Source organism: Ralstonia sp. 110700041-2 (genome assembly GCF_056280165.1).
In genome coordinates this window covers 455703-506141 of the sequence record NZ_JBSFAI010000002.1, presented here as the reverse complement: position 1 = coordinate 506141, position 50439 = coordinate 455703, and the positions used below count along the sequence as shown (strand labels likewise).

The following is a 50439-nucleotide window of genomic DNA, read 5'->3' as shown; positions in this document are numbered from 1 at the left end:
ACGGCCTCATCTGGCCTTGAAATACAAAACGCCCGATGCGGTGCATCGGGCGCTCGGAGACTGAGCACAGTGTCAACCTATGGCAGGACTTGACAGCGGATGCCGTTACTGCATGCTGCCCGTGGCGTCGGAGCGGCGTTCGCGGCAGACGCGCTGGGCTTCACCCGCCAGCGAATCGCACTGGTTGGCGCGGCGCGACCAGAAGGCGCGGTCCGACGACGATTCCGCCGTCGCCATGCCCCTGCCATGGCGGTGCGTGACGTGCTTGTCGACCCACTTGTCGGTCTTCACATGCGCACGATGGACTTTCTGCTTGAGCGTGCCGGGCGTCGCTTTCGGTTGCGCACCAGTGGCCTTGTTGTGATAGCCGGGGTTGGCGGCAGCATCGGCGTTGCGCTGAACCTGGGTGCGCGGGCCCTCCATTGGGCTATCGACGCCCGTCACTGCGCTGTGGTCCTTCTGCTGGGCCTGCGCGGGCGCCGCGCCGATCCACGCACAGGCGGCCACGGCGATCGCGGCGGCCAGACTCGACATCTTGCGTGCTTGCATGCTCGTTCTCCTTGTTGCGAAACGGGGGGCGGCTTCATGGCACGCATGCCGCGTGCCACGACGTGCATCCCTAACGTCACAATAGGAAAGCGGCCACCCGGCAGACAGTCGGCGTTGACTGAACCGCCTGTCGGACAAACGCTGTCAAGACAACGCGGGATGCAGCGTTCAAGCGCGCATGAACAGCCAGACCGTCAGGATGATCCCGACGATGACGACGAAGCCGCGCAGCACCTTTTCCGGCAGCCGATGCAGCAGCCAGGCCCCAGCAAACCCGCCCGCGATGCCGCCGATGCCTAGCGCCACCACGGCCGCCCAGTTCACCTGCGGCGAGAACGCAAACACCGCCACGGCGGATGCATTCATCGTCATGGCGAGCACGTTCTTGGTCGCACCCGCCATGCGCACCTGCTGGCCGGCCACGGTGAGCGCCGCCAGCATCAGGAAGCCGATCCCACCGCCGAAGTAGCCGCCGTAAATGGCAATTGCAAACTGCGCGGTCGCCAGCGCGGTGGTCGACATGCCCGATGCTGCGTGCAGCGGTTTACGCCGGAAGCTGCCCCACGCAAACACGCTCGTTGCAAACAGCACGAGATATGGCACCAGCTTGGTGAAGAACGAAGGCGGTGTCGCCAGCAGCAACAGCGCGCCTAGCACGCCGCCCACCAGACTGATGACAATGAGCTGCTTGAGCGAGAGGTGATGCTCGCCGGCATCGACGCCGCCGGCCAGTTTGCGTCCGGCGATCGACGAGGTGATCTGGCTCGGGAATAGCGCGATCGTCGACGTCATGTTGGCGCCCAGCGGGTTGAGCCCCGCCAGCAGCAACGCCGGAAACGTGATGAACGACCCGCCGCCCGCGAGGGCATTTTGGGCGCCGGCATAGACGCCGGCTGCGGCGACGAGCAGGGCGGTGGAAAACGAAAGCGTGGTCATAAGCGGGGCGTGCTGGGCGGCTGGAATGACCGCGATGGTAATGGAACGCCCGCGCGCGTGCTCGTTAGCGCGGTGGGGTGCTGCCGCTGCGCCGGCGCAGCCGCCATTCGGCCAGCTCGAACGCGGCCTGCACGAGCAGCGCCAGCACTGCTGCGGGGATGGCGCCTGCGAGCAGCGTTGCGCTGTCGTTCAGCGCGAGCCCGGTCGCGATGCGCTCGCCATAGCCGCCGGCGCCGATGAACGCAGCGATGGTCGCCGTGCCCACACTGATGACCGCGGCGGTTTTGACGCCGGCGAGGATGACCGGCAGCGCCAGCGGCAGATCCACCACGCGGGTGCGTTGCGACGGCGTAAGTCCCAGCGCCAATGCCGCATCGCGCAGGCCGTCGGGTACCTGTTCCAGCCCAACGATGGTGTTGCGCACGATGGGCAACAGCGCATAGACCGCCAGCGCAATCAGGGCCGGTACGACGCCAATCGACCCGACGACGGGGATGAGCATCGCCAGCAGTGCCAGCGACGGAATTGTCTGCAGCACGCCCACGATCGCAAGGATCGGCTGCTTGATCGGGCGACGCGCGGCCACGAGGCCCAGCGGCACGCCCAGCAGCACGGCAACGCCGGTGGAAATGCCCACCAGCACGAGATGCCGTTGCGTGAGCCGCCCCAGGCCGTCCGTCAGCCGGGCGAAGAACGCGCGGGTCGGTGTGGCAGCCGGCGCGTTGCCATGCCCAGCGAGAAACCGCCGCGCCGCTTGCGAGAACGACTGGCCCTCGAGTTCGACCGCTGCATTCATTGCCACCATGTCGTCGCGCTGGATGTGCCCCGCGAGTGTGTTGATCGCCTGCCATTGCGCCGGATGCCGCTGCGCAACGTCGGCGCGGTAAAGCAACACGGCGTCATAGCGCGGGAAGACGTGCGCCGGGTCGTCGAGCACACGCAGATGTTCGCGGCGGATCTTGGCGTCAGTGGAGTAGATGTCGATCACGTCGACTTGGCTGGCGCGCAGCGCGTCGTAGGCAACGCCGTGGTCGAGGCCTGTCGGGGGCTGCGGCAGTTTGTAGCGCTGCACAATCGCCGGCCAGCCATCGGCGCGGCCGAGAAATTCGTGCGAGAGGCCAAGCCGCAGCGTCGGATGCGTGGCGAGGTCGGCCAGCGTGCGGATGTGTTCGCGCTCGGCATCGGCTTCGCGCATGGCCAGCGCGTAGGCGTCTTCAAAGCCGAGCGGCACGCCGGCCGCCAGGCCCATCGGCGCAAGGCCGCGGTTGACGTCGGCCAGCAGCGCGGCTTGATCGGGATTGGCTGCCTGGTCGGCGGGCAAGTGGAGGATTTCAGCGGCGATAGTGCCGAGGTAATCCGGATAGACGTCGATGCTGCCGTTCCTGAGCGCGGCAAAGACGATGGCGGTGTTGCCCAGGCCCGGTACGTGTTCGGCGGGGCCGCGCGGGTTTGCGGTCTGCGTGAGGATTTCGCCTAGCACGTAAGACTCGGTGAAGCGTTTTGAGCCGATCCGCAGTGGTTGTTCTGCGAAGGCCGATGCGCTGCTCGCCAGCCAGCCCAGCGCAAGCCATGCCAGCAAGCGCCACAGAAAGGGGCTACGGATCAGTCGCCGTGTATCCAAAGTTCGTTGAGGTCGGTCAGGCCCCAGTCGCGGGGTTCTTCTCGCGAGGCGATCTGGTCGCCGGTCTGCGCCAGGTCGATGAGTTCGGGGGCAATCCGCGTGCCCGACGATATCGAGAAGAATACCTTGACCGTGGGCGTGAGCAACGCGCCCGGCGCATGCTGCATGACCACAGCCAGCCGGCCCGAACGCAACCGGACCAGCGAGCCCACCGGATAGATGCCCACGCTTTTGACAAAGGCGTTGAACACCATCGGGTCGAAATGATTGCCGCGCCATTCGACCATGCGCTGCACGGCGTAGGCGGCTTCCCACGCCTTCTTGTACGGGCGGTCGGACGTCACCGCGTCGTACACATCGCAGATGGCGCCCATGCGTGCAAACAGCGAGATGCCTTCGCCGGCCAGCTTGTGCGGATAGCCGGTGCCGTCCATGCGCTCGTGGTGGTGCAGGCAGACGTCGAGTGCGATGTCGCGCATGCTGCTGTCGCCGGCCAGGATGTCGTGCCCGGCCTGCGGGTGGACGATCACGTGGCGGAATTCAGCGTCGGTCAGGGCGCCGGGCTTGTTCAACACCTCGGGCGGGATTGCGATCTTGCCGATGTCGTGCAGCAGCCCGGCCAGGCCGGCGTCGCGCACTTCGTCGTCTGACAGCCCCAGCTGACGGCCTAGCGACACCATGAGCGCGCACACAGCCACTGAATGCAAGAACGTGTAGCGGTCTTTCGCTTTCAGCCGCACGAGGCTGGTCAGCGCGCTGGGGTGTCGGTCGACCGAGCCGGAAATGGCTTCCACCAACGGCAGTGCGTCGCGCGCTTCGATCGTGCGGCCCATGCGTGCATCGGCAAACATGGCCTGCACGGCCACCTCGGCCTTGCTGATGAGCCGGGCGGCGCGGCGCATTTCTTCCGCATACGTGACGGGGCGCAGGGCGATGCCGGCGTCGGCGGCGCAGGCGGGCGGCGCCGGCACCTCGGGGGGGGCCGGAGGTGCTGCATTGGCGGCGGCCACGTCGGTGCCGCGCATGATGTCGATCCACACCTCACGCACTCCGCTGGTACGCAGGCGTTGCAATTGGGCAGCATCTTCCACGCGAAAACGGGCCCGCCAGAACGGGTGTTCCAGCCAGGAACCGACGAATTCGTCGAGGTACATGCCCACCCGCAGGTGTTCGATAGCGATGCGCTTGCGCATGTTGATGTTCAGAGATCGGCCGTGGCGGGGCACGTGATGGCGCAACGGGTCCAGGGGAAGGCTACCCGCCAACGAATGGATTCTCTTCTATCGGACGTGCGGCCGCGGCCTTGAGGGGGAAAAGTCCGGGCTCGCCATGTGAAGTCTGCGGGTGTAGGCGAAAAAAAGCGGCCAAAAGGCCGCCTAGGTAAGCCGGTGCCGGTGCCAACTGGGGCCCCCGGCGTCGGGGAGGGAGAGTGATACGGGTGATGCGGACAGCAGATCGACGACTTATTGGCCGTCGCTGAACGGGTCAGCCTTGCCGACCAGCGCGCCGTCGGTGTACGGATCCGCCTTGCGCAGGGCGCCATCGGTGTACGGGTCGGCCTTGCGCACGGCGCCGTCGGTGTAGACGTCGGCCTTGCGGGCGCCATCGGTGTAGGGGTCAGCCTTGGTCACGGCCTGGCCGTTGGTGTACGGGTCTTTGTTTTGCACGCCGGCAGCGAAGGCAGGAACAGCGGCAACAGCGATCAGCGAGGCGAGAATCAGGTTCTTGGTCTTCATGATGGACTCCACAACAGGGGGGTGAGCATTGCCGCAGGGCAGTTTCGCTGCAGCGCGGTAACGCGATGGCATAAGCTTAGTCGTTGCCCAGAGGGTAAAAAAGTAGTTCTATTAAACTCTTTGTTCAAAAAAGAAGAACAATTTTGGCCCTTCAAGCGCGGCAACCTGCACATAAGTCATTGAAGTGAAATGAAAATGTGAGATGCGGGATAACCCTTAATGCGAAGGTCTGACGACTGGCGCGGCAAAAAATTCCTGTCTTGAGGCTCCCGATTGTTGCGTTGCATTACAGACAGCGGGATTCCCCTTCCCACAGCCCCCCATGTGGCGGCTAAACATTCGGCGTGGATGGTCGTTGATGCAGGTACGGGCGGCGTTTTCCGCCCCTTGTGCAGGAAGGTCATCATGTCCATCACCACCGCGTCCATCGCCCGTTTCGAGATTGACGGCGTCGCTTACCAGGCGAGGCTGTTTGCCATGCCGTTCCACGTGCCGGAAAACGGCCGCGTGCGCGCACATGCGATCGGGCGTCCGGACATGCCGTTCAGCGGTGTGCACGTGCTGGCCGGGTGGCTGAAAGAGCGCGTGTTGCCCGAAGGCGTGTGCCTGGTGATGGCCGATCGCCTGTTCTCGCACGGCGCGGTGGAGCAGTGGTCGGGCGCCGACGGCGCGCGTGCGGCCAAGGTGCTGTCGCAGGTCGCACTTGGCAGCAAGAGCAGCCATCGCCTGTGGCGCAACACCGTGGCGGGTGGTTTCCGCGACGAGACCGCGTTCTTCCTGGGCGCCGCCTTTGTGCAGACCGATGCCCCCGTCGACGACATCCGCCTGCTGGGTGACCTGATTCCGGCGGCTGAATGGTCCAGCGTGGCCGATGCCGCCTCGACCATGATGGGCCTGCACCTGTATCGCCCGGACGAGCCCGAAACGCTGGTCAGTTGCGCGCTGCTGGCACCGTCCTGGACGGAGGCCGCCGTGGAGCGCGCCGACGGCTACCGTGCACTCACGCTGCTGCATTCCTTTACCGAAGACGACGAGGTCATCCACGTCGACATCGAACTGCTGCCGCCGGGCCAGGTGGTGCTGCAGGTGGAGTCGTGCTCGACGCGCTTTTCTGCGCGCTTTGACCCGGCGCTCCTGGGCCGCGACATGACCGACGCATTGCTGCGCGACGCACTGGCCCTGCAACACGGCGATCCGGCCAGCCTCCACTAAGCTTGCAGGCGGCTCTCGCGTCAGGTGGGCGAGCATGGGCAGGGCGAATTGCAGGGCGCGCTGGCGAGCCTCGCCAGCGTGGCCGCCATGATTGGGCCGCCGGTGGCCACAGCCTTTTATGCGCTAACGGCGCCAGTGTGGTCCGGCGCGGTCTGGTTGATGGGCGCGCTGCTTAACGGCGTGCGCCTCGTGTTGCTGGTGGGCGACGCAGCCAAGCGCGCCGCACGGGCGTAGCACCGCTCACTTGACCGGCGCATTCCACGGATACGCCAGCCACGCATCAAAGCGCTTGGCGAACTCACCGCTCTCGGCGGTCTGCCGCAGCCACTGGTCGACAAAGTTCTTGAACACGACGTCGCGCGGGAGCAGGTAGGCCTTCTCGGAGAAATCGAACGGCGCTTCCGGATGCACGGCGCACAGTTCGGGGTGCAGCTTCTGCTGCAGCTTGGTTTCCACCGCGTCAGTCATCATCAGGTCTGCGCGGCCGGCGACGATCTCGTTGAAGATCGTCACGTTGTCCGGATACACGCGAATCTGCGCTTGCTTCAGATGCTCGCGCGCAAATTTTTCGTTGGTGCCGCCTGGGTTGACCACGGCCCGCACGTTCGGCTGGTCGATCTGCGCCAGCGTCTGATATTTCGACTGGTTCTCGCAACGCGTGATCGGCGTCTTGCCGTCGCGTTGATACGGAATCGAATAGAACGCCTTCTTCTGCCGCTCCAGCGTGACCGACACCCCGCTCATGGCGATGTCGTAGCGGTCAGCCGCAAAGTCCTGCATCAGCGTCGACCACGTGGTCGGCACGATTTCCAGCTTTACGCCGAGGGCTTTGGCCAGACGTTCGCCCATCTCGACGTCCAGGCCGATGAAGCGGCCATCGGCGGGGTTCTTGTAGGTAAAGGGCTTGTAGTCGCCAGTGGTGCCGACGCGCAGCGTGCCGCGCGCGATGATTTCGTCGAGTCGGTTGGTGGCTTGCGTGGTTTGCGCCAGGGCGGGTGCCGCGGCGCAGGCGCACAGCAGCAGGGCGCTCGTGCGGATGAAACGGTTGAACATGGAATGCCCTCCTGAGAAATCAAAAGGCGCGGCCGTCCGGTACCGGGGCCGACCGCGCCCACATCGACGCCGGCTTACTGGCCCGACGCCTTGCTCCATTGCAGCGCGTTCAGCACCGCCAGCGACATCGCCGTCACACCCGTCTTGATGGACGGTTCCGGCACGGGCGCGAACAGCGGCGAATGATTGGTCGGCAGCGGCTTGGCGCCCGGCTTGAGCGAGGCAAGGAACGTCTGCGGGTCGTTCACACCGATGAAGAAGAACATTGAGGGGATGCCCGCGTCAACAAACGCCGAGAAATCTTCGCTGGCCGTGATGGGCGGCACGCGCAGTACGCGCTCGTTGCCGAAGGCGGTCTTGAACATCGCCTCGGTGCGCGCGACCACGGTCGGGTCGTTGTTGACTGCCTTGCCGCCCTCGGTGATCTTGATATCGGCGTCCGGCGCGCCCGACATCTCGGTGACGGCCTTGGCCGTGCGGCGGATACCGTCAAGCATCTTCTGGCGCACCGCTGGCTTGTACGAGCGGATCGTGCCGCGCAGCAGCACGCTGTCCGGGATGATGTTCTCAGCACTGCCGCCCTGGATGGCCCCGATGCTCACCACGCCAAATTCCTGCGGATCCTTCTCGCGGCTGATCACGCTTTGCAGGTCGACCACGAAGCGCGCCGCCATCATCACGGGGTCGATGGTCTTGTCAGGCGCGGAGCCATGGCCGCCGCGGCCCTTGAACGTAATTTCCAGCCCGTCGGAGTTGGACGTGATCGGCCCGCTGTTGAAGACGATCGAACCGTACGGCCCCGGGCCCGTGTGCAGCGCAAACGCATAGTCGGGCTTGGGGAAGCGCTTGAAGAAGCCGTCGTCGATCATGCTCTGCGCGCCCGACACGGTTTCTTCGGCAGGCTGTGCGACGAACACCAGCGTCCCGTGCCAGCGGTCCTTGAGCGACACCAGCGTCTTCGCCGTGCCCACCCACGACGCCATGTGCAGGTCGTGCCCGCAGCTATGCGCCACGCCTACGTCTTCGCCGCGCCATTTGGTGTGGACGTTGCTCGCGTAGGGCAGGCCGGTTTTCTCCTCCATCGGCAGCGCGTCGAGTTCGGTGCGCACCAGGATCGTCGGGCCGGCCCCGTTGCGATAGACCGCCACCACGCCGGTCTTGCCGACGTGCTCTGTTACATCAAAGCCGATCTTGCGCATCTGCTCGGCCAACGTGGCCGCGGTGCGCGTTTCCTGGAACGCCAGCTCCGGATGCGCATGGATGTCTTTGTAGAGCAGATCGAGCTGACCGTATTCCGCATTGACCGCTGCATCCACCGCCGGTTTGATCTGCGCCACGTCGATCCCGCCGGCCGTGGCCGCCGCAGCCTGTGCGGGCGCGGCCGACGCGCCACCGGGGCTGAACGGAATCTGTGCGAATGCCGGCAAGGCTGCACCGGCCAGCAGCCAGGCGAGCGCAGTACGTTTCAACCGGATGGGTGGCGTGATCATGATGTCTCCTGTCGTTGTGGTGGCGCCAACAAAGTCGTTGCTTGGTCAATCGATTCGATTATGCAACGTGATTCAGAGCATGTGCACCCGGGGGCATCCCCAAGTCGGTCCTTGCGGGTCAGACGGCAAACGGAAACGCGCGCTCAGGGATGAGCGTCACGCTTGGCACTCGATAGGCGCTTTCCTAGACTGGGTCAGGTGTGCTGTTTCAGTGAATCGAACATCGAAACGCGGATGAATCCGACGACGTCCTGTCTACAGCTAGCGTTTCGCGATGCCCCGCCCGGGGAGACGGCGATTCGTGCGGCGCTGGAAGCCGCGCAGCGGGTGCTTGAACGCAGTGGTGTGTCGCCGCGCGAAGCGTTCGCGGCCTACCAAGCCTTCGCCAGCGGGGCGGGGAGCCCCGACACGCTCGCGCTGACGTTCGCCCGAGCGGAAGCCGAGGCCATGGATACATTGGCCGCGCACGGCTACACCCGCTACGGTTCGGTCAGCCTGGCTGCGCTCTAAGCGCCTGCGGTGGCCGCGCGTTTGCGTTTCAGACTTCTGCTGTCTTTCCGCCCAGCCGCCGTGCCGTCTCGGACACATGGCGATGGATGCGCGCGAGGAAATCGATCTCGGCAGCGCGCGTCGGCGAATGTCCCAGCGCCTGCGAGAGATGCGTCGCCACGAACGACGACTGCGGCGCGAGCATGCTGATCAGCCGCAGCAACTCGCGGCGCGCCTGACTGGCGTCGTAGCCAAGGTGATCGGCAACGGCGAGCAGCGCGTCCTGATCGATGGCGTCATAGCGGGCTTGTGCGTCCGGCGACAGTTCATCGGCATTCCATTCGTTAGCGTAGACCGCTGCGCAGAACAGGTGATCGTGCGCCGCGAGGCGGATGCCATCCGCACCGATGTGGAAATGCAGTGTGCCGGCCGAGGCGTTGCGCCCGCCAATCAACAGGCAGAACACCATCCAGCGGAACAGCGCGGCCGTCGCGCAAGCCGGGTCCGCGCACAGGCTTGCACATTGCGCGACCTGCTCGACGGTGATCGGCAGGAAGCGGTGCTTGGGGGAGAGCCCCAGCAATTGCACCGCCGAGACGACATAGCGCGCCTGCACCAGCGCGGTGTCGTCGCTCTTGCAGCGCAGGGTGCGATCAAGGCGCTGCACCACGGCGGCGGTTTCCGGAAACTGCCGCAGGCCGATGAACGGTGTGTCCAGCCCGATACTGCGGCCCAACAGCGTGGCCCAGCAGTGGTTGATGGTGGCGTACGGAAGGTGCGCGCCTTCGCCCAGATCCAACCGGACGAAGTGGCTCGATTGCGCGGCATTGGCCGGCGCGGAAAACCGCCCTAGCCACATCGACACGGGCAGGCCATTCGAAGCCAGGAAGGGCAGGCTGATTTCTTCGGACGCGGTGGCTGCATCGGCGCCGTAGCGCGCGCGAGGTTCGGCCACGCGCAGCGGCGTGCTGCGGGGCGGGCGCCCGACGGTCTGCTGGAACTGCAGCACGAGATCGCGCTCGGACAGCCCGTCGGCGCGGCCGCTGCAGGGTTTGAGGCCGATGGGCACCAGCGCCAGCGGGCCATCCAGATGCGGCGCCGCTTGCGCGAAATGTTCCAGCGCGGCGGCGGCAGCCTTGGGCGTGTTGCGTGCCGGTTCGGGCAGCAGGTATTCAAAGAAGTTGCGTACCGGCTGGGCTTTTGCCGTGTCGGCGATATTGCCGGCGGTGCGCGGCAGGTGCGGACTCAGATCAAAGCCCTGCGACGAAGCCTGCCAGCGTGCATCGTATTCGAACGCCCAACCGCTGCGGCCGCACGATAGCTGACCGATCAGATGCTTGTTCAGGTAGACGTCCAGCATGCGCGTATCCAACATATTTGATGGAGCGTGCGTAGTCGGCTGTGCAGCGGAGAATCCGCCGGCAATTGGGAATTTTGGCTGCTTTGCAGCAAATATGCCATTCCCTCGCACGCCCCTCATCGACCGAGGGCGAGCATAACAAAGAAAATCTGCACAACGCGCGGAGATACCCGAATTTGATGATGCAATTTTCTCAAATCGGATTATCGGATCGTTAAGATCGAGTGCGCTTTGGTCGATGTTTCAGGTGTCTACTTCAGTTTTGCAGATTTTTTAAATCTAGCTGGAGAGTCAATGTTGGCGCCATTGAATAAATTTCAGGGGCGTCGCTACGATAGTGTATTCATTACAAATCGGCATTTTATCGCGGCGATGCCAACACTTTGTCGCGCTGCGCCAATCGGCGAAAAGTCCTTCGCTATGTCAGGGCAAAGATGGCATAACCGCATTGCGCATGGATTCAACTGCGGATTTTAAGCGCCGGCTTCAAGCGGTTTCTGATCGGTCAGGAGCGCGCCCCGGCCAACCGGGGCACGACGAACTGGGCCCATTCAGCGGCCGGAACGCAACAGCGGATCCTTCTCGTTTGCTGTGGTCGCTGCATTTGCAGGGGCCTTTTTTCCCGGAGCGAACACGCCGGTCGAGAGCGACGTGCCGAGCAGGATGACGGCGCAGCCGATCACCATGTTGAGCGTCAGTTGCTCGCCCAGGAACAGGATGCCCCACAGCACGCCAAACACCGGGATCAGGAAGGTGACCGATACCGCGCGCGTCGGCCCCACGTGCGCGACGAGTCGGAAGAAGAGGATGTAAGCCACGCCCGTGCATGCGATACCCAGTGCAATGACGTGCAGCCACACGCTGCCGGTGGGCGTTTGCGCGGGCCACAGCCAGTAGGCCAGCGGTGCGAGCACGATGGCGGCGCCCAATTGGCTGCCGGTTGCCACGGCCAGCGGCGGCACGCCGGTCAGGAAGCGCTTGGTGTAGCTGCTGGCCACGCCGTACAGCACGGTGGCGGACAGCGCCGCGGCCACCGCCACGCCGCCTTGTTTTGCGTCGATGACAGACGACCCGCCCACCAGCACGATGACGCCGATGAAGCCGATCGCCAATCCCAGCACGCGCAGCGACGACATCCGCTCACCGAGCCACGTGAACGCAACGATGGCCGCAAACAACGGGGCCGCCGCATTGAGCACCGAGGTGAAGCCCGCCGTGAGCGTGAGTTCGGCATAGGCGAACAGGCAGAACGGGATGGCCGAGTTCAGCACGCCCACGGCCAGCAGATGCGGCCAGTGCGTGCGCAGCGCGCCCATGCCGCCGCGCAAGGTGAGCATTGGGACGAGGAAGCACGAGGCAATCGCCACTCGCAGCGCGATGAGCGCAACGGGCCCAAAGGGCGGCGCTGCCACGCGCATGAACAGGAAGGAGCCGCCCCATAGGGCAGCCAGCGTGAGGAGTTCGAGCACATCGGAGCGGCGCATGAAGAGGTCTCGTTATCGTTGTGGGGTGGTGTGCGCGCATTGTCCGCGCGATTTGCGTTTTATGCAGGCAGCAGTGCCAGCGTGCTCTGGCGATCGTCGTCGGGCATGGGCAGGCGTTGTCCAACCTGCGCGGGATGTCCTTCGAGCCGGAGCAGCGCGGCCTTGCGCGGCAACCCGCCGGCATAGCCCGTGAGCGCACCGTCGGCGCCGACCACGCGGTGGCACGGGATGGCGATCGAGATCGGGTTGCGGCCCACGGCGGTGCCCACCGCGCGCGCATGTTCGCGTGTGAGCCCGAGGCGCGCCGTGATCTGGCCGTAGGTGGTGCGATTGCCGAACGCGATGTCGCACAGCAGGCGCCAGACGTCTTGCTGGAACGGTGTGCCGTCGGGCGCCATCGGCAGATCGAAGTCGTGCAGCTTGCCGGCAAAGTACGCGGTGAACTGCGCCTGCGCCTCGCGGATGACCGGGACGTCTGCGCCCGGCGACATGCGCGCGGTGTTCACGGGAATCGTCTTCTGGCCGGGAAAGAACGCGCCGGTCAGGTGGGTGTCGGTGGCGGTCAACAGCAGATCACCGAGGGGGCAGGCAAAGATGTGGCGGTACATGGCGGTCGATTCGTCAATGCGACGCAGGCTGGGTCAGCGCATCCTCGCGATGCCAGAGATGCATGGCGGCGTAAGCGCGCCACGGGGCCCACGGTTTGGCGCGCTCGACCATGGCACGGCGAGTAGGCAGCGCGCCGTCTCCGTCTGCAAGGCGTTTGCGCAGGACGTAATCGCCCAGCGGGAATGCGTTCGGCCAGCCCAGTGCGCGCATGGCGATGTATTGCGCTGTCCATTCGCCGACACCGGGCAGCGCTTGCAAGGCGGCCAGCGTGGGGGCGAGCGGCACCAGTGGTTCAAGCCGCAGGCTTCCGCCGTCGATGGCGCGGGCGAGTTCGATGACGGTAGCAGCGCGGCTGGCTTGCAGACCGGTTTGCGCGGACAGCGCCTGGGCATCGCTGTTCGCCAGTGCAGCCCCGCTCGGAAATGCTGTGGTCAGCCCTTCGCTCGGTTGCGGCAGCGGCACGCCGTACACGGCAGTCATGCGTCCGAGAATGCGCCGGGCCTGCGCCAGCGAAATGACCTGCCCGGCGATGGCGCGCACGGCAATCTCGAAGCCGTCCACGGCGCCCGGCACGCGCAGGCCGGGCGTCTCGGCAGCAAGCGTGCCGAGGTGCGCATCGACTAGGTCCGGGCGGCAATCGAGATCGAACAGCCGCCGCGTACGCGCCAGCACGGGCGGCATGGCGTGCAGCAGACTGGGCGACAGGGTCAGTGCCACCGCGTGGCGTTGCGGCACATTGCGCGCGTGCAGCCAGCCGATGTGCCGCACGCCGCCGTAGTCGACGGTGATCGTGCGGGCGTAGCTGTCGGCGGTGACCACCTCGACGCCGTCGACGGCACGGGCGCGCAGAAATTCGAGCAACGCCGGCCACGCAAACGGCGGACGGCAGCCGAGCATGAGCGTGGGGCCGTCTTCGGTGCGCGGTGCCGTCGTGCGCGAGCGCAGGCGCGTGGGTGTAAAGCCGTAGCGCTCGATAAAGCCGCTGTTCAGGCGCCGGACGCTTCCGAAGCCGGCGGCAAAGGCGACGTCGCCGACGGGCATGGCCGTATCGGTCAGCAGCTGTTTGGCGAGCAGCAGGCGCTGCGTTTGCGCGTACTCGATGGGCGAGACGTCGAACTCCGCGCGGAAGATGCGGCGCAAGTGGCGGTCGGTCACGCCCACGGCTGCAGCCAGCGCGGTCAGGTCGTGTTCTTGCAGAAAGCCTTCGTCGATCATGCGAGCGGCGGCGCGTGCAAGGTTGGACGACATCTCAGCCAGGCTGTGCCCCGGTGCCAGTTCTGGCCGGCAGCGCAGGCAGGGCCGAAAACCCGCGCGCTCGGCAGCGGCCGCCGTGGTGAAGAAGCGGCAGTTCTTCTCCAGCGGCGTGCGCACCGCGCAGACCGGGCGGCAATATACGCCGGTGGATGTCACACCGACGAAGAACCAGCCGTCAAAACGTCGGTCGCGCGATTGCACGGCGTGGTAGCAGGCGTTGTGGTCGAGATGCATGGTGGTGATCGGGGGACTCGCCAGCTAGTCTAGCCCTGTCGGCCCGAATGAATTCGCCGGATTCGGACACATCCCTCGATGTCAAAACTTCGGTATCTCGGCACAATTGCGAACACAACTACACATCAGGAGACCGGCATGTCCAAGACCATCGTCATTACCGGCGGGAGCCGGGGTATCGGTCGCGCCACGGCGGTGCTGTGCGCGCAACGCGGCTGGTCTGTCGCGCTGCAATACCGCGGCAACCGCCAGGCGGCGGAAGAGACGGTGGGGCTGATCGAACAGGCCGGCGGCCATGCGCTGGCGGTGCAGGGCGACGTGTCGAACGACGAAGACGTCATCGCGCTATTCGAGGCAGCGACGGGTCGCTTTGGTGCGCTGCATGGGGTGGTCAACAACGCCGGCATCGTGGCCGAGGCGCAGGACGTGGCCGATATGACCACGCACCGGCTGCGGACGATGTTCGAGACCAATGTGCTGGGCGCCTTTCTGGTCGCGCGCGAGGCGGCGCGGCGGTTGTCGACGTCGCGCGGTGGTGTGGGCGGTTCGGTGGTGAACGTGTCGTCGGCGGCGTCGCGCCTGGGGTCGCCGCACGAATATGTCGACTACGCCGCCTCAAAGGGTGCCGTCGACACCATGACGCTGGGCTTGGCGCGTGAACTCGGGCGCGATGGCGTACGTGTCAATGCCGTGCGCCCCGGTTTGATCGAGACCGATATTCACGCCTCTGGCGGCCAGCCCGACCGCGCTCAGCGCCTTGGCAGCGGCACGCCGATCGGCCGCCCCGGCACGCCGCAAGAAGTGGCCGAGACCATCGTCTGGCTGCTCTCCGATGCGGCGTCGTACGTGACTGGCGCGCTGCTGGATTGCGCGGGTGGGCGCTGACGGGTGATCAGGCGTCCGCCCCCGCGCGGAAGGTATCGCACTGGCGAAGGTCGCCGCCATCGAAGCCCTGACGGAACCAGTGCATGCGCTGCTCGGACGTGCCATGCGTGAAGGCATCGGGCGTGACGCTGCGGCCGGCGTTGCGCTGCAGGGTGTCGTCGCCGATGGCGTGTGCGGCGGTCAGAGCTTGCTCCAGGTCGCCGCGCTCAAGCAGACCGCGTTGCTGCGCAAAGTGGCCCCACACGCCAGCCAGGCAATCGGCCTGCAGCTCCAGCTTGACCGACAGCGCATTCGTCCCAGCCTGCGATTTGCCGGCCTGTGCGCGGCTGACCTTCTCCGACACGCCCAGCAGGTTCTGCACATGGTGGCCCACTTCGTGCGCGACGACGTACGCAGCGGCAAAGTCCCCTGGGGCGCCAAACTTGCGGCGCAGTTCATCGAAGAAACCGAGGTCCAGGTAGACCTTGGTGTCGGCCGGACAATAGAACGGGCCGACGGCCGAGGTGGCGTCGCCGCAACCTGAGCGGATGCCCTGGCGGAACAGCACGAGCTTGGGCGGCTGATACGCGCGGCCGGCTTGCTTGAACAGTTGGCTCCACGTGTCTTCGGTGTCGCCCAGCACGTGCGAGACCAATTGCTTGCTGCGGTCGTTGTCGGTCTCGCCGGTCGGCCTGGCCGGGCTGTGCGGCGCGGATTGCGTCGGCGCATTCTGCGACACCTGCATCACCATGCTGAGGATTTCCAGCGGGTTCTTGCCCATCAGCAAGCCCACCACGGCCACGATCGCGATGCCGCCGATGCCGAGCCGCATGCCGCCCCCGCCGAAGCCGCCGCCGCCCGAGGATGAGCGCTCATCCTCGACATTGTTGCTTTCGCGCATGTCATCCCAACGCACGGTGTTCTCCTTGAGGGGCCTGTGAGGCAATTAGGGCGGGGTAAGGCCGGGTGTCACACCCGGCAAACTTTGCAAAGTCTACCTGCTGTGCGTACGTACGGGCATGCCGCCGCGCTGCCGAATCGTCTGTACGGAGCGCCAGCGCGAGCATTGGCAAGGGTTCACGGCGATTTGCGGCGCCGCACAAAGCCCGGCAGGAAACTTGCTAGCCAAGGCTGCTCATCCTCCGTCCGGCTGTCACACAGGTGACATGCGGCGGTTCCCGAATAACGTTCGGCAGAAGATGACGCTGCCGATCCATGACCTCGAGTTCTCACCATGCGCTTGCCTGCTTCGATCACTGCTCAACCACCCGGCGCCACAGAGCCGTCGCATCTGGCTGCCACCCATGTCGATCCGACCGAGGTGTCGGACGTGGAGCAAGCCACAGCCGAGCGCAAGCCGTGGTGGGGACGCGTGTCGGATGCAGTCATGGGCGGCGCATTCAGCAGTGTGGCAGCCGCGTTGATTGCGGTGACGGGCGCGATTTACGTTGGGATGTACCACGCGCCATGGGTGAAGAGCCTCGCCGGCCACACGCCGTCGGCCGCACAGGCCGGCGATGCGATGAGCGTTGCCATGGCCGCCGGGCCTGCCAACGCCGCCGCGCCGGCGCTGACGGCTGCACCCGCGCCGGCGGAAGCTGCCACGCAACCCGCATCGCCCGACCGGGTTGCGGCCGCGCGTGACCGGATGGAGCAACGCGTCTACTCGCAGGTCCAGCCGCCGCGTGCCCGCACGGTGGCCGAACGCGAGACGATGGAAGACAACGACGCGCCGGCGCCGGCCAACGCGCGCCGTCATCATCGCGGTACGCGCTACATGCGCCACGGCGCGCCGTTCAACGCGGCGTGGTACAAGGGCGCCTGATCGGCCCTCTCTACATCGCGGCCAGCTGCGGCGGGCAATCCGCTTTGACGTTTTCCAACGCGTGCATCGCTGCCACCAGGCGGCGGTGCAGCGATTCGGATACCGGCAGAATCGGCGCGCGCGTGTCTGCGCCAATGCGGCCCTCCGCTGACAACACCGCCTTGACCGGCGCGGGGTTCGGCTCTGCAAACAGCAGCGCAGCCAGCGGCGCCAACGCGTCGGCCAGGCGGCGCGCCTCGTCGATGCGGCCCGCACGATGGTGCGCGACGAGCGCCACGAACAACTCCGGCCGCAGATGCGCGCCGGCCAGGATGCCTCCCGTGCCGCCATGTGCGAGGCAATCGAGCAGCGCGCTGTCATCGCCGCTCAGCACATCCAGCGGCCCATCCTGCAACGCGCCGAAATGCTCGGCCACACATTCCTTGATGGCGATGATGTTGGGCTGTTCAGCCAGCGCCAGCGCGGTATCGGGCGCGATCGAGACGCCTGTGCGCTTGGGCACGTTGTAGAGCACCACGGGGCGGGCCGTGCTGGCCGCCACGTGTGCGTAGTGCCAGTGCAATCCCGCTTGCGAAGGGCAGACGTAATACGGCGGGGGCACGAGGTAGCCGGCGCTGTTCCAACGCTCGTAGTGGCGGATCTGCGCGCACACGTCGCGTGTGTCCGTCGCGCCGACGCCGATCAGAAACGGCGTGCGCTCGCCGCAAGCGTCCGCGATGGCCTCCAAAACGGTGTAGCGCTCGATCTGAGAGAGCAGCGCGGCTTCACCGGTCGTGCCCAGCGCCACGAAGCCCGACACACCGGCGCCCTCGTAATGGCGTACCAGTTGCCGCAGTGCGGCGGTGTCGACCTGTCCATGGTGGAACGGCGTGACCAGCGGAATCCAGATTCCTGAGAACATGGCACGCCTCAATGCAGCACAGCATGCGCGCGCTTGTGCGACGTGCGCAGCGGCGTAATACGGCCCAGCGTGGCGCGCGGCAAGCCATGCAGCAGCGCGCCGATTACCGCATCCACATCTGCGTGAGCCAGTTCGAGATCAACGGTGACCGCTTTGCGGCGCGCGTCATGCCGCACGATGTACAGCCCGAGCGCGTCCCCAAGCAATGCATGCATCTGCCGCCGAACCGCATGCGGTGTGTCACCGGGCACGGTCACGCGCAGACGCACGTGCTGGCGTGCCGGCAGAGCCACTGCGCGAGGTACCGCCGCCGGAGAAGGCGGCAGCAATTGCGGAACCAGCGAAGATAGGAGCATCGATCGCGCCATGATGGAAGGTGGCGACGGCCCGCGTCGCCATGTCGTTGAACATGACGACACCGTATCGATTCGCTCGTAAAAAGCGTGAAAAAGGGGTGTGACGCTCCGTAAAGAAAGTGTAAATGCTCAGGCAGCGCCCACTGCCTTGCGACGACGCAGCGCGATGATCGTCAGCGAGATGCCGCTCACCGCAGCGGCCGTCAGCACGTAGTAGCTCGGTGCCAGCGTATCGCCCGTCGTATGGATCAGCCATGTGACGATGAACGGCGCGAACCCGCCAAACAGCGTCACGCCGAGGCTGTAGCCGAGCGACAGGCCGGTCGAGCGCACGCGCGTGGGGAAGATCTCCGACATCAACGCCGGCATCGGGCCTGAATACGCTGCCTTGAAGATGCCCGACACGGCTTGCAGCGCCAGCAGCGCACCGATGGTCGGGTACGCGCGCAACAGCGCAAACATGGGGTAGATCAGCAGGATCATCAGCGCCGATGTGGTGAGCATGATTCGGATGCGGCCGATGCGATCCGACAGCGCGCCCATCACCGGCGAGAGCAAGAACTGCAACCCGCCGTTGAGCACCACCACCGCGAACGACTGCGCCGCCGGCAGGTGCAGTTGCTTGACGGCGTACGTGGGCATGTAGAGCTGCAGCACATACACCGACACCGTCGACTGCGCCACCACGCCCACCGCCAGCAGCAGGTTGGTCCACTGCGCTTTGAACGACGCCTGCGGGTCGACCGTTGCTTTCTTCTGCTCGGCGACGAACTCCGGCGTCTCATCCAGATGACGGCGGATGTAGAACCCCACCGGCCCGACCAGCAGACCGAAGATGAACGGCAACCGCCAGCCCCAGCCTTCCAGATCCGCTTGCGTGAGCGATGCCGTGAGCAGCGCTCCCAGCCCGGCCGCCAGAATGGTGGCAATGCCCTGGCTGGCGAATTGCCAACTGGCGTAGTATCCGCGCCCGCGCGGGCTGTGCTCGACCATGAAGGCCGTCGCGCTGCCGAATTCACCACCCACCGCAAAGCCCTGCACCAGCCGTGCGAGCAGGATGGTGATGGGCGCGACGATACCGATTTGCTGGTAGCTCGGCATCACGGCAATCACCAGCGTGCCGATGATCATCAGCAGGATCGACAGTGTCAGTGCTGCCTTGCGCCCCTTCCTGTCGGCATACATGCCCAACACGATCGCGCCGACCGGCCGCGTGATGAACGACACGCCAAAGCTGCCCACCGCAAACAGCAGCGACACCCATTCGTCATCGGCCGGAAAGAACAGCTTGCCGATGACCGACGCGAAGAAGCCGTAGACAAGAAAGTCGTACCACTCCAGCGCATTGCCGATTGACGACGAAATGACGATGCGGCGTGCGTGCGCTGCACTCGTGGGCGCAGGACGAGCAGGTGCAGCAGTGCCTGCCGCAGAGGGGGCGGTCATGATGAGGGTTCCTTTGGTGCCGGCCGGGATCGTTTTTATGGGAACTGCAGCGCGTTGCCCGCCCGGTCCAACGGGTCAGCGCGCTGGTGCGGCGGGCCTCTTTAGAAGCCCACCGCGTGGCCGTCGCGGCGGCTGTCGCTGGCGGCCACGTAGCCGTGGTCGGCGTCGTCCGACAGGCGCCAGATGAACTGGCCGGAGCCGAAATCCATGTACGGATCGGCCACCGATTCAAGCTTGTGGCCTCGCGCTTCCAGTGCAGCGACGGTCTTGGCGTTCATCGTGCCTTCCACGTCGAGCGTGAAATCGCGGTTGACCTTCCAGCGCGGGGCATCGCACGCGGCCTGCGGCTGCTGCTTGTAATCGAGCATGCGCACGAGCGTCTGCAGGTGGCCTTGCGGCTGCATATCGCCGCCCATCACGCCAAAGCTCATCTGCGGCTGGCCGTCCTTGGTCAGGAACGCCGGGATGATCGTGTGGAATGGCCGCTTGCCGCCTTCCACCACGTTGGCCGAACGCGCGTCCATCGAAAAACCGAAGCCGCGGTTCTGCAGGCTGATGCCGGTGCCGGGCACCACCACGCCGGAGCCGAAGCCCATGTAGTTGGACTGGATGAACGAGACCATCATGCCGTTCTCGTCGGCGGCCGTCAGGTACACCGTGCCGCCGGCGCGTGGCATGCCGAAGGTCGGCATCTGCGCGCGGCCCATGTCGATCAGCTTGGCGCGCGCATCGAGGTACGCGTCGTCGAGCATCTGCTCGGGCGTGACGTCCATCGAGCGCGGGTCGGCCACGTATTGGTAGAGATCGGCAAACGCCAGCTTCATCGCCTCAATCTGCAGATGCTGCGAGTCTGCCGAGTCGACGGGCAGGGCGCCAAGATCGAAGCGATCCAGAATACCCAGCGCGATGAGCGCGGCGATGCCCTGGCCGTTCGGCGGGATTTCGTGCAGGTCGTAGCCGCGGTAGCGCTTGGTGATCGGCTTGACCCATTCGGGGCGATAGTCGCGCAGGTCTTGTGCGGTCATGCTGCCGCCGCATTCTCGTGAATAGGCGGCGATGCGCTCGGCGAGTTCGCCTTCGTAGAAATCGCGGCCGTTGGTCTGGCCGAGGCGGCGCAGCGTGGCGGCTGCGTCGGGCAGCTTGAACTTCTCGCCCACTTCCGGCGCGCGGCCGTGCGGCATGAAGGCCTGCGCGTAGCCGGGCTGGTTGTGCAGTTCGGGAATGGCCGCTGCCCATTTGTGCGCAACGATGGGCGCGATGGTGTGGCCGCGCTCGGCAATCTCGGCGGCGGGTTCCAGCACATCGGCAAACGGCAGCTTGCCGAAGCGTTCGTGCAATGCAGCCCACGCGGAGATGGCGCCGGGCACGGTCACCGCGTCCCAGCCGCGTGTGGGGCGCTTGGGGTTGCCGTTGGCGTCTTCGCCGTATTTCTTGCGGAAGTAGTCGAGGCTCCAAGCCTGCGGCGCCGTGCCGGAAGCGTTCAGCCCATGCAGTTCCTTGCCGTCCCACAGGATCGCGAATGCATCGCTGCCGAGTCCGCACGAGACGGGCTCGACCACGGTCAGCATGGCCGCCGCGGCGATGGCTGCATCCACGGCGCTGCCGCCCGCGAGCAGCATGCGCAGTCCAGCCTGTGCGGCCAGCGGGTGCGACGTGGAGACAACGTTGCGCGCAAACAGGGGAATGCGGACGGTGGGATAGGGGTTTTGCCAATCGAAGCGGTGGGACATGGGGCTCAAGCGGTGATAAGCGGGAATGTTTGACGAATGATTATTTGCGGTGCCCTGGATTTAATAAAGTTAAAATTCATTGGATCTTGCTTAAGAAAAACTTGATAGTCCGCCGCGCCTTGCCGTGAGTACCGTCCGCTTTCTCCGCACCTTTGTCGCCGTGGCGCGCCATGGCTCGTTTGCCGCAGCCGCCGAGCGCGTGGCACTCACGCAGGCCGCTGTGAGCCTGCAGATGCGCGCGCTCGAAGCCGAGCTGCGCCGCGACTTGTTCGACCGGTCGGGGCGGACTGTCACGCTGAATGCGCATGGTCGCGCGCTGCTGCCACAAGCCGAGCACCTGCTGGCGCTCTACGACGCCATGCGCGTCGGTGACGAACCGCAGACGGCGTTGTCCGGCGCGGTGGCGATTGGTGCGGTGGTGTCGGTGATGGGGTCGCTGGCACATGCGGTGGCGGGGCTCAAGCAGGCGCACAAGGGACTGGACGTGAAGCTCATTACCGGCAAATCGGGCGAGCTGGTGGAGCAGGTGGAAGCGGGCGAGCTGGATGGGGCACTGGTGGTCGAACACCTTGAGCGCCTGCCTGCCAACCTTGTGTGGCACCCGCTCTATACCGAGCCGCTGGTCGTTGTGGCGGGCCGCCACACACGCGGCCGCGCAGAGGAAGTCCTGCGCACTCACCCGTTCCTGCGCTTCGACCGCGCGGTACGCACCGGCGCCCTGATCGATCGCGCCCTGCGCAAGACGCACATGGCGGTCAACGAGTTCATCGAGGTCAATTCCATCGAGGCGATTGTCGAACTGGTGCGCCAGCAGGTAGGGGTGACACTGGTGCCGCGCCTGCGCCGCGCAAGCTGGGAGAGCGACCCGGCCCTGCGCGTGCTGCCCCTGCCGCCGCAGACGCCGGTGCGCACCGTCGGCATGATCGAGCGGAAAGAGCACGTGCGGCACGGTGTGATTCAGGCGGTACTCGATGCGCTCGAAACCACACTTGGTAAATCCAGCGCCTAGACTGCAATCACCAAAGCCCGCCCTGGAGGCCCAAAATGGACGCGTTCATCGAACGTTGGCGCAACGAACTAATGCTGCTCGCCCGCATCCTCATGATGGTGCTGTTCGTGATGTCCGGGTGGGGCAAGCTGACGGGCTTTCAGGGCACCGTCGGCTACATGGCCAGCACGGGCGCGCCCATGCCGATGGTGGCCGCAGCGGTTGCCGTCGTCATGGAGTTTGGCGTGGGTATCGCCTTGCTGATCGGTTTCTGGACGCGGCCGCTGGCGCTGCTGATGGCGTTGTTCGTGCTGGGCACTTCGTTCATCGCCCACAGCTACTGGAGTATGGAAGGCTCCATGGAGGCCGCCAACAAGATCCAGTTCTACAAGAACCTGAGCATCATGGGCGGGCTGTTCCTGCTGGCAGCGGTGGGGCCGGGCAAGTACGCGGTGCAGAAGTCGTAGTGCGCGCTCAGCGCAACGACCGCTGCACCAGCACCAGCACGGCAAACACGCCGCACGCCACGGCAAACCAGCTGAAGAGCTGCGTGCCGGCCAGCAGCGTTGCCTGCCGGTCGATCTCGGCCGACAGGCTGGCCAGGCGCTCCGGCGTGAGCGGGTTGGCAGCCTGCAGGTCTGCCGTGAAGCGCGTGACGTGCGCCACGATCAGCGAGCGCGATTCCGCCTGCTGCGTCTGCAGCGACACAGCCGCCAGCCCCGTGCCCACCGCGGTCGCAAACTGGCGCGCAATGTTCTTCATCTGGTAGCCGTGCGCGAAGTCTTCGCGGTCGAGATCGAGGTAGGTCATCATCGCGACCTGGATCATCACCGCGCCTGGCGTGATGCCTTCCAGAATCGACACGGGGAAGAACGCGTAGTCTGGCGCGCCCGGCATCAGGCTTGTTGCCAGCAGCAGCGCCGCTGCCGCATACACGGCAAAGCCGATGGCGATGAAGCGCCGCTTGCGGAAGAAGAACGGCAACCAGGCGGTCATGGCGACGGCTACCACGGTCGACACTGCCCCGCTGATCATCAGGAACAACGTGGTCGTGCGGAACGTAAAACCCAGGCCGCCTTGCGATACCGCCGGAAAGAGGTACGACCAGTACCCGCTCATCAAGTAATAGATGCCGTAGAAACCGATGCCCCACAGGTAGCGGCGGCCGTTCAGCCGCGAGAGATCGAGCCACGGGTCTGGGTGCGTGCGCAGGCGGTGGATGGCCAGCAGCAAAGAAGCCGTACCGCCCAGCAACAGCAGCGGAATCAAAGGCGAGGCCGTCAGCCGGTTGTAGCGCAGCTCCGACAGGCCCACCAGGAACGACAGCGCACCGATGGCCATGGCGCCCACGCCAACCCAATCCCACTGGCCGTCTTCAGGCGGCGCTTCATCGGGGCGCCGCGCGGCGCGTGTGCGCGGCTGATGATGCTCGGGCGGCAGGAAGAACACCGCCATCCATGCCACACCGGCCAGCGCCAGTTCGATCCAGAAAATCACGCGCCATTCGCTGTATTCCAGCACTTCGGCGCAGATCCACGGCGCAATGGTGGTCAGTCCGAACAGGCCGACGCTGAACATCAGCATCGGCGGAATGCGTTCGTCGGGCTCGGCTGCGAGTTGCACCAGGATGCGCGACGCCGAGAACAGGCCACCCGCGCCCAGGCCCTGGATGGCCCGTCCGATGATCAGTTCGCCGATGTTGTTGGACTCGGCGCACACCACGCAGCCGATGGCGAACAGCACGATGCCCACCAGCGAATACATGCGGTAGCCCACGTGCGCCGCAATGCGGCCGATGGCGAGGTTGGCGACGACGGCCGCCACGGCATACGCTGTGACAGCGTACAGATAGGCATCGGGGCTCGCATGCACACCGCCCTGGATGTGCTGGCCCGCCACGGCGAACATCTGCGACGAGACGAAATCGAGGCCCGTGGAGAGGCCCATCGCCAGCCCAAAAGCGTGGACGCGCGCCGAAGAAAAATGGGGAAACGCCCGCAGGGATGCGGGTTTGAGGATTTGCAGCGACATGTGCCCGAGCTTAAACTTGCCCGCCAGCCGGATAAACGGCCAACTCTAGGAACACTGTCCAGTCATGCGAACAATGGAGTGGAACGATTGGGAAACCTTCTGCCGCGTGGTGGAGGCCGGCAGCTTTACCGCCGCCGCCGAGGCGCTGGGCATCCCCAAATCGACCGCCAGCGCCGCCGTTTCACGGCTGGAAGCCGGGCTGGGCGTGCGGCTCATGACGCGCACCACGCGACAGTTGCGGCTGACCGAAGCGGGCTCGCACTTCTACGACGACATCGCGCCGCTGTTCGAGCGCCTGCGCGAAGTGCACGCCGACACCACCGCGGCCAGCGAAACCGTGGCCGGCACGCTGCGCATCGCTGCGCCGTACGAAGTCGGTGCGCAGCACCTGACCGAACCCGTGTGCCGCACGCTGGAGAAATACCCGCATCTGCAAATCCAGGTGCACATCTCATGGGAACAGCCAGACCTGCTAGCCAGCGGCTTCGACATCGTCTTCGTCATGGTTGACCAGGTGTTGCCGGATTCGTCGCTCGTGGCGCGCCGCGTGGTGCTCATCCCGCGCGGCTTGTATGCATCGCCGGCCTTGCTGGCGGAACGCCCGCCGCTCAAGACGCCCGCCGACCTGGCCGGCTGGCCCTGCCTCTCCGGGCCTGACGACGCGAGTTGGGCCTTCCGCCCCGTTGGCGAGCCCGCCGTCGAACCAATCGAAGTCCCCATCCAGCCACGCCTGCAGACGTTGAATGCCGAAATGCGCGCCCGCGCCGCCGTGCGGGGCCTGGGCGTGGCCCGCATGGCGCGCTCTGTGGGCGATACGGAAGTCGCGGCCGGCCGGCTTGTGCGCGTGCTGCCCGATTTCGAGTTGACCGCGCTGCGCGTCTACGCGTTGATGCCTGCCCGCAAGCTGGTGCCGCGCAAGGTCCGCGTGTTTCTGGATGCGCTGGAAGCGGAGGGCGCTTCCGCCACACCTGCACCCGCCTAGCCGAAGACCGGCGCCGGATGTCACAATCGGCGCTTCCCTATTCGGATTGTGAGGACCGGCGGCTATGCGTTTGCGCCAGATCGAAGTCTTCCGCGCCGTGATGCTGGTCGGGACCGTCAGCGAGGCGGCGCGCATGCTGAACGTGTCGCAACCCGTGGTGACGCGCGTGCTGCAGCACACCGAGCTGCAACTCGGTTTCCGCCTGTTCGACCGCACCAAGGGCCGCCTGCAGCCCACCGCCGAGGCGTTCGAACTGTTCAGCGAAGTCGAGCGGCTGTACCAGGAGGTCGAGCGCGTGCGGCGCGTGTCGGCCAACTTGCGCCACAAGGGGGCGGGGCGCTTGCGCGTGGCGGCTACGCCCAGCCTGGCGCCGAGCATTCTCGCGCCCGCCGTGCGGCGTTTCTCGCAGCGGCATCCCGATACGCTGGTGCGTGTGTTCACGCACCACACCGCCGAGATCGTGCAGGGCTTACTCTCGCAGGACATCGACGTCGGTTTCGCCTTTGCGCCGCCCGTGCATCCGGCCATCAGCACCAAGCCGGTGGCGCAGGGGCGCATCCTGCTGGCCGCGCCGCGCGCCTGGGTGAGCGGCAAGACCGATGGGCGCGCGCTGCACAAGCTCGTTGCCGAGAAGCCTTTCATCGGATTGGAAGACCAGATCTCGCTTGGCTCGCTGGTCGGGCAGACATTGGCGCGCGGCGGGCTGGCGCCGCAGTCGACGTTGGAAGTGCAGACATATTCGTTGGCGCGTTCGCTGGTAGAGGAGTCGCTCGGCGTGACGATGCTCGATCAGTTCACAGCCGCCACCGGCAGCATGGAGCGCATCGCGCTGTTCGCGCTGGAGCCGGCGCAGACGTTTGATGTGCGTGCCATGCGTGCCGAGCATCACGCGCCGTCATCGTTGGCCGATAGCCTGGTGCAGTGCTTTGCCGAGGCCGCGCGTGCGCTGTCCGATGAACTCCCGCAGCGCGTCGAGCCGACAGCATTCGTGCTCAAGCCCACCGAACCTGACAGCGACGCGGCGGACTAACCGACTTGCGCTGACCATTCTCAGGAGACGGATCCATGCGTCGTTTCGCAACTGCAGTGATGTTCGGGCTGGCGCTGGGCGCCGGCGTCTTCAGCGGCGTCGCCACCGCCCAGCAATCGCCGGTGCCCGGCATGTCGTCCGACGATCTGAATACCGCGCTCGACTTTGCCAAGGCGGGGCTCAACAAGGCGATCGATCAGGCGCGCGCCTATTCCGCGTTGCCGATCAAGGACCCGCACGACGTGCGCTACACGTGCGAAGGCGGCAAGACGCTGCTTGTGAAATACATGACCGTGGGGGATACGCCGCTGGCCGCCATGACCCTCAACGGCAAGACGCTCGTGTTTGCCAACGTGATGGCCGCGTCGGGTGCGCGCTATGCGTCGGGCCAGTATGTCTGGTGGACGAAGGGCCCCACCGGTTTCCTCGCCGACGAGACCCTGTCCGGCAGCCGCAACCAGCTTTACCGCGATTGCAGCGAAGCGAGCAGCGGCCGTCCTTAAATTTCCTGCAGATCGCGCCCGACGATGATCTCGCCCTTGAAGTGCGGGCGCACGGCATCCAGCCAGACTGAATCTTCCAGATACGGATAGCCGCCGGGCACGAAGTGCGACAGCACCAGTGTCTTCACCTTGGCCTCGGTGGCAATGCGGCCGACCTCTTCGGTGGAGGTGTGGCTCGCCAGCAGATGCTCGCGCAGCGTCTTGGCGTTGGGCTCGGTGGACAGCAGCTTGTCGAGCGACGGCAGGTGCATCACCTCGTGCACAAGCACATCGGCGCCGTATGCCAGGCGCACGAGGTTTTCGCTCGGCGCCGTATCGCCGGAGATGACGATGGAGCGGTCTGCCGAATCGAAGCGAAACGCGAATGCCGGCGAGACCGGTGGGTGCTTGACCAGCGCGCTCGTCACCTTCACGTTGGCATCCTGCATGACGAGGCCGCCCTCGGTCAGCTCGTGCGGATGAAGCATCGGCGCCAGCGGCGGGCGGCCTTCATCGGCAATGCGGGTGCGGATGTCGTAGTCGTACAGCTCAAGGAACTTGGTCGTCATTGCGGCCAGCGGGGGCGGGCCCCAGGCGTCGACGGGGCCGGTCAGGTCGGTGGCCCAGGCGAGCAGCATCAGCGTGCCGTAATCGGCGTTGTGATCGGAGTGCTGATGCGTGATGAAGACGTGGCGGATGTCCTTGAGCTTGAGGCCCGCCGTCACATACTGGCGTGCGACACCGTTGCCGCAATCGACCACGTACGACACGCCGTTGATGACGATCACCTGTGCCGGCGCCGAGCGATTCTTCTTCGGCGTCGGCCCGCCCGCCGTGCCCAGCAAGATCAACCGCGTGCCCTTCTTGGGTGCATCGGCGGCCAAGGCGCCAAGCGGCAGACCTGCCGACGCCGCGCCCGCACCCACGGCCAGCGCGCCGGCCTGCCGCATCCAGCGGCGACGGTTGTTGTCGAAACCGTGCATGCGGCGGTCTCCTCTCTGTTGTTGTATGTGCGTGGGCTTCAGCGCGGCAGCCCGCCCACCTTCATGCCGGGCTTGACGCCTTTGCGTGCAAACCAGCCCTTGTTCATTTCCAGCGCGTAGCTGCCAGCCCGGGTGGGGCAGTGATTGTCTTCGGTCTGCGGCTTCATCTCGGCAATGTCGGAGATGGTGCCGTCGTCGGTGATGAAGGCGATGGACAGCGGCAGGTCAGTGTTCTTCATCCAGAAGCAGTGGCCAGCGGATTCATCGAACACGAAGAGCATGCCTGCGGTATCGGGCATGGTCTTGCGGAACATCAGGCCGGTCTCGCGGGTTTGCGGGGTGGCCGCCACTTCGGCCTTGACCTTGTACATGCCGATGGTCAGGTCGACCACGGGCAGGCCGGTATTCGGGGCGGTGGGCGCGGCGGGTGTCTGGGCGAGGGCTCCGGTGGCGGCAACGGCCAGCGACAGAGCGGCAAAGAGGCGGGACAGGGTGGTCATGGCGCGAGCGGATCGGAAAAGAAACGCTCCATGATCGGCACTCGGCCCGCCGCCGTCAATGAAACGGCGGCGGGCTGTGCGACGAAGTTGTTACCGCGTGTTGGTGCCCGCGGGAGGCTGATGTTCGAGGGCGACCGTCTTCGCGGCCACCTTTGGCGCATGCACCGAGCGCGCCTTGTCGGCTGCCGGATCGGGCATCAGCGCCACATACCGCGCATCGGTTAGCGTGCGCAGGAATGCAACGATGTCGTCGATCTCGTCTTCCGTCAGCGCAGGCGTGGTGCCGGGGCGGCGGTTCATCGGCACGGCATTCACGTTGATATTGCCCTGGTACTTGGCCGGCACATCGTTGAAGCGCTTGCCGCCGGGGTACCACTGCGCGGGGTCGGTCGAGCGGGTGGCATAAAACGCCACCGTGTCGCGCAGCGTGCGGAACACGCCGTTGTGCATGAACGTCTGGCGCACCGCCACGTTGCGCAGGCCGGCCGTGCGGAAGTAGCCGCACCACTGGTTGGGCTCCGGCCATTTCAGCGTGCGGGCGGTCTGGCACAGGCCGACGTCGAAGTGGCGCGCGTCCTTGTTGGCGGGCAGCAGCGGGTTGCGCGGCACAGCGATGGCGTCGTAGCCGAAATCCGTGAACAGGGACCGCTCTGGACGCGACGACGATTCCACCATCAGGTGACACGACGCGCAGTTGCCTTTGTCCGGATTGCGGAACAGGGCGAGGCCGCGCATCTCGGCGGCGGAGAGCGGCGTGCGCTTGCGCAGGAAATCATCGAAGCGCGAGGTGAACGGCGCCAACTCATCGCTCTGGAAATAGGCCTCCAGCGCCTTGCCCAGCACGCTGACCAGGCGTTCGGGCTCATGCACCGCATTGGCGCCGAACTGCTTTGCAAGCGCCTCGCCAAGGTCGGTGCCGGCCACCTTGCGCTGCAGGTCGCGCGCTGAACGGTTGCCCATTTCGTCCGGGTTGAACAGCGGGCCGCGAATCTGTTCCGGGATGGAATCTGCTCGGCCATCGGCAAAGAAGCCACCGAACGGCGACGGGAAGCTCGCGTCGTCATCCTGGAAGAAATAGCGATGCGGGATGTAGCGCAGGTACAGCAGCGACGGCGCATTGCGTGCCGCAACATGCCCTGGGCGGCTGCCGGCCGGCACACCGATGCGCAGCGCCTCGCCCTTCAGCGTGGGCCCGAAGGCGCGGCCCGGATCATGGCACGCCGCGCATGCGGTGCCTTGCGGCTCCGACAGGCGCGGGTCGAAAAACACCCGCTTGCCGAGCGCGACGAGGTTCGGGTCCGGCTTGAACGCGGTCGACTCGGCGGGCGGCGGCACGGCGTCCAGCCTGGGCGTCATGCCGATCGATTCGGCCGCTGCCGCACCCGAGAAGAGTGCGGCGGCAACGAGCAGCGTGGTGCTCAGGCGCTTCAAGGTGCAACGAAGCCGGTCTTGTCGCACACCAGGCTCGTGCCGTTTTGCGTGCACGTCGTCAGCAGCTTGCCGGCCACGGTGTAGGCCTTGAACAGCCAGCCCTTGGCGGGCGCGGCCTGGCGGTCCATCACCATGAAGCCGAACGAGTTGTTGTGCGAGATGCTGCCAACGGTCACACCCGAAGCCGGGCTGATGGCCGGGAACGGATCGGGCAGGGCCACGTCGAGCGAATCGCCGGCGTTGCCGGCAACGATGGTCGCGGGGTGGTTGCTGGTGAAGTTGATGGCCTGGAAGTCATGCACATGGCCGTGCAGCGCGACCTGCACGCCCGGGGGGTAATACGCCGTGGCGTTCAGGCTGTTCATGACCGACAGCAGCGCGGCATTGCCGCCCAGTGGCGTGCTGCCCGCGATGGGCACGAAGCCCAGAATCGGGTGGTGATTGGTGAAGATCGACATCACGCCCGGCTTGGCGGCCAGCGTGCCCACCGCGCTGAACTGCTTCTGGTAGGTCTGGAACCACGGGTCGGTCGTCGCCAATGCCGTCGTGCCGGCCTTGGCTGAATCGAACACGATGACCTGCGTGTCGCTGCCGAGCGCCACGGCGTATGGGTCCGACGCATTGGCTGCCGTGTCGTTGGCCGGGTTGTCGCACGAGCGGTCGGCCGAGTACGGGTGCGGATCCAGGAAGCGGTACCAGCCCTGGCCGGCGCGTGCACATTCCTCGTGGTTGCCGCGCACAAGCACCCACGGCGCTGCGGCCATCAGCGGGGCGGCGGGCTGGAACAGGTCGGCCTGCCACGTATCCCAGCCGTAGCCCCAGGGGCTGCCCTGGCAGCCGGCCACGTCAGGCGGGCAGGCGTTTTCTCGGTAGTGATAGTCGCCCACGTGCAGCACGAGGTCTGGGTTCATCTTGGCCGCCGTGGCGGCAGCGCTCGCAAACGGCCACGACAGCGGGTCGTTACACGACTGGAACGTGTTGCTCGACTTTTTCATGCGGCAGCCGGTGTCCGCCAGGATCACCACGCGCTGCGGGTTGGCCTTGGGCAGCGGCAACACGCGTGAGCCGATCGACGCGGCCTTTGCCGTGGATGCCACGGTGGCTTCGCACGCGTTTACAGGGAAGGACGAAGCTTTCGAATCGCTGGCGGCACTGGCCGTGGTGCGCTGAGCCGGCGTACCGGCCGCCACACGCAGCGTCATGCGCGTGGCGGTGCCGTCCACCGTCAGCAGCGGGCAGACCGAGCTGTCGACGGGCGAGGCGCTGTTCGTATAGCTGGTGACCGCGCGCACGACAGCCTGGTTGCTGTCGCCGATTTCCACCCATGCGGCCTGGATGTTGGCGTCAGCCGTGGCCGCATCCGAGGGCGTGGCCGTCGACACCGGCGTCGAATCAGACGACGAGCCACCGCAGCCGGCAATTATGGCGGCAGCGGCCAGCGCGGCAAGAGAGAGCATCGTGAACACGGTGCGTTTTCGTCGCACCGGAGCGAACATCGATCGGAATTCCATTGCGCCATCCCTTTTTTTTGTTGTGAGGAACGGGCAAGGTACTCAAGCTTGATGGCGCTATTTTGACAGCCCAGCACGCGCGCCCGGGATTTCCGTTCAGCAGGCGAGGGCGAAAAAAAAGCAGATGCATAAGCACCTGCTTTTTCTGTATCGGCCGAGCCGCGTGGGCCCGGCAGAAACACAAGCTTATTGCTTGGCGGCGTCAGCAGCCGGAGCCGAAGCGTCAGCAGCCTTCTTGGCAGCCTTCTTGTGGTGGTGCTTCTTGGCCTTCTTGGCCTTCGGAGCAGCCTTTTCGGCAGCAGCCGGAGCAGCAGCTGCGTCAGCAGCCGGAGCGGAGGCTTGAGCGAACACACCGGTGGCGAACAGGCCGGCGATCAGGGCAGCGATCAGCTTCTTCATGGTGAATCCTTTTATAGATCAGTGAGTTAACCAACGACCCGCTTAATGAGTCATCTGCAATAACGCAGGCCGTTACAGGCGCGTTGACATGTTCCGTCGAATTTTTTGTGGCCCCGGGCGAAAGCCTCTGCGTCGCCGGATCCGCCATGTGGCGCATGTTGCGCTGCGCAAGAAAGGTGCCCGCCGGACGATGCGTCGTGACTGCGTTTCGGACCCATCTGATTGGATGGGGGCGCCTGAGCCTTGAAAATGCGAGCCGATTTTGTTCAAGGCCCGCCGTGTCTCTGCCGTCGTCATCTCCCCGCCCCACCAAGCCCGCCCAGCGCAGCAAGCCTGCCCATTTCCGGCGCCGCGATTTTGTTCTGGGCTGCGGCGCCTTACTTGTGCTGGGCGCCGTGCCGGGTTTTCGTCCGCCTTCGCGTGACGCTTCCAGCCTCGACGATTTCATGCTGGTGTCGCAGACGATCTCCGGTGCCCCGCCGGACCGCCACGTGGGCCTGTCCTGTTTCAGCCATTTGCACCGGACTGACGATCGCTTCATCGAACACATCCAGACGCTTGCGTGGCTGGTCAGGCGCAATCCGGGCCTGGACGGCGTTGGCCTAGTCCGCTTAATCGATGCCGACAGCGCGTGCGACCTGCGCGCCGCCTTGGCCCGCCTTGTGGATGCCTGGAGCGCCCGGCTGGATGCGGATCCCGCGTGGGGGGACATCCGCCCGCTCATCGTCAGGGCTTCTGAGGCCAGCCTGTCAGGCAGTTGACAGCCGCCCCGATGCGTGCGGCAGTATGGCGGATGGTGAAATTTTCCGGCATAATGCGGAATTCACTCTTGTGTCTTATATAAGAGTTGCGGCTTGCGCGAGATGCGTGATTTGTGCGGTGCATCGTGAGAGCGTCACCGTAGGCCGTTAGAATCGCCAGTTCACTGCAGCGCGCCACGCCGGCCAACCCGTGAGCGGCGCGCTGTGCTGTCAATCCCCACCGTCCACCCGCTAACCTGCGGTCTGCACTGGAGTCGTCCATGTATCAACACATCAAGGTCCCGGCCGGCGAGAAGATCACCGTCAACCAAGACTTCTCCCTCAACGTTCCGAACAACCCGATCATTCCTTACATCGAAGGTGACGGCACCGGCTTCGACATCACCCCGGTGATGATCAAGGTGGTCGACGCAGCGGTTGAGAAGGCTTACAAGGGCGAGCGCAAGATTTCCTGGATGGAAATCTACGCCGGCGAGAAGTCGACCAAGGTGTACGGCCCGGACGTGTGGCTGCCGGAAGAAACCCTGCAAGTCCTGAAGGACTACGTGGTGTCCATCAAGGGCCCGCTGACGACGCCGGTGGGCGGCGGCATCCGTTCGCTGAACGTGGCGCTGCGCCAGGAGCTGGACCTCTACGTCTGCCTGCGCCCGGTGCGCTACTTCAAGGGCGTGCCTTCGCCGGTCAAAGAGCCGGAGAAGACCGACATGGTCATCTTCCGCGAGAACTCGGAAGACATCTACGCCGGTATCGAATTCGAAGCCCAGAGCGACAAGGCCAAGAAGCTGATCAAGATTCTGCAAGACGAATTCGGCGTCAAGAAGATTCGCTTCCCGGAAACGTCGGGCATCGGCGTGAAGCCGGTTTCGCGCGAAGGCACCGAGCGTCTGGTGCGCAAGGCCATTCAGTACGCGATCGACAACGACAAGCCGTCGGTCACGATCGTGCACAAGGGCAACATCATGAAGTTCACGGAAGGTGGCTTCCGTGACTGGGCCTACGCGCTGGCACAGAAGGAATTCGGCGCCGAGCTGATCGACGGCGGCCCGTGGTGCAAGTTCAAGAACCCGAAGACGGGCAAGGAAATCATCGTCAAGGACGCGATTGCCGACGCCTTCCTGCAGCAGATCCTGCTGCGTCCGGCCGAGTACTCGGTGGTGGCAACGCTGAACCTGAACGGCGACTACATCTCCGACGCTCTGGCTGCGCAAGTCGGCGGTATCGGCATCGCCCCGGGCGCGAACCTGAGCGACTCCGTTGCCATGTTCGAAGCCACCCACGGCACGGCACCGAAGTACGCAGGCAAGGATTACGTGAACCCCGGTTCGGAAATCCTGTCGGCCGAAATGATGCTGCGTCACATGGGCTGGACGGAAGCCGCTGACCTGATCATCTCGTCGATCGAAAAATCGATCCTGTCGAAGAAGGTCACGTATGACTTCGCCCGTCTGCTGGAAGGCGCGACCCAAGTGTCGTGCTCGGGCTTCGGTCAGGTGATGATCGACAACATGTAAACTGATCCGGAGTGTTCCGGAAAAGTCCAGAAAACCCCGGTGTACACTTAGTGTCGCCGGGGTTTTTTGTCTCTAGAGTTCCAGAAAGAGTGAGTACGATCCGGCGCTAAGTGAGTGTTGTACGGAGTATTTTGGGGGTGAGGCAATACTCAAAATACTCACTTCTGAGGATCGCTGCCATGCGCCACTTCAACTACAAGCTGACGCCCACCCGCATCAACAATGCCAAGCCCAAGGAGCAGCCCTACAAGCTCACGGACGGCGGCGGCCTGTTCGTCCTAGTGCACCCGGGCGGCTCGAAGGCCTGGCGCTACCAATACATGCTCTCGGGCAAGCGCCGGTCGGTCCTGATTGGGAGCTATCCCGAAATCGGCGTGTCTGATGCGCGCGACCGGCACACCGAGTACAGGGCAATGGTCGAGCAGGGCACTGATCCGGCCGAACACCGGCGCCAGGACAAGGCAGAGCGCAAGGCCAAGGAATCACTGCAGGAGGATGAGGGGCTATTCAAGGCGTTCTCCCTCAAGTGGATCGATGAGCGCTTGGCTACGAAAACCGAGGGGTACCGCAGCCAGATCAAGTCGCGCTTGGAACGTTTCGTGTGGCCGGTCATCGGGCGCAAGGCTTTGGAAGACGTGAAGCCGTCCCACGTGCTGGAGATCATCGAGGCCCGGCGCGCCACGCCAAACACCGCGGAGGGCGTACGGGTCATCATTCAGCAGATCTACAACTACGCCATCCAGAAGCTGCTTGTAGAGAGCAATCCGGCAGTTCCTCTGCGCGGCGTCATCACCGTGCCCAAGGCTGAGCACCACCGGCACCTCAGCGAATCGGAACTGGGCGCGTTCTGGCGCGCTCTCGGGCGCCAGGGCGCACACCCGGCTACCACCGCGGCGGCGCGCCTGCTGGTCTACAGCATGTGCCGCAAGTCCGAGGTGCTGCGCGCGAAGTGGGCGGAGTTCGATCTCGACAAAGCCCAGTGGGACATCCCTGCCGAGCGGATGAAGTCGCGCCGCCCGCATCGTGTGTATCTGTCGCGCCAAGCCATTGAGGTGTTGGAGATCATGCGCGCGATCAGCGGCGATGGGGTGTACGTCCTCCCCTCGGTGAAGATCGCCAGCGTGCCGCTGGCCGAGGCCACGCTGAACCACCTGTTCAAACGCCTGGACTTCGGCGTGCCCGAGTTTTCCCCGCACGGCACGCGTGGCACTGCGGCGACGCTACTGCGCGAGCACGGATTTAGCCGGGATGTGGTTGAGCTGCTACTTGCCCACACAGAGCGCAGCCAGACGGCGGCGAGCTACCACCATCACGAACTGGAAGCGGAGAGGCGCAAGGCGCTGCAGTACTTGGCTGATGAGATCGATCGGCAGGCGGCCATCTCGGCGGCTGGAAACGTAGTCAACATTAAGGGGAAGGCGGCATGAGTTCCATCCCCCCAAAACCGGACGCCGTCGCGGACGAGCAGATCGAGGCCGCACATCTACGGGAGGAAGTTGCCCGCCTTCAGGCTGAGAATAGGGAGCTGAGTGCGAAGGCATGGCTACTGGAGCAGCAGATTTCGGAAATTGGCCCAGAGAATGCGCGGCTGCACAAAGCTCATGTTGCCGCGCTCACTGAGATCGCGCGCCTTAAAGCGCCGAAGCAGAAGGGTAGGCGGGGCCGGCCACGCAAAGATGTGATCGGCACATACGAAGAGCATTTGGTCCGCACGACATTGGAAGTCGTGGCTCGATCAATGTGGAACGGCGGCAAACAGCTCACGGAACGTCAAGCCGCCGTCATTGCGGACAAGACCCTGCGCGAGGCAGCTGCAGAGCTTCAAAAGGCTGGCATACCGGGCGCCTTTGATGGGCTCTCAGCCAGCTATCCGGCTGACGAGGAGTCGATCTACAACGCATTCCGTCGCGGAAAGAGGGCGGCGGGATTGGCTCGTCGGCGCCAAACCAGGAAATAGCGATTATTTGATCGGTGATCGTCGAATAGCCGATCAATACCATGCAAGGCCATGAAGCGCCGGGTTGTTCCGTCGCACGCTCACTGGAGTGATTCATGGCCTCAAACATCCAAACAGCTCTGACCATCCTGCGGCGCAAGCAGGTCGAAGCCGCAACCGGGCTTTCGCGGTCGAGCATCTACCAACGCATCAAGGAAAAGACCTTTCCCGCAGCGATCCAGCTGGGCCCGCGGGCTGTCGGCTGGCGAGCCGGCGACATTGAAGCGTTCCTGGCAAACCCCGCCGGATATAAGGCATAAGGGGCGCGCATGACCACCAAGAACGAGAAGGGCCGCAACTCCTGCCAGAGCGCGACCCAGAAGACCACCGAGATCAATGATAGGGACATGTCGATCGCAGCGCAATGCAAGCGCGTGCTCGAATACCTAAAGTCCGATGGGCAGACCACTTACAGCCTACGCGCCAAGGGCATTAGCCATCCCGCGCAGCGTGTGAAAGAGCTTGTCCGGCTCGGCTACAGCATCTGCTCGGACCGGGTCACTGCCGTCGATAGCGACGGATTTTCACATGTCAACGTGGCCAGATACTGCCTCATGGATCGCGAGCCGGATCTCGTCGACATGATGGAGGCCGCGTGATGTATGGCGAAGGAAGACAAGAATTGGAGCGGCGTCGCGCACATCCGCATCCGGCTCGACATCCTGAACTCGCCAGCATGGCGAGTCCTGAGCTTCACGGCCCGAGCGCTGTACATGGACATGCGGGCCAGCCTGCGCTCAACGAACAACGGCGACATCAATGCGGCGCTTGGCACGCTGACGCACAAGGGCTGGAACTCGCGCACGACGATCCTGAAGGCCATAGGCGAGCTAATCACACTCGGCTTCATAGCCAAGACCAGGCAGGGTTTGGGCGGCCCCACAAACGGCTCCTGCAGCCTGTATCGATTCACAGATGTTCCCACCTACGAGCAGCGGAAGGTGGGCGTGAGCGGGAGCAAGGCGACGTTCGAATACTTGGCGTTCAAAACGGTCGGGGAAGCCGAGCAAGCGCTGCGGGAGTGGGCCGAGAACGAGGCCAAGCCGAAGGCTCGGAAATCAAAATGACCCGACAGATTCTGGACGCGACCTGTTCAGATTCTGGACGCGTGACGTACAGATTCTGGACTCGATGCCTTTCCCCGCGTTCATTTTCTGGACGCGACAAAACAGCCCAAACCCTTATCAGTCAAGGCCCGAGCCGTATTCCGGCTGGCGCCGCCCTCGCGTCCATTTTCTGGACACCTTAGTACTTACCAACCCGAAGGGGGATTTCAATGCAAGTAGCAACCTTTGAGCGCCGCTATGACGGCACGTATCGGGCAGCTTCGCCCATGGCCCAAGAGCGTCTCTCGATGGACGCTTTCACGTCGATTCATGGCGGCGCCCCGGCGCCTGCCGAAGATGCCGCGAAATGCGTTGGCGTGCCGGCGGGTTTCACCCTCTGGCGCACGGGACGCGGCGAGCTGATGGCAATTCGGGCGGACTGACATGAACGAGAACGACGACAAGTTCGACGCACGCACGGCAACGGAGGCCGAACGGCGAAAGAAGCTGGCCGAAATCAACCGCGGCGGCACACGTCCGGCAATCCAACCCGACGAGGGTTTCGACGCACGTACCGCCACACCTGAAGAAGTGCAGGCCCAGGCGAAGAAGCTGGGTGGCCGCATCACGCCAAAAGATGTGAACGTGTTCCTTCGCCGCAGCGGCGAGGCAGGCCAGAAACTCAGCGACGACGGCCTAGTGGGAATGATGGCGTTGGTGCTGCAGGAGAAAAAGGCGGCTGGCGAGTAAGCGGGCGACTGACTGCTGCTACTTTCGAGCTTTAATCGCCATTATCGCCCGCCTCGCGCGGGCTTTTCTAATCCGAAAGGTTGATAATATGCTATCAGTCCGGAGACTGCGTGTCGTTTGGCCTGCAGGCTGCAATTGCGGCTATATCTTAGGGTTTGACGAAGACGCAAGTATTCGCGCGCGGCGCATGGCCGCCAAGGTAGCTAAAGTGGCGCAAAGCCTTGCTGGAAAAGCCTTTTGCGTTGAAATAAGCCTGCTGGAAGCCATTAATTTAGAGGGAAATGCGGTGCTAATATATTATCACTGCAGATAACCGCGATTTCATTCTAAAGATGTATTTTTCATTTTAAAACGGCGTGTTAGATTTCTGCCTCTAAGCCTGGCGCCGCCAGGTGGGCGGCGGCCAAGGTGTTCCAGCACCGAGGCCGCCTAATCACAACCCAAGCCATAGGAGCTTGAGCCATGACTAGTATCGATCTTACCCCTTGCGCCATCGACGCCGAAACCAAGAGAAACGGCGAAGCAGCAATCGCACGTCTCGTCGCCTCTGAAGTTGTATCGGGCCGCCCGTATGATCGGGCGGCTTCGATCTCTCTCGCCATGGTCAGCACGCTCCAGGACCTATCTGAGGTGGATGTCCCTTATGGGAGTTACGCTTGCATTGCGGCTGGCATTGGCGAGACGCTGCGGGTGATCGCTCGTCAGACGGAACACCCTGACCCTGATCTCGAAGCCATCGCAGACGCATCCTTGCTGTGCGCCGATCTCGCTGATCTGATCGATGCAGAACTCGAGCGACTGTCCGATGAGCTTTTTGCGTTGCGCCGTCGGACCGATCCCGCGGCTGAGGCGTAGATCGCTAGCCCAGCATGGTATAGCCGCCTCGTTCCAGATTTCCGCTTTGGCGGATCTCTCCAGCAAGCGGCCGGCTTACCTTCATTTGCCACAAGCCTGCGTACCAGGAGCCCTCGGCGATGTCCGAGGGTTTTTACTTTGAGCGGTCTCGGCTGTCCCACGGGACAGGCCGGGGACAGGTGCGGGACAGTCACGCGATGTCACGATCTGTCACGCAGACAGGCGCGCCGTGTCCGCATCGTCTGCGGACTGATTGCGGACATCGAAAGGCTATGCGGATGCCTTCCGGAAAGGCCTGGGGGAAGGTCCACTGTGCTCTAACGGTGCCCTAACTGTTAGGGCACGGTGCCGACAGGGTATAGAAGGCTCGCGAGCATTCGCGAATTTCCGCGAGGCGTCTGGAAATCAGATGGAAGCCCCTTGCTAGCACCTTGCTAGCCCCCCGGGTGCCTCCAAAGACGCCAAAGATCGGAAGCGCTTCATCCAAAATCGGAAGCGCTCCATCCATTGGCGGCAGCCCGCCTAAGCAGAAACCGAAAACAAACCCAGTGGGTTTGTTCGACCATCTGGCGATCAATGCAATTGCGCTGCATTTGAGGGGCGGGGGCTGTGGATAAGTAGGGCAGTGCGGGGGTAGTGAGTACTTTTCTGAGTATTATTCGGAGGATTGAACGAAGATGCATTGATGCAACAACGGTTTGCGGGAAATTTGCACAGAATGATCGAGCACGCGCTTCGCGGCCTCGGCCGTGATGCAAAGGAAAACCCCGGCAGCTTCGGCTGGCCGGGGTTTTTTTATTTCGCGCCGCCAACGGCCATCCGCAGACGCTCGCAGTTCTGGCCGCGTTTGCACGCAAAAAAAGGGCGGGCGAGCCCCAACAAGCCCCAACGCCGGTGCTGCAACAACGGCGCTGCAGGCCCATGCGCCGGGCCTCGCCCATTGATCAGCAGGGGTGTTCGGGTTGCTCTGGCGAGTCCGCCGTGCTCGTCGGGGAGTATTTCAGGGGCGCAGCGCGCGCGGACACCGCATGCAAAAACGCACGCCCGGAGGCAACGCCTTTCTGATATTCGGTGAGCGAATCGCCAGCCGGGGAATCGGCGGATTTGGAGATCGAGCGGGTCACGGCATTCCTTTTCATCTGATGAACGGAACCGCGCCCAACCCTGGCAGGAGGGGTGGGCGAGCACAGGCAAGGTGGAAAACCGATGCGTAACAGTCGGCGCGGCCGAAGCCGCTCATGCCTGGCTCGCCCCAGGAGGGTGACGAAGCCAAGCCATAGCAGTCGAGGGCAAGAACCTATGCTCGGTCCTCACCCGTTACGCACGAGGTTTCCACACCTCGATCGCTTTCTCTATGGCACTGAAAGCGATGGCGCGAGTGTACCGATGGCTGCTTCGTCTGAGCAGGGGCGAAACTATAAATCAGAATTTGCCTAGAGGATGCGCATGTGCGGCGCGGATGCTGTTTCTCGCCGCTGCGCTTTCGGATGGTGCCTCAGTGCGGCAACCGCGTTGTGCCGGGCGATTGTGGCCCAGGCGAGCGTCCGCGCAATGCATCGCGCAGCTGCCGCACACCGCGCCACAGCTTGGGCAGTAACCACGCCGATACCAACAGCAGCAGCGCCAGCACCACCAGAAACGCAATCGGCAGGAAAAACGCCATCAACAAACCACCGCTGGCGGCCACGTCTTCGCTGAACGACGCCACCCAGTTCGAGAAAGGCTCCGGCGACGTGTTGATCAGTGCGCGCGTGCCGGCCTTGGTGGCATGCGCCGTGCCGGCCAGCGTCCCGCCGATCAGTCCTGCGGCCACCATCCATTGCGGATCGAGCTGCCCGAACGCGGCGGCAGCCAGAATCGCACCCGCAGGCACGCGGATGAAGGTCTGGATGCCATCCCACACCGAATCGAACCCGGGAATCTTGTCGGCGAGGAACTCCGCCACGGCCAGCACGCCGGCCAGGCCGATCACCCACCACGATTCCAGCATCTGCAGCCCGGGCGGCAAATGCAGCCAACCCGTGCGGCCGAGCACGCCGGCAGCAAATACGGCCAGATAGAGGCGGAATCCGCTGGTCCAGGACAGCCCGGCGGCCAGCGCGGCGGTTTCCAGCATGAGGCTCCTTGGGGTGCAGAAGAGAGGCGAACGGCGAGTCAATATTGCAGTGTAGTGCGCGCTCGCCTGCGCCGCGGCTTAAAGCAGCGATTTGCCCTGCGACAGGATCTTGTCGCAAGCCTGCTTGGTGATCTGCGACTTGATGCTGCTCAGGTCGAATTTGTTGCCATCCGAATTGGTCAGGATGCCTTTTGTGCCCTCGGTGTAACCCGGGTTGGATGCCGGCGCATCCCCCAGCTTGCCGAGCAGCCTGTCTTTGACCGAGGCCGCGTCGGTGGCGCCGCCCAGGTAGTTGTTCTTCATGCAGAACTCCAGCACGCCAGCCACATTGCCGGCGCTGCCCGACGTCAATGACCCTAGCGACGGCACACCGCCCAGGCTGCCGATGCTGCCAAGGCCACCGGTGGTGTCCTGGCTGTTGCCCTGCGTGGCACCCTTGATCAGGTCTCCAAGCTGGGCGTGGGCGACAGCGGGAAGCAGTGCGGCAATCAGCAGCGTTGCCGCGGCGGCGGTGCGGGTCAGGGGGTGTTTCATGGGGGGCTCCTTGGAATGACGGGGATCACCACACCGCAAGTGCACAGCCCGCCGAAATGACGTGTTGCGCGCGGTGAGTCATCTGCGCCATTGTCGTGCGCCCCGGCAACAAAAAACCCGGCATGTCGCCGGGTTTTTTGCATTTGGGCACCATCGCCATGCGGCAAGGTGCCGCACAACGCCAATCAGGCAGCCTGGATGTTGGTGGCCTGCTTGCCCTTCGGACCTTGCGTCACTTCAAACGAGACGCGCTGATTTTCCTTGAGCGTCTTGAAGCCAGCCATTTGGATGGCCGAGAAATGCGCGAACAGCTCTTCGCCGCCTTCGTCAGGCGAGATGAAACCGAAACCCTTGGCGTCGTTAAACCATTTGACCGTACCGAGTGCCATGAAAACCCCTCCGTTAAAACACAAGTCCGAGCCGGGAGGGGTGTGCCTGTCGGGGCAGTTCAGAGCGGTACCGCGCAGTCATCGCCCGGCCGCCGGCCCGCAGGGCACGACGAATGGCACGGGTGGAACCGCGCCGCAAGCGATCGGTCTTCTTGTGGCAAACACCACAGCCTGAAGCGGTTGTCGATCTGTTGTCGACTGGTGTGAGGCCTCCCGGGCTCACCATTCATGTGGCTCACTGCCAACGGTTTGCGGGGCAGTAGGGCGCACATGCTGAATTCGATTGTTCGAGGAATGTAAGAGACTGTCAAGGCCACAAAGGATGGGTTTGTGGCGAAAAACGGTCAGTTTCTGAAGAGGATTTGCTCGAAATCCGGCCGATCGCCTCAAAGTACGGAAAACGATTGGCATCCCGGGCGCGGCGCTTGCGCCGGCTCCAGCCAGCGCGGAGGCGGTAAGACCCTTCGCTCCCGAGGGCTGACGGACGCACGCGGCACGGGCCAAACCGTTTGTAGACCTTGAAGTCGGCGTTATTTCCCCAAATTGCGAACTCGAAAGGAGTGGTTAGAATAAGACCATGGCAATCCGGCAAGCGACCACTCCACAACACGATGCAGGCACCGTCCTGGAGCGGAAAGAGCAAGCGCTCAAACCGCCCGCGATGTACAAGGTGCTGCTGCTTAACGACGACTACACCCCGATGGAATTCGTCGTGATGATTCTTCAACAATACTTCAGCAAAGACCGGGAAACAGCCACACAAATCATGCTGACGGTGCATCGGGAAGGTAAGGGCGTGTGCGGTCTCTATACCCGGGATATCGCCGCGACGAAAGTGGAATTGGTGTCAACCCATGCACGGCAAGCGGGGCATCCGCTGCAGTGTGTGATGGAGGAAGCATGATTGCGCAAGAACTGGAAGTCAGCCTGCACATGGCGTTTGTTGAAGCCCGCCAGGCTCGCCACGAATTCATTACGGTGGAGCATCTGCTGCTTGCGCTGCTGGACAACCCGACGGCCGCCGAGGTGCTTCGCGCCTGCGCTGCCAACATCGAAGACCTCCGCACGCACCTGAAGAACTTCATCGCCGACAACACCCCGGTGGTACCGGGCACGGACGAGGTGGACACGCAGCCGACACTCGGCTTCCAGCGCGTGATCCAGCGCGCCATCATGCACGTGCAATCCACATCGAACGGGAAGAAGGAAGTGACGGGCGCGAACGTGCTGGTCGCCATCTTCGGCGAGAAGGATTCGCACGCGGTGTACTACCTCCAGCAACAGGGCGTGACCCGGCTGGACGTCGTCAACTTCATCAGCCACGGCATCCGCAAGGACCAGGCCGAGCCTGCCAAGCAAGGCGAAGGCAACCCCGAGGGCGAAGGCGGCGACGGCAAGGAAAGCCCGCTCGAGCAATTCACGCAAAACCTGAACGCGTTGGCCAAGGCCGGCAAGATCGATCCCCTGATCGGTCGCGAGCAGGAAGTGGAGCGCGTGGTGCAGGTGCTTTGCCGCCGGCGTAAAAACAACCCGCTGCTGGTGGGCGAGGCCGGTGTCGGCAAGACGGCCATCGCAGAAGGCTTGGCATGGCGCATCACCAAGGGCGAAGTGCCGGACATCCTGGCAAAGTCCGTCGTCTACTCGCTCGACATGGGCGCGCTGCTGGCCGGCACGAAGTACCGCGGCGACTTTGAGCAACGCCTGAAGGGCGTGCTGAAGTCGCTCAAGGACAACCCGAACGCGATTCTGTTCATCGACGAGATCCACACGCTGATTGGCGCAGGCGCCGCTTCGGGCGGCACGCTGGACGCCAGCAACCTGCTCAAGCCCGCGCTGTCGTCGGGCGCGCTCAAGTGCATCGGTGCGACGACGTTCACGGAATACCGCGGCATTTTCGAGAAGGATGCTGCGCTGTCCCGCCGCTTCCAGAAGATCGACGTGGTGGAGCCGACGGTCGACCAGACCGTCCAGATTCTGCGTGGCCTGAAGTCGCGCTTTGAAGAACACCATGGCGTGAAGTACGCGTCGTCGGCGCTGACCGCCGCGGCTGAATTGTCGGCGCGCTTCATCACCGATCGTCACCTGCCGGACAAGGCGATCGACGTGATCGACGAAGCCGGTGCAGCGCAGCGCATCCTGCCGAAGTCGAAGCAGAAGAAGACCATCGGCAAGGGTGAGATCGAGGACATCGTCTCGCGTATTGCCCGCGTTCCGCCGCAAAGCGTGTCGCAGGACGACCGCAGCAAGCTGCAGACGCTGGAGCGCGACCTGAAGTCGGTCGTGTTCGGGCAGGACCCGGCCATTGATGCGCTTGCTTCGGCCATCAAGATGTCGCGCGCCGGGCTGGGCAAGACGGACAAGCCGATCGGCTCGTTCCTGTTCAGCGGCCCGACGGGCGTGGGCAAGACGGAAGTCGCCAAGCAGCTCGCGTTCATCCTCGGCATCGAGCTGATCCGTTTCGACATGTCGGAGTACATGGAGCGCCATGCGGTGAGCCGGCTGATCGGCGCGCCTCCGGGCTACGTGGGCTTCGATCAGGGCGGCCTGCTGACGGAAGCCGTGACCAAGAAGCCGCACTGCGTGCTGCTGCTGGACGAGATCGAAAAGGCGCACCCGGACATCTTCAACATCCTGCTGCAGGTGATGGACCACGGCGCGCTGACGGACAACAACGGCCGCAAGGCGGACTTCCGCAACGTGATCATCATCATGACGACCAATGCGGGCGCCGAGACAATGAACAAGGCAACGATCGGTTTCACCACGGCGCGCGAACAGGGCGACGAGATGGCCGACATCAAGCGCATGTTCACGCCTGAGTTCCGCAACCGTCTGGACGCAACCATCAGCTTCCGCTCGCTGGATGAGGAAATCATCATGCGCGTGGTCGACAAGTTCCTCATGCAGCTGGAAGAGCAACTGCACGAGAAGAAGGTGGATGCCATCTTCACCGAGAAGCTGCGTCGCTTCCTGGCGAAGAAGGGGTTCGACCCGCTGATGGGTGCACGCCCGATGCAGCGCCTGATTCAAGACCTGATCCGCAAGGCTCTGGCCGACGAACTGCTGTTCGGCAAGCTGGTCAACGGCGGCAAGGTGATCGTGGATCTGGACGATGCAGACGCGGTGAAGCTGGAGTTCTCCGAGAACGAAGCGCCGCCGGCACCTGCCCAGGAAGAAGCGGAAGCGTGACGAGTTTGTCGCACCAAACAAAAGGCCCGGAAGTTCCGGGCCTTTTTTATATGTGGGCGATATTGTCAGTGACGCCCGGTGCTGCCGAAACCACCGGCACCGCGCTCGCTCTCGGCAAAGTCGTCCACGATGTTCAGCTCGGCTTGTACCACCGGCACGATCACGAGCTGCGCAAGCCGCTCCATCGGGTTGAGCACGAACGCAGTGCTGCCGCGGTTCCACGTGCTGACCATCAGCTGGCCCTGGTAATCCGAATCGATCAGGCCGACCAAGTTGCCCAGCACGATGCCATGTTTGTGGCCCATGCCCGAGCGCGGCAGGATCAGCGCGGCATAGCCCGGGTCGGCCAGGTGGATCGCCATGCCGGTCGGGATCAGGTGCGTAGTGCCAGGTTCGATGGTGAGCGGGGCGTCGACGCAGGCGCGCAGGTCCAGCCCGGCGCTGCCGGTGGTGGCGTACTGCGGGAGTTGTTCGTGCAGGCGGGCGTCGAGGATCTTGACGTCGAGTTTCATGCGGGGCAGGCCGAAGAGGTTGCAGAAGCCGGAGATGGTAGCGCAAACGCCTCGGCTAGCAGCTCGTATGAGCGCAGGCGCGCCTTGTAGCTTGGCGCGACGGTCAGCACGATCAGTTCGTCGGCGACAAAGCGGTCCTTGAGCGCATGCATCTGCTCGGCCACGGATTCCGGCGTGCCGATGATGCTGCGCGGCCGCTCGCGCATGACGATGGCCTGGTCGCGTTCGGTGTAGACGTGCGCTTCGCCTTGCTCGACGGTCGGGATCGGGCCATTCACGCCAAGCGCCATCTGCACGCGGCGCAGGTCGATGGCAGCTTCATAGCGGCGCGCCTCGGCCTCGGTGTCGGCGGCGATCACGAAGACGGCGGCGGCGCTATACGGGCGCGCATCGTAGCCAGGTTCGAAATCGGTGCGGTACTGCTGGGAGACGATGTGCCCGACGTGCGGGTTGATGAAGTGCGCGAACGCGAAACGGATACCCAGGCGCGCGGCCAGCGCGCCGCCAAAATCGCTGGAGCCGAGCACCCACAGTTCGGGTCGGGTGTCGATCTCGGGCTGCAGGATGACGCCGTAGGCGGGGTGATCCGGCGGTAGCGTGCCCGTCAAGTGCCAGATCAGTTCCTGCACCTGCTGCGGGAAGATGTCGCCGCGGTTGTAGTCGCCCATGGCCACGGCCTGCGCGGTGCGCATGTCGCCGCCGGGTGCGCGGCCGACGCCCAGGTCGATGCGGTTCGGGAACAGCGCTTCCAGCAGGCGGAACTGCTCGGCCAGCTTGAACGGGCTGTAATACGGCAGCATCACGCCGCCGGAGCCCACGCGCAGGTGTTTCGTGGCGCTCGCCACGCGGGCGATCATCACTTCCGGCGCCGGATTGCTGACGCCACGCAGGCCGTGGTGCTCGGCGCACCAGTAGCGCGTGTAGCCGAGTGCATCCGTGAGTTGCGCCAGGTCGACCGTCGCGGCGATGGCATCGCGCGCGCTGTGGCCGTAGATGACGGGGCTTTGATCGAGGACGGACAGGCGGATCGGCGCGGCGCTCATGACTGAGCCCCATGCACGCGATCGGCGATGGCCGCGACGATCTGGCGCGCGAGCGTCAGCTTGTCGGCACGCGGCAGGCGCGTGATCCCCTTTGCATCGAAGAGCGCCACTTCGTTGTCGTCGCGGCCGAAAGTCTGATGGCCGAGATTGCCGACCAGCAACGGGATGCCCTTCTTCTGACGCTTGGCCTCGCCAAACTCCTCCAGCCGCTCCGTTTCGGCCGCAAAACCGACGCAGAACGGCGCATTCGGGCGGCGTGCGACAGCCGCCAGGATGTCGGGGTTCTGCGTGAACGTTAGAGAGGGCACGTCGGCGTCGCTCTGCTTCTTCAGCTTGTGCTCTGCCGCCTGTGCCACACGCCAATCGGCCACAGCGGCGACGGCAATGAAGATGTCGTTCTTTGCCGTATCCAGTTCGTGCATGACGGCGTCGTGCATCTGCTGGGCGGTTTGCACATCGATGCGCAATACGCCTGCAGGGGTGTCCTGATGGCACGGACCGGCAACGAGCGTGACCTCCGCACCGGCCTGCGATGCCGCCCGCGCCAGCGCAAAACCCATCTTGCCGCTGGACAGGTTCGTGATGCCGCGCACCGGGTCGATTGGCTCGAAGGTCGGGCCGGCTGTCAGCAGCACCCGGTGTCCTCGCAGCAGCTTGGGCTGGAAGAAGCCAATGAGTTGCTGGACGATGTCTTCCGGCTCGAGCATGCGGCCGTCGCCGACTTCGCCGCAGGCCTGGTCGCCGGCATCGGGGCCGAGCAGGGTGACGTCGTCGGCGCGCAGTTGGGCGGCATTGCGTTGCGTGGCGGGCGCGGCCCACATCTGGCGGTTCATCGCGGGCGCCACGAGCAGCGGGCAATCGCGCGCGATGCACAGCGTTGAGAGCAGATCGTCGGCCATGCCGTGCGCGAGCTTGGCGAGAAAGTCCGTGGAGGCAGGCGCAATGACGATGGCATCTGCCTCGCGCGAGAGGTCGATGTGCGGCATGTTGTTGCCGATGCGGCCATCCCACTGCGACGTGAAGACCGGGCGACCGGAAAGCGCCTGCATCGTCACCGGCGTGATGAAGTGCGTGGCGGCCTCGGTCATCACCACCTGCACGGTGGCGCCCGCCTTGGTCAAGAGCCGCACCAGCTCGGCCGACTTGTAGCACGCGATGCCCCCGGTCAGGCCGAGCACGAAATGTTTGCCTTGCAGTTCCATAACAACCCGCTTGGGAATCCGATTGACGCAATATGCGCGGGCAGGATACAACCCGGTGCCCGGGCTTCCTGCTGAACAGTGGCGATGATACCGGCTTGCCCCGCGGCGCGTCTGGCGCTCGGGTTTTTCGTTAAGAGCGCATTCTCGATATGGTTTTCGGTCGTTCCGCAGTTCGCAATGTTCTCGCCTGGATTGGCGGTTGCGCCATCGTGGCGGTGGTGGTCGGAGGTGCGCTCGTGTGTGGGGCGAAGGCATGGCTGCGCGAGGAGCCGAGGCTCGCACAGGCGGACGTGATCGTCGTGCTGGGCGGCGAATCGGGCCAGCGCGTGATCGGCGCCGCCGAGCTGTACCACGCGGGCGTTGCTCCCCGCGTGTTCGTCAGCGGGCAGGGCGATTGCCTGCTGATCGAACGTCGCCTGGTGATGGCGGGTGTGCCCGCAGAGCGCATCGGCCACGAATGTGTGTCTGGCAGCACGATGGAAAATGCGCGGATGACGCGCGGGACGCTAGCGGGCCAGCAGGTGCAAAGCGCAATACTGGTCACGAGCTGGTATCACACCGGCCGGGCGCTGGCGGTGTTCCGCAAGGTATGGCCGGAGGTCACCTGGGGTGCGCAGGGCGTATTCCCGGGCGACACGCTGGCCAAGTCGGTCCCGATCTACGAAGCCGGGTCGATTCTTGCGGAGTACGTCAAGCGGGCGTGGTATGCCGTCCGCTACCGGGCCTGAGCCTCATTTGGCTGGCATGGGCCGCGCATCGGCGGCCAGGTCGTCAAGCGAGGGCACGAAGCGGACCGTGTCGCGCTTGTTGGATTCCCGCACCCAGTCGCGCAGCGCGTTGCTGGCTTGGAGATGCGCAGAGATGTCTCCGACCACGGCGAGCTTCAGTCGATAGTTCGTGATCTTCTGCGCGATGCCGCCGGCCAGGCCGGTGCGCAGTGCAAAGAACGCGGCATCGAGACGGCTGACAGGCACGGCAATCATCGATGCTCCATGCCCCAGCGCCTCGCCAATCAGGTGGTCCAGCGCATCCTGTTCGCTGGCGATGCGCGGGCCGGCCTCATCGAGGCATAGCACCGCTTCGCCGTTCCAATGCTGGAGTTCTGACACAGCAGGATCAGCGACGCACGCGTCGCAGTTCGTCGACGATCAGCAGCACCGCGCCGATGGTGATGCCGCAGTCCGCCACGTTGAAGGCCGGCCAGTGGTAGTTGTGCAGGTAGAAGTCGAGGAAGTCCACCACGTGACCGTAGATGACGCGGTCGATCACGTTGCCCAGCGCGCCGCCCAGAATCAGCGCCAGCGCGAAGCAGAACATCTTCTGCCCGCTGTGCCGCTTGAGCAGCCACACGATGAACAGCGCCGCCGCCACGCCCAGGCCCGTGAAGAACCAGCGCTGCCAGCCGCCTGCCGCCGCCAGGAACGAAAACGCCGCTCCCCTGTTATAGGCGAGCACCAGGTTGAAGAACCCGGTGACCGGGCGCGACTCGCCGTAAGTGAAGGTTTTGAGGACGGCGATCTTGGTCAACTGGTCCAGCAGGATCCAGATGACGGCCAGACCCAGCCAGGGGCCCACGCCATGACCGCCGCTGCTCTTCTTCAACCCGATCGATTTGCTCTTGCCGTTGTTCCGAGTGGCCATCAGGCAGCGCTCCGTTGTTCGCCGGAACCGAACAGGTTGTCGGTGCAGCGCTTGCAGAGGGTCGGGTGGGCGTGATCGTGGCCGACGTCGGCGCGGTAATGCCAGCAGCGCTCGCATTTGGAGTGCGTGGACGGCACCACGGTGATGAGCAGATCGCCGCCTTCCGGCGCGCGCTCCAGCTTGGCCGCGGACGTGATCAGCACGAAGCGCAGGTCGTCGCCGAGGCTGGCCAGTGCGTCATGCACGGATTCACCCGCCGACACCGTCACTTCCGCCTGCAGCGACGAGCCGATCTTGCCGTCGATACGCAGCGCCTCCAGCTGCTTGGTCACTTCGCCGCGCACGTTGCGGATGGCGGCCCATTTCTCCAGCAGCGCGCTGGCGCCTTGCGGCACCGGAGCGTTGTAATACGTGCTGGTGAAGATGGTGTCGGTGTGCTCCGTGCCGTGCGCAAACACCTGCCAGGCCTCTTCGGCCGTGAACGACAGGAACGGCGCCATCCAGTGCAGCATGGCCTGGGTGATGTGATACAGCGCGTTCTGTGCCGAGCGGCGTGCCACGGAATCGGGCGCCGTGGTGTACAGGCGGTCCTTCAGCACGTCGAGGTAGAAGCCGCCCAGGTCTTCCGAGCAGAACGTCTGCAGCTTGGCGACCACCGGGTGGAATTCATACACGTCGTAGTGCGACAGGACTTCCTTCTGCAACGCATCCGTCAGCGCTACCGCGTAGCGGTCGATTTCGAGCCATTGCTCGGTCGGCAGCGCGTGCTTGGCGTGGTCGTAGTCGGTCAGATTGGCGAGCAGGAAGCGCAGCGTGTTGCGGATGCGGCGATAGCCTTCCACCACGCGCTTCAGGATTTCATCCGAGATGGCCAGTTCGCCCGAGTAGTCGGTCGAGGCCACCCACAGGCGGATGATCTCGGCGCCCATCTTGTTGGCGATTTCCTGCGGCGCGATCGTGTTGCCGATCGACTTGGACATCTTGCGGCCTTCGCCGTCCACCGTGAAGCCGTGTGTGAGCAGGCCCTTGTATGGCGGCTTGCCGTACAGCATCGAGGCCGTCAGCAGCGACGAATGGAACCAGCCACGGTGCTGGTCGGAACCTTCCAGGTACAGATCGGCCAGGCGACCGTCCGGCAGGTCGGCCGAAGCGTCGTACAGGTCCGCCGCGTGCGAGCCGCGGATGACGTGCCAGTGCGTGGTGCCCGAGTCGAACCACACGTCGAGCGTGTCGCGATTCTTCTCGTACATGTCAGCCTCGTCGCCGAGCAGCTCGCGCGGGTCGAGCGTCTGCCAGGCTTCGATGCCGCTTTTTTCGATGCTCTGGGCGACCTGTTCCAGCAGCTCAGGCGTGCGCGGGTGCAGTGCGCCGGTTTCCTTGTGCACGAAGAAGGCCATCGGCACGCCCC

General features: G+C 64.6%; 54 protein-coding genes (1 of these 54 cut by a window edge). 23 read left to right on the top strand and 31 right to left on the bottom strand.

The window, feature by feature from the left end:
• Positions 1–105: 105 nt before the first annotated feature.
• The 5 genes from ACUXH0_RS04935 to ACUXH0_RS04915 all read right to left on the bottom strand — a co-directional run bounded on the left by ACUXH0_RS04935 (position 106) and on the right by ACUXH0_RS04915 (position 4842).
• A complete protein-coding gene (locus ACUXH0_RS04935; protein ID WP_012436291.1) occupies positions 106–549 on the bottom strand; it encodes a hypothetical protein in 444 nt (147 codons plus the stop codon).
• Positions 550–717: 168 nt separating this feature from the next.
• The gene (locus tag ACUXH0_RS04930) at positions 718–1485 is read right to left on the bottom strand and encodes a sulfite exporter TauE/SafE family protein (protein ID WP_182593673.1); all 768 of its coding nucleotides are present in this window, start codon (positions 1483–1485) and stop codon (positions 718–720) included.
• A gap of 64 nt (positions 1486–1549) precedes the next feature.
• On the bottom strand, positions 1550–3106 hold the full coding sequence (locus ACUXH0_RS04925; protein ID WP_024542258.1) for an ABC transporter permease/substrate-binding protein: 1557 nt from the start codon (positions 3104–3106) through the stop codon (positions 1550–1552).
• Positions 3088–4299, bottom strand: coding sequence for an HD-GYP domain-containing protein (locus ACUXH0_RS04920; RefSeq protein ID WP_004631858.1), 1212 nt, complete (start codon positions 4297–4299; stop codon positions 3088–3090). Before ACUXH0_RS04920 ends, ACUXH0_RS04925 begins: the two co-directional genes overlap by 19 nt.
• 270 nt (positions 4300–4569) lie before the next feature.
• Positions 4570–4842, bottom strand: a complete 273-nt coding sequence (locus ACUXH0_RS04915; RefSeq protein ID WP_004631860.1) for a hypothetical protein — start codon at positions 4840–4842, stop codon at positions 4570–4572.
• Positions 4843–5247: 405 nt separating this feature from the next.
• On the opposite strand from ACUXH0_RS04915, the gene ACUXH0_RS04910 reads away from it, so the two are divergent.
• Together ACUXH0_RS04910 and ACUXH0_RS04905 are read left to right on the top strand one after the other, a co-directional pair.
• Positions 5248–6054 (top strand): hypothetical protein, encoded by an 807-nt coding sequence (locus tag ACUXH0_RS04910; RefSeq protein ID WP_004631862.1) that lies wholly within the window; start codon positions 5248–5250, stop codon positions 6052–6054.
• A gap of 24 nt (positions 6055–6078) precedes the next feature.
• Positions 6079–6288 carry a TetA prtoein gene (locus ACUXH0_RS04905; RefSeq protein WP_012436289.1) on the top strand — a complete coding sequence of 70 codons (210 nt, stop codon included), beginning with the start codon at positions 6079–6081 and terminating at the stop codon, positions 6286–6288.
• A gap of 6 nt (positions 6289–6294) precedes the next feature.
• Here the strand turns inward: ACUXH0_RS04905 and ACUXH0_RS04900 are convergent, their stop codons facing one another.
• Together ACUXH0_RS04900 and ACUXH0_RS04895 are read right to left on the bottom strand one after the other, a co-directional pair.
• On the bottom strand, positions 6295–7107 hold the full coding sequence (locus ACUXH0_RS04900) for a transporter substrate-binding domain-containing protein (RefSeq protein WP_012436288.1): 813 nt from the start codon (positions 7105–7107) through the stop codon (positions 6295–6297).
• A gap of 74 nt (positions 7108–7181) precedes the next feature.
• Positions 7182–8597: a M20 family metallopeptidase gene (locus tag ACUXH0_RS04895; RefSeq protein WP_012436287.1), complete on the bottom strand. Its 1416-nt coding sequence runs from the start codon at positions 8595–8597 to the stop codon at positions 7182–7184.
• A gap of 234 nt (positions 8598–8831) precedes the next feature.
• Between ACUXH0_RS04895 and ACUXH0_RS04890 the strand changes: the two genes are divergently transcribed.
• The gene (locus ACUXH0_RS04890) at positions 8832–9107 is read left to right on the top strand and encodes a hypothetical protein (RefSeq protein WP_009277411.1); all 276 of its coding nucleotides are present in this window, start codon (positions 8832–8834) and stop codon (positions 9105–9107) included.
• Between the two features lie 28 nt (positions 9108–9135).
• On the opposite strand, the gene ACUXH0_RS04885 is transcribed toward ACUXH0_RS04890, so the two are convergent.
• The 4 genes from ACUXH0_RS04885 to ACUXH0_RS04870 form a co-directional block, all read right to left on the bottom strand.
• Positions 9136–10446 (bottom strand): HipA N-terminal domain-containing protein, encoded by a 1311-nt coding sequence (locus tag ACUXH0_RS04885; RefSeq protein ID WP_012436286.1) that lies wholly within the window; start codon positions 10444–10446, stop codon positions 9136–9138.
• 551 nt (positions 10447–10997) lie between these two features.
• Positions 10998–11930, bottom strand: coding sequence for a DMT family transporter (locus ACUXH0_RS04880; protein ID WP_182593675.1), 933 nt, complete (start codon positions 11928–11930; stop codon positions 10998–11000).
• 59 nt (positions 11931–11989) lie between these two features.
• Complete coding sequence (locus ACUXH0_RS04875) at positions 11990–12538, bottom strand: methylated-DNA--[protein]-cysteine S-methyltransferase (RefSeq protein ID WP_012436284.1); 549 nt, start codon at positions 12536–12538, stop codon at positions 11990–11992.
• 13 nt (positions 12539–12551) lie between these two features.
• Positions 12552–14027 carry a DNA-3-methyladenine glycosylase 2 family protein gene (locus ACUXH0_RS04870; RefSeq protein ID WP_012436283.1) on the bottom strand — a complete coding sequence of 492 codons (1476 nt, stop codon included), beginning with the start codon at positions 14025–14027 and terminating at the stop codon, positions 12552–12554.
• Between the two features lie 138 nt (positions 14028–14165).
• Here ACUXH0_RS04870 and ACUXH0_RS04865 point away from each other — a divergent pair, with 138 nt between their 5' ends.
• Positions 14166–14912, top strand: a complete 747-nt coding sequence (locus ACUXH0_RS04865) for an SDR family oxidoreductase (RefSeq protein WP_004631879.1) — start codon at positions 14166–14168, stop codon at positions 14910–14912.
• Positions 14913–14919: 7 nt separating this feature from the next.
• Here the strand turns inward: ACUXH0_RS04865 and ypfJ are convergent, their stop codons facing one another.
• Positions 14920–15807: a KPN_02809 family neutral zinc metallopeptidase gene (ypfJ, locus tag ACUXH0_RS04860; RefSeq protein WP_004631881.1), complete on the bottom strand. Its 888-nt coding sequence runs from the start codon at positions 15805–15807 to the stop codon at positions 14920–14922.
• A 318-nt stretch (positions 15808–16125) separates the two neighbouring features.
• Here ypfJ and ACUXH0_RS04855 point away from each other — a divergent pair, with 318 nt between their 5' ends.
• Positions 16126–16716 carry a hypothetical protein gene (locus tag ACUXH0_RS04855; RefSeq protein ID WP_012436282.1) on the top strand — a complete coding sequence of 197 codons (591 nt, stop codon included), beginning with the start codon at positions 16126–16128 and terminating at the stop codon, positions 16714–16716.
• Between the two features lie 10 nt (positions 16717–16726).
• Here ACUXH0_RS04855 and dapA read toward each other — a convergent pair whose 3' ends face one another.
• From dapA to ACUXH0_RS04835, 4 genes are all read right to left on the bottom strand, one after another.
• Positions 16727–17617: a 4-hydroxy-tetrahydrodipicolinate synthase gene (gene dapA, locus ACUXH0_RS04850; protein WP_012436281.1), complete on the bottom strand. Its 891-nt coding sequence runs from the start codon at positions 17615–17617 to the stop codon at positions 16727–16729.
• Positions 17618–17625: 8 nt separating this feature from the next.
• Positions 17626–17973, bottom strand: a complete 348-nt coding sequence (locus ACUXH0_RS04845) for a hypothetical protein (RefSeq protein WP_024542260.1) — start codon at positions 17971–17973, stop codon at positions 17626–17628.
• A gap of 129 nt (positions 17974–18102) precedes the next feature.
• Entirely contained in the window at positions 18103–19419 is a 1317-nt protein-coding gene (locus tag ACUXH0_RS04840; RefSeq protein WP_004631889.1) for an MFS transporter, read from the bottom strand.
• 101 nt (positions 19420–19520) lie between these two features.
• Positions 19521–21149, bottom strand: a complete 1629-nt coding sequence (locus ACUXH0_RS04835) for a gamma-glutamyltransferase family protein (protein ID WP_012436279.1) — start codon at positions 21147–21149, stop codon at positions 19521–19523.
• Between the two features lie 124 nt (positions 21150–21273).
• Here ACUXH0_RS04835 and ACUXH0_RS04830 point away from each other — a divergent pair, with 124 nt between their 5' ends.
• Both ACUXH0_RS04830 and ACUXH0_RS04825 read left to right on the top strand, forming a co-directional pair.
• The gene (locus ACUXH0_RS04830) at positions 21274–22158 is read left to right on the top strand and encodes a LysR family transcriptional regulator (protein WP_004631893.1); all 885 of its coding nucleotides are present in this window, start codon (positions 21274–21276) and stop codon (positions 22156–22158) included.
• A 35-nt stretch (positions 22159–22193) separates the two neighbouring features.
• Positions 22194–22604: a DoxX family protein gene (locus ACUXH0_RS04825; RefSeq protein WP_012436278.1), complete on the top strand. Its 411-nt coding sequence runs from the start codon at positions 22194–22196 to the stop codon at positions 22602–22604.
• Positions 22605–22611: 7 nt separating this feature from the next.
• Here the strand turns inward: ACUXH0_RS04825 and ACUXH0_RS04820 are convergent, their stop codons facing one another.
• Entirely contained in the window at positions 22612–24168 is a 1557-nt protein-coding gene (locus ACUXH0_RS04820) for an MFS transporter (RefSeq protein ID WP_004631897.1), read from the bottom strand.
• Between the two features lie 73 nt (positions 24169–24241).
• Here ACUXH0_RS04820 and ACUXH0_RS04815 point away from each other — a divergent pair, with 73 nt between their 5' ends.
• The 3 genes from ACUXH0_RS04815 (at position 24242) to ACUXH0_RS04805 (ending at position 26683) form a co-directional block, all read left to right on the top strand.
• Entirely contained in the window at positions 24242–25150 is a 909-nt protein-coding gene (locus ACUXH0_RS04815; protein ID WP_004631898.1) for a LysR family transcriptional regulator, read from the top strand.
• A gap of 64 nt (positions 25151–25214) precedes the next feature.
• Positions 25215–26180 (top strand): LysR family transcriptional regulator, encoded by a 966-nt coding sequence (locus ACUXH0_RS04810; RefSeq protein WP_004631901.1) that lies wholly within the window; start codon positions 25215–25217, stop codon positions 26178–26180.
• A 35-nt stretch (positions 26181–26215) separates the two neighbouring features.
• Complete coding sequence (locus ACUXH0_RS04805; RefSeq protein ID WP_004631903.1) at positions 26216–26683, top strand: MliC family protein; 468 nt, start codon at positions 26216–26218, stop codon at positions 26681–26683.
• Here ACUXH0_RS04805 and ACUXH0_RS04800 read toward each other — a convergent pair.
• The 5 genes from ACUXH0_RS04800 to ACUXH0_RS04780 all read right to left on the bottom strand — a co-directional run bounded on the left by ACUXH0_RS04800 (position 26680) and on the right by ACUXH0_RS04780 (position 31486).
• Positions 26680–27645, bottom strand: a complete 966-nt coding sequence (locus tag ACUXH0_RS04800) for an MBL fold metallo-hydrolase (RefSeq protein WP_012436277.1) — start codon at positions 27643–27645, stop codon at positions 26680–26682. The two genes, ACUXH0_RS04805 and ACUXH0_RS04800, sit on opposite strands and share 4 nt — an antisense overlap.
• A gap of 38 nt (positions 27646–27683) precedes the next feature.
• A complete protein-coding gene (locus ACUXH0_RS04795; RefSeq protein WP_004631906.1) occupies positions 27684–28145 on the bottom strand; it encodes a DUF192 domain-containing protein in 462 nt (153 codons plus the stop codon).
• 90 nt (positions 28146–28235) lie between these two features.
• A complete protein-coding gene (locus ACUXH0_RS04790) occupies positions 28236–29576 on the bottom strand; it encodes a cytochrome-c peroxidase (protein WP_012436276.1) in 1341 nt (446 codons plus the stop codon).
• Positions 29573–31087, bottom strand: a complete 1515-nt coding sequence (locus ACUXH0_RS04785; protein WP_012436275.1) for a metallophosphoesterase — start codon at positions 31085–31087, stop codon at positions 29573–29575. The genes ACUXH0_RS04790 and ACUXH0_RS04785 overlap by 4 nt, the downstream gene beginning before the upstream one ends.
• Before the next feature lie 186 nt (positions 31088–31273).
• Complete coding sequence (locus ACUXH0_RS04780; RefSeq protein WP_004631913.1) at positions 31274–31486, bottom strand: hypothetical protein; 213 nt, start codon at positions 31484–31486, stop codon at positions 31274–31276.
• Between the two features lie 146 nt (positions 31487–31632).
• Between ACUXH0_RS04780 and ACUXH0_RS04775 the strand changes: the two genes are divergently transcribed.
• From ACUXH0_RS04775 to ACUXH0_RS04730, 10 genes are all read left to right on the top strand, one after another.
• Positions 31633–32247, top strand: coding sequence for a hypothetical protein (locus ACUXH0_RS04775; RefSeq protein WP_012436274.1), 615 nt, complete (start codon positions 31633–31635; stop codon positions 32245–32247).
• Positions 32248–32507: 260 nt separating this feature from the next.
• A complete protein-coding gene (gene icd, locus ACUXH0_RS04770) occupies positions 32508–33758 on the top strand; it encodes an NADP-dependent isocitrate dehydrogenase (RefSeq protein ID WP_004631917.1) in 1251 nt (416 codons plus the stop codon).
• 179 nt (positions 33759–33937) lie between these two features.
• Positions 33938–35185 (top strand): tyrosine-type recombinase/integrase, encoded by a 1248-nt coding sequence (locus ACUXH0_RS04765; protein WP_182593677.1) that lies wholly within the window; start codon positions 33938–33940, stop codon positions 35183–35185.
• Complete coding sequence (locus tag ACUXH0_RS04760; RefSeq protein WP_182593679.1) at positions 35182–35715, top strand: hypothetical protein; 534 nt, start codon at positions 35182–35184, stop codon at positions 35713–35715. Before ACUXH0_RS04765 ends, ACUXH0_RS04760 begins: the two co-directional genes overlap by 4 nt.
• Before the next feature lie 95 nt (positions 35716–35810).
• Positions 35811–36014: a helix-turn-helix transcriptional regulator gene (locus ACUXH0_RS04755; protein ID WP_182593681.1), complete on the top strand. Its 204-nt coding sequence runs from the start codon at positions 35811–35813 to the stop codon at positions 36012–36014.
• Between the two features lie 9 nt (positions 36015–36023).
• The gene (locus ACUXH0_RS04750) at positions 36024–36353 is read left to right on the top strand and encodes a helix-turn-helix domain-containing protein (protein WP_182593683.1); all 330 of its coding nucleotides are present in this window, start codon (positions 36024–36026) and stop codon (positions 36351–36353) included.
• Positions 36354–36356: 3 nt separating this feature from the next.
• Positions 36357–36821: a hypothetical protein gene (locus ACUXH0_RS04745; protein WP_182593685.1), complete on the top strand. Its 465-nt coding sequence runs from the start codon at positions 36357–36359 to the stop codon at positions 36819–36821.
• Positions 36822–37030: 209 nt separating this feature from the next.
• Positions 37031–37243, top strand: coding sequence for a hypothetical protein (locus ACUXH0_RS04740; protein ID WP_182593686.1), 213 nt, complete (start codon positions 37031–37033; stop codon positions 37241–37243).
• Position 37244: 1 nt separating this feature from the next.
• Complete coding sequence (locus ACUXH0_RS04735; RefSeq protein WP_182593688.1) at positions 37245–37550, top strand: hypothetical protein; 306 nt, start codon at positions 37245–37247, stop codon at positions 37548–37550.
• 462 nt (positions 37551–38012) lie between these two features.
• A complete protein-coding gene (locus ACUXH0_RS04730; protein WP_182593690.1) occupies positions 38013–38405 on the top strand; it encodes a hypothetical protein in 393 nt (130 codons plus the stop codon).
• Positions 38406–39900: 1495 nt separating this feature from the next.
• Here the strand turns inward: ACUXH0_RS04730 and ACUXH0_RS04725 are convergent.
• From ACUXH0_RS04725 to ACUXH0_RS04715, 3 genes are all read right to left on the bottom strand, one after another.
• Positions 39901–40521 (bottom strand): DUF4126 domain-containing protein, encoded by a 621-nt coding sequence (locus tag ACUXH0_RS04725; protein ID WP_004631947.1) that lies wholly within the window; start codon positions 40519–40521, stop codon positions 39901–39903.
• Positions 40522–40599: 78 nt separating this feature from the next.
• A complete protein-coding gene (locus ACUXH0_RS04720) occupies positions 40600–41055 on the bottom strand; it encodes a YjjA family protein (RefSeq protein ID WP_012436260.1) in 456 nt (151 codons plus the stop codon).
• Between the two features lie 185 nt (positions 41056–41240).
• Entirely contained in the window at positions 41241–41444 is a 204-nt protein-coding gene (locus ACUXH0_RS04715) for a cold-shock protein (protein ID WP_004631953.1), read from the bottom strand.
• Positions 41445–42021: 577 nt separating this feature from the next.
• Between ACUXH0_RS04715 and clpS the strand changes: the two genes are divergently transcribed.
• Together clpS and clpA are read left to right on the top strand one after the other, a co-directional pair.
• Positions 42022–42348, top strand: a complete 327-nt coding sequence (clpS, locus tag ACUXH0_RS04710) for an ATP-dependent Clp protease adapter ClpS (protein ID WP_004631954.1) — start codon at positions 42022–42024, stop codon at positions 42346–42348.
• Positions 42345–44633 (top strand): ATP-dependent Clp protease ATP-binding subunit ClpA, encoded by a 2289-nt coding sequence (gene clpA / locus ACUXH0_RS04705; RefSeq protein ID WP_004631957.1) that lies wholly within the window; start codon positions 42345–42347, stop codon positions 44631–44633. Before clpS ends, clpA begins: the two co-directional genes overlap by 4 nt.
• Positions 44634–44698: 65 nt before the next feature.
• On the opposite strand, the gene dut is transcribed toward clpA, so the two are convergent.
• Genes dut through coaBC form a run of 3 tightly spaced genes read right to left on the bottom strand, consistent with a single transcriptional unit; the run spans position 44699 to position 47390 of the window.
• On the bottom strand, positions 44699–45145 hold the full coding sequence (gene dut / locus ACUXH0_RS04700; RefSeq protein WP_004631959.1) for a dUTP diphosphatase: 447 nt from the start codon (positions 45143–45145) through the stop codon (positions 44699–44701).
• Positions 45142–46188: an LLM class flavin-dependent oxidoreductase gene (locus tag ACUXH0_RS04695; RefSeq protein ID WP_012436259.1), complete on the bottom strand. Its 1047-nt coding sequence runs from the start codon at positions 46186–46188 to the stop codon at positions 45142–45144. The genes dut and ACUXH0_RS04695 overlap by 4 nt, the downstream gene beginning before the upstream one ends.
• Complete coding sequence (gene coaBC, locus ACUXH0_RS04690; protein ID WP_012436258.1) at positions 46185–47390, bottom strand: bifunctional phosphopantothenoylcysteine decarboxylase/phosphopantothenate--cysteine ligase CoaBC; 1206 nt, start codon at positions 47388–47390, stop codon at positions 46185–46187. Before coaBC ends, ACUXH0_RS04695 begins: the two co-directional genes overlap by 4 nt.
• Positions 47391–47539: 149 nt before the next feature.
• Here coaBC and ACUXH0_RS04685 point away from each other — a divergent pair, with 149 nt between their 5' ends.
• A complete protein-coding gene (locus ACUXH0_RS04685; protein WP_012436257.1) occupies positions 47540–48118 on the top strand; it encodes a YdcF family protein in 579 nt (192 codons plus the stop codon).
• A gap of 3 nt (positions 48119–48121) precedes the next feature.
• Here ACUXH0_RS04685 and ACUXH0_RS04680 read toward each other — a convergent pair whose 3' ends face one another.
• The 3 genes in view from ACUXH0_RS04680 to ileS are tightly spaced (at most 7 nt apart) and all read right to left on the bottom strand, a layout consistent with a single transcriptional unit that may run on beyond the window.
• Positions 48122–48499: a DUF4180 domain-containing protein gene (locus tag ACUXH0_RS04680; protein ID WP_012436256.1), complete on the bottom strand. Its 378-nt coding sequence runs from the start codon at positions 48497–48499 to the stop codon at positions 48122–48124.
• Positions 48500–48506: 7 nt separating this feature from the next.
• The gene (gene lspA, locus ACUXH0_RS04675; RefSeq protein WP_004631969.1) at positions 48507–49031 is read right to left on the bottom strand and encodes a signal peptidase II; all 525 of its coding nucleotides are present in this window, start codon (positions 49029–49031) and stop codon (positions 48507–48509) included.
• A protein-coding gene (gene ileS / locus ACUXH0_RS04670; protein WP_182593692.1) for an isoleucine--tRNA ligase crosses the window boundary here: on the bottom strand, positions 49031–50439 show its final stretch. Its footprint extends 1471 nt past the window's final position; the window shows 1409 of its 2880 coding nt (coding positions 1472–2880); the start codon falls outside the window, past its right edge — the gene reads right to left on this strand; its stop codon occupies positions 49031–49033. The genes lspA and ileS overlap by 1 nt, the downstream gene beginning before the upstream one ends.

Coding starts and splice junctions, on each gene's coding strand:
- ACUXH0_RS04720 (WP_012436260.1), bottom strand. CDS start 41,055: ATGAAACACCCCCTGACCCGCACCGCCGCCGCGGCAACGCTGCTGATT.
- ACUXH0_RS04685 (WP_012436257.1), top strand. CDS start 47,540: ATGGTTTTCGGTCGTTCCGCAGTTCGCAATGTTCTCGCCTGGATTGGC.
- ACUXH0_RS04895 (WP_012436287.1), bottom strand. CDS start 8,597: ATGATCACGCCACCCATCCGGTTGAAACGTACTGCGCTCGCCTGGCTG.
- ACUXH0_RS04750 (WP_182593683.1), top strand. CDS start 36,024: ATGACCACCAAGAACGAGAAGGGCCGCAACTCCTGCCAGAGCGCGACC.
- ACUXH0_RS04755 (WP_182593681.1), top strand. CDS start 35,811: ATGGCCTCAAACATCCAAACAGCTCTGACCATCCTGCGGCGCAAGCAG.
- ACUXH0_RS04760 (WP_182593679.1), top strand. CDS start 35,182: ATGAGTTCCATCCCCCCAAAACCGGACGCCGTCGCGGACGAGCAGATC.
- ACUXH0_RS04765 (WP_182593677.1), top strand. CDS start 33,938: ATGCGCCACTTCAACTACAAGCTGACGCCCACCCGCATCAACAATGCC.
- ACUXH0_RS04825 (WP_012436278.1), top strand. CDS start 22,194: ATGGACGCGTTCATCGAACGTTGGCGCAACGAACTAATGCTGCTCGCC.
- ACUXH0_RS04915 (WP_004631860.1), bottom strand. CDS start 4,842: ATGAAGACCAAGAACCTGATTCTCGCCTCGCTGATCGCTGTTGCCGCT.
- ACUXH0_RS04735 (WP_182593688.1), top strand. CDS start 37,245: ATGAACGAGAACGACGACAAGTTCGACGCACGCACGGCAACGGAGGCC.
- ACUXH0_RS04845 (WP_024542260.1), bottom strand. CDS start 17,973: ATGCTCCTATCTTCGCTGGTTCCGCAATTGCTGCCGCCTTCTCCGGCG.
- ACUXH0_RS04875 (WP_012436284.1), bottom strand. CDS start 12,538: ATGTACCGCCACATCTTTGCCTGCCCCCTCGGTGATCTGCTGTTGACC.
- ACUXH0_RS04795 (WP_004631906.1), bottom strand. CDS start 28,145: ATGACCACCCTGTCCCGCCTCTTTGCCGCTCTGTCGCTGGCCGTTGCC.
- ACUXH0_RS04715 (WP_004631953.1), bottom strand. CDS start 41,444: ATGGCACTCGGTACGGTCAAATGGTTTAACGACGCCAAGGGTTTCGGT.
- clpS (WP_004631954.1), top strand. CDS start 42,022: ATGGCAATCCGGCAAGCGACCACTCCACAACACGATGCAGGCACCGTC.
- ACUXH0_RS04730 (WP_182593690.1), top strand. CDS start 38,013: ATGACTAGTATCGATCTTACCCCTTGCGCCATCGACGCCGAAACCAAG.
- dut (WP_004631959.1), bottom strand. CDS start 45,145: ATGAAACTCGACGTCAAGATCCTCGACGCCCGCCTGCACGAACAACTC.
- ACUXH0_RS04820 (WP_004631897.1), bottom strand. CDS start 24,168: ATGTCGCTGCAAATCCTCAAACCCGCATCCCTGCGGGCGTTTCCCCAT.
- icd (WP_004631917.1), top strand. CDS start 32,508: ATGTATCAACACATCAAGGTCCCGGCCGGCGAGAAGATCACCGTCAAC.
- clpA (WP_004631957.1), top strand. CDS start 42,345: ATGATTGCGCAAGAACTGGAAGTCAGCCTGCACATGGCGTTTGTTGAA.
- ACUXH0_RS04780 (WP_004631913.1), bottom strand. CDS start 31,486: ATGAAGAAGCTGATCGCTGCCCTGATCGCCGGCCTGTTCGCCACCGGT.
- dapA (WP_012436281.1), bottom strand. CDS start 17,617: ATGTTCTCAGGAATCTGGATTCCGCTGGTCACGCCGTTCCACCATGGA.
- ACUXH0_RS04815 (WP_004631898.1), top strand. CDS start 24,242: ATGGAGTGGAACGATTGGGAAACCTTCTGCCGCGTGGTGGAGGCCGGC.
- ACUXH0_RS04800 (WP_012436277.1), bottom strand. CDS start 27,645: ATGCACGGTTTCGACAACAACCGTCGCCGCTGGATGCGGCAGGCCGGC.
- ACUXH0_RS04855 (WP_012436282.1), top strand. CDS start 16,126: ATGCGCTTGCCTGCTTCGATCACTGCTCAACCACCCGGCGCCACAGAG.
- ACUXH0_RS04745 (WP_182593685.1), top strand. CDS start 36,357: ATGGCGAAGGAAGACAAGAATTGGAGCGGCGTCGCGCACATCCGCATC.
- ACUXH0_RS04805 (WP_004631903.1), top strand. CDS start 26,216: ATGCGTCGTTTCGCAACTGCAGTGATGTTCGGGCTGGCGCTGGGCGCC.
- lspA (WP_004631969.1), bottom strand. CDS start 49,031: ATGGCCACTCGGAACAACGGCAAGAGCAAATCGATCGGGTTGAAGAAG.
- ACUXH0_RS04890 (WP_009277411.1), top strand. CDS start 8,832: ATGAATCCGACGACGTCCTGTCTACAGCTAGCGTTTCGCGATGCCCCG.
- ACUXH0_RS04835 (WP_012436279.1), bottom strand. CDS start 21,149: ATGTCCCACCGCTTCGATTGGCAAAACCCCTATCCCACCGTCCGCATT.
- ACUXH0_RS04880 (WP_182593675.1), bottom strand. CDS start 11,930: ATGCGCCGCTCCGATGTGCTCGAACTCCTCACGCTGGCTGCCCTATGG.
- ACUXH0_RS04740 (WP_182593686.1), top strand. CDS start 37,031: ATGCAAGTAGCAACCTTTGAGCGCCGCTATGACGGCACGTATCGGGCA.
- ACUXH0_RS04870 (WP_012436283.1), bottom strand. CDS start 14,027: ATGCATCTCGACCACAACGCCTGCTACCACGCCGTGCAATCGCGCGAC.
- ACUXH0_RS04810 (WP_004631901.1), top strand. CDS start 25,215: ATGCGTTTGCGCCAGATCGAAGTCTTCCGCGCCGTGATGCTGGTCGGG.
- ACUXH0_RS04695 (WP_012436259.1), bottom strand. CDS start 46,188: ATGAGCGCCGCGCCGATCCGCCTGTCCGTCCTCGATCAAAGCCCCGTC.
- ACUXH0_RS04725 (WP_004631947.1), bottom strand. CDS start 40,521: ATGCTGGAAACCGCCGCGCTGGCCGCCGGGCTGTCCTGGACCAGCGGA.
- coaBC (WP_012436258.1), bottom strand. CDS start 47,390: ATGGAACTGCAAGGCAAACATTTCGTGCTCGGCCTGACCGGGGGCATC.
- ACUXH0_RS04900 (WP_012436288.1), bottom strand. CDS start 7,107: ATGTTCAACCGTTTCATCCGCACGAGCGCCCTGCTGCTGTGCGCCTGC.
- ACUXH0_RS04930 (WP_182593673.1), bottom strand. CDS start 1,485: ATGACCACGCTTTCGTTTTCCACCGCCCTGCTCGTCGCCGCAGCCGGC.
- ACUXH0_RS04865 (WP_004631879.1), top strand. CDS start 14,166: ATGTCCAAGACCATCGTCATTACCGGCGGGAGCCGGGGTATCGGTCGC.
- ACUXH0_RS04935 (WP_012436291.1), bottom strand. CDS start 549: ATGCAAGCACGCAAGATGTCGAGTCTGGCCGCCGCGATCGCCGTGGCC.
- ACUXH0_RS04885 (WP_012436286.1), bottom strand. CDS start 10,446: ATGCTGGACGTCTACCTGAACAAGCATCTGATCGGTCAGCTATCGTGC.
- ACUXH0_RS04775 (WP_012436274.1), top strand. CDS start 31,633: ATGTGGCGCATGTTGCGCTGCGCAAGAAAGGTGCCCGCCGGACGATGC.
- ACUXH0_RS04840 (WP_004631889.1), bottom strand. CDS start 19,419: ATGACCGCCCCCTCTGCGGCAGGCACTGCTGCACCTGCTCGTCCTGCG.
- ACUXH0_RS04920 (WP_004631858.1), bottom strand. CDS start 4,299: ATGCGCAAGCGCATCGCTATCGAACACCTGCGGGTGGGCATGTACCTC.
- ACUXH0_RS04910 (WP_004631862.1), top strand. CDS start 5,248: ATGTCCATCACCACCGCGTCCATCGCCCGTTTCGAGATTGACGGCGTC.
- ACUXH0_RS04785 (WP_012436275.1), bottom strand. CDS start 31,087: ATGGAATTCCGATCGATGTTCGCTCCGGTGCGACGAAAACGCACCGTG.